This window comes from Oceanisphaera litoralis, assembly GCF_016907015.1.
In the GTDB taxonomy this organism is placed as follows: Bacteria; Pseudomonadota; Gammaproteobacteria; order Enterobacterales; family Aeromonadaceae; genus Oceanimonas; species Oceanimonas litoralis.
Map to the genome: position 1 here is coordinate 57,672 of NZ_JAFBBE010000001.1, position 57,671 is coordinate 115,342.

The window sequence follows — 57,671 nt, forward strand, 5'->3', positions numbered from 1 at the left end:
AAGCCCTGGGTCATCAGTACCGCTTCGGGGGTTTCTGCCCGCTTCAGTTCGGCCCGGAATACGGTGGGTGCCGGTCTTATCTTCAAGGCGGCCAATTCCTGCTCGGACAACACCATGGCCTGCCACCAGCGCATCACTGTCGCTTCTCCGGCAAACGCTGACGTAGCCGGTGCGCCTTGTTCAATGTCTGTCATCACGCCTGCTCCTTGCTTAAGGTCTCAATTCGATAATCATTTCTGAACTGCCTGGTACGTTTGCTGCCCGCCAGCCAACCACTAAGCCGGCGCCGCGCCTGGATCTTTTTCACCATGTCCCTGTCGGGATAGAGGTTGGACAGAACATGCTCGTCGAACAGTTCCTGTCCCTGGAATGACAAAGCACGGAGCCAGCGCTGGGCAATGTCTGGGGTCAATCTGCCATCGCCCGTATTCAGCAACGATTGCACGGCAATAAAAAACTCGCTCTGGGTGCGCTGCCAGAACTGCAAGTCGATATGGCTGGTGTCGCCCTTGGCATCTGCCGGCTTGTCAAACCAGGCGGCCTTGATCTGGGTTCGGCAATGCCACACCACTTCCTGTGCCAGACTCTGCAGGGCCTTGATTTCACTGAGCAGGGTATCTCTCAAATCGGCATCAAGACGGATCAACGGGAATTCGCTGTTGTACCAGCCTCTGGCTTTCATATTGTCCATATCAAAACCAAAGGCCCACAGCCTGGGGGCTTCTCCCCACTCAAAATCGAAGAAGGCCGCTTTCTCCCGAACAAAGTCCTGTACCACTCGGGCCGGAAGGTTGCCTTCGCTCTGATCGACAAAATTCAGGCTGTGCCATTGCCGGTATTGAATGCCACCGGGCTGTCCCTTGGTGGACAGATAGTCTTCTTCCGGCTTTTTGGGGTTAAAACGGTAATGGGTCAGCGGATGCTCCCAACTGCCGGCATAATTATTGCCGTAATTGCTGGTACGGTACTGCCGACAACGCCGTGAACAGGGTTGCCGACTGAGCTGACAGACCCCCTCTTGCTCTTCAAACAACAGTTTGATCCGCCGGGGCATGGCCCAGAACATGGCCAGCGGATGCACATCATGGGCATAGATTTCACTGCCTTTGGCCTTGCTGATACGAGTGGGGCCCAGCCAGGGAAACAGCTGCTCACTGTGATAATCGGGATCTGGATATTCCCAGGACTCCCGGCTCTGAACATTCAGCCACAGTTTTTGCCACAGGCTGGCATCCGCGTCATGGGGCAGCACCAGGGTCGTCAGGGGGCCGCCGCCTCTTAACCCGGTTCTGTGCCCCTGGCCACCGGATGGCGCATTGATTTGCAGGGTAAACAGGGCCAGGGCGGCCATTTGCGGCGACAGCACTTCGGCAATGCCGCGCTTGATAAAATGATCCGTGTTCAGCTTGAGACCATTGGCTCCAGGTGCCTCGATCAGCAGGCCGGACACGGGGCCGGGGCTGACGCCATCCAGTGGATCCCGGTCCTGCATAAAACGCGGGCCGTCACCCTCCAGCTCAAAGGCATGTTCAGCCAGCGCCAGGCTGGCCGCCAGTGTCTCTTGCTCGGGAGCGTTCCGATAACGTTCATGCCACTGATATTTATCATCAGGCGCCATCATCGTTTGCAGCAGGCCAATGGCAAACTGGTAGGCGGCGCCATAAAAATCGGCCCGGGGCAAGGCAAAGTCCACCACATCCGGGTCGGCAATGGCGCTGATCGGCAACTGCCGCTCGCTGCCATCCCTGAAGCGGTAGCCAAGCCAGGGATCGGTTATCAAATTCATTCAACCTCCTTATTGCTGTCAAACACGCCTAATTCGGTTGAATAACCAAACAAGGGGTCATGGTCGGGTAACCAGGGCTGGAGAAATTTTGCCTGTGGATAGCGCTGCACTATGCGCTCAAAGGCCGCCGTCAGGTTGTCGGGCAAGGACGCCAGCCGATCGGCAAAACGCCCCTTGGCGAGCTTCACTATGCTGTTCTGCAGCGCATGGGATTCGCCTTCGGCCCATAGCTGTAGCCGCCCTTGCGGGTCAAGTTTCAGTACCAGTACCTGGACGGTTTCCCTGTCTGCAAAACGGGTACTGATCTCGATGTTGTCATCGTGCCAGGCTCGGGCACTGGTCTGGTTATAGCCTTTGTGCCAGTCTATCCGCTGACTCTGCGCCTGAGCAGACCTGCCGCGTAACTCACCGAAATAGCTATCTTCTTTCTTTTTGAATTCATCCGGCATCCGTTCATAAGCACGGTCACCGTAAACCGCTTCGATCAGCAACCTCGCCTCGACCGGCATGCGAATGGCGCCCAATTGCCGCAAAATTTCCATTCCCAGCCATAGCCGGCCGGGGGAGCGATACACGTGCTCGGTGTTGGGCAAATGACTGAGCAGCCAGTCCGCATCGGGCTGTTCCTGCCACTCGGGGGTATGAACAAGTAGCGTGGGCGCCGGCCGTTCATTTTTTTCATTATCGATGCGATTACCGAACTGATCCCTGATATGTCGGTGTTGGCGGCCTGCTCGCTGAATGAGGTCATCGATAGGGCAAAGATCGGAAATCATCAAATCGGCGTCCGCATCCAGGCTTTCCTGAAACACCTGGGTGGCAATCAGAATCTGACCTCGCCGCTCTTCCTGACCGCTTTTTTTGCCAAACGTGGCCAACACCCTGTTTTCTATGACCTTTCGATCCTTGAGGGTAAAACGACTGTGAAACAGGGTCAGGTGGTCGCTAGACTGCAGTTGCTCTGCCAGTACCCAGTAGGCGCGGATGGCGTCATCCACCGAATTGCGGATCCACACCACGCACTCGCCCCGCTGACTGGCGGCCAGTATCTGGCTGACACATGCCTGCTCGCTATGAACAAAACTCACCGCCAGCTCACGACTCACGGCCGCCCGGCTATCAACAGGAGCTTCATTCAGTCGCTGCCCAGGAATAACCTGCGTTGCCAGCGGGAAATCATTTTTTTCAGGCAGCGATATTGCTTGCACACCGGCAGCCTCCTGCCAGATGCGACATAACCGCTCCCGCTGTCGCTGTGCCAGCGTAGCGGTCAGCAGAATGGCACTGCCCCCCTGACGAAGATGCACCCGCAGCAAGTCATCCAGCAGCTCAAACATGAAACTGTCCGCCGCATGCACCTCATCAAAAATCAGGATCTTGCGGTGCAGCCCAAGCAGCCGCAGGGGCTGATGTTTGCGCGGCAAGACGGCCATCAGCGCCTGATCAATGGTGCCGACCCCCACCGCCGCCAACAGTGCCTTCTTGCGAGAGTCGGCCAGCCACTGGTTGCAATACAGACTGGCCGTTTCATCACCGTTTGCATACGCGGTATCGGCGTGTGTGTTCGCCGTCAGTGCGTCACGAAAATGATCGTTCATTTCCCTAGCGCCATGTGCCAGTACTATGCTGGGTCGGCTACCATCAACGGACAGCATCTGCTGATAATGATCCGCCACCCGGGAAAACATGGCATTGGATGTTGCCATGGTCGGCAGACCGAAATAAAAACCGTCGGCTTCGCCCTGCTGCAACAGACGGTGAGTCAACGCCAGAGCAGCTTCTGTTTTTCCTGCTCCGGTCACATCTTCAAGAATGAACAACTGTGGCCCCGATGCCAGAGGCACCGTCTCCGCCCAGGTCTGCAACGGGGTGGGCTCAAAACCAAAATGCTTCTGTACCGATAAAAAGGGTTGCACCTTAACCGGTTTGATCAGCTCGGTTGCCGCAAGCGCACGTAATGCTTTTTCTTTGGCCTGTGGCCAATACTCGGCCAACGTCAGGCCACCGATGTGATATTCAAAAAATGTCGTATCTGAGCCTATCCAGTCGCTTAAAATGGCGATGCCGGACAAATGCCAGCTGATCTGCCGCAAGCGAGCCAGCCACTCCTTATCGGCTAGCTGCTGCTCTGGCCATGTCACCTTGAGTAACTGGGCGCAGACCCGGATAAATTCACAGGCCGCATCCACATCAGATTCATGACAATAATCCTTCATCATTTTCGGCTGGCTGCCCCAGTCGATGGGATAGCCATGGTGGCCAAATACCACATCCAGCAAGGCATTCAGGCTATCGAGAGCCGGGGTGACCTGGCTGATATCGACTTGGCTCAATCCGATATCTGCTCCCTTGAGCCGTCGCCCCCGGCTGGCCATTAACCAGAAAAAATAGCCCAGTCGGTCATGACGGGCCTGGCGGCTGTCGTAGCCCGATTTGGGTTGATTGCGAACTAATGGGCTATCTGCAAACTCCGCCAGATTCTGGAACGCCGAGGCGAATTTACCCAGATCATGCAGCATCAGCGAAAAGGTAAAGATTTGCCGCAACTGGCCGGGAGCAATACCCAGAAACTCGGCCAGGTTACGGGTCAAGGGTTTGTCTTCATCCAGTAGGAGCCAGCCAACCGCCGCCACATCCAGACAGTGATAGGGCAACAAATGGTAGTCTGCTCCTTCCTGGCCATCAGCCTTGCGCGCCTTGCCCCAGTAACGGAAATAGCTGGCACTCATGCGACTTGCTCCTTTTTCCGGTTCTTCATCCATTCTCCCCTCTCCCACCAGCACTGTGCATATGAACCCGTCGCCTCACGCGACAGGGTTGTTGGAGCCAAGCAAAACAGCCAGGGGTTGATGTCATCGCTCTTGTCCAGGGTGGTGGGCACGATAATGCGCCGCGGCGATCGGGCCGGGACATGGCCATATCGCCGGAAATAAATAGATTCGGAGGGGTATTGCGCGGTCGGTAAATAGCCCTTGGCGGAGGCGAAATAAGGCAGCTTATCTGGATACAGCCGCAGATATTGATTGATATCCTTGCTGGCCTGCTGATGCCCGAGCTGAAAAAACGATGGCAGGTTGAGGCTGGTGATCCGCCCTTCCCAATAGCCAAGCAGCTCAATCAGCCAGAAACGGCGATGGAGTTCGGTTTTTATCATGGCGTCCGTGCTTTTGTTTTTAGTCATTAAAGGCATTAAGCCGGGGAATAACAAGGGGGATTGTTCACGAATGGAGCCGACGCCATAAAAACTGCCGTCTGTGACTGCTTACCTCGTTGCAATATGGCAGGCAACACCGGTATTCAAGGCCAGCTAAAGCGGCAGCCTGATCTGCTAAAAAGTGCCTTGCTGCAACAAAATCCTGACGTTCGTCAGGATGACGAGCTGAAGAAAAATGTTAACTTATCGATAAAAAAACCCCGGCAAGCCGGGGTTAAAAACCAAACTACGGGTTATTGCAATCGGTTAACGCTGTTCGCGCAGGCTCTGGATGCGTTTTTCCAGCGGCGGGTGGCTCATAAACAGCTCGCTGTGACGCTTGCCGTTGATGCCGAAGGCGGCCAGCGAGCCTTCCAGCTCTACTTCGGGGCCACGGCGCAGGCGTTCCAGGGCGGCAATCATCTTCTCTTTGCCGGCCAGGCGGGCACCGCCTTCGTCGGCGCGGTATTCACGCTGGCGACTGAACCACATCACTATGATGGAGGCCAGAACACCGAACGCCAGCTCCAGCACCATCACGATGGCAAAGTAGGCCAGACCGCCCATGCCGCCGCCTTCTTCCTCTTCATTGTTGCTGAAGAAGCCGCTGATGATGTTGGCCACGATGCGGGCGAAGAACATCACGAAGGTGTTCACCACCCCCTGGATCAGGGTCAGGGTCACCATGTCGCCGTTGGCCACGTGGCTCACTTCGTGGGCCAGCACCGCTTCGGCTTCGTCCCGGCTCATGCTGTACATCAGGCCGGTGCTCACCGCCACCAGGGCATTGTTACGGCTGGGGCCGGTGGCAAAGGCGTTCATGTCCGGCGAGTCGTATACACCCACTTCCGGCATGCCGATGCCGGCCTGCTGGGCCTGGCGGGCAACTGTGGTCATCAGCCAGTGTTCCATTTCGTTGCGGGGCTGCTCAATCACCTGCACGCTATAGGCGCGCTTGGCCATCCATTTGGAGATAAGCAGCGAAATGGTCGAACCACCAAAACCGAATACGGCACAGAACACCAAGAGGCCACCGACGCTGCTGCGATCGATGCCCAGCATAGAAAATACGATGTTCAACACCACGCCCAGCACCAGCACCACGGCCAGGTTGGTGGCAATAAACAACAGAATGCGCTTCATATCTTTCCTTACTTCAACGAGTCTGCAGTCATAATATGTCCGAATGGGCAAAATTCAAGATGGCCATGATGAATTATTTCAGCAAGGGGGCAATATCTATAAAGTTGTTTACCGACTCCATGCCCTCTTCGCCCAGCCAGGGGATCTCCCCCAGCAGCGGCGCCCTGATGCGTTGCTTTAAGGTGGCGGCGTTTTCTTCGTAATGACTCATGTGAGGGTCGACCCGGTTCAGCACCCAGCCGACCACGACCAGGCCGTCGTGACGAATGGCATCCAGCGTCAGCAGGGCGTGGTTGATGCAGCCCAGACGTGCGCCCACCACCAGGATCACCGGCAGGTGCTCTTTTTTGACCCAGTCGGATAACAGGTGCTGTTCGTCCAGCGGCAGTCGCCAGCCGCCGGCGCCTTCGGTAAAAATCCAGTCGACGGCGGTTTCCTTCATCCGGGCCAGTCCCTCGCCAATATGATGAATGCTGATCGCCTCATTGGCCTGTTCCGCGGCGATATGGGGGGCAATGGCCGGGGCAAAGGCGTAGGGGTTGTGCATGTTGTAGGGCAAGGAGATGGACGAGGCTGCCTGCAGGGCCAGGGCATCGCTGTTTTTCAGCTCGCCGTCGACAAGTTCGCAGCCGGAGGCCACGGGCTTGTAGCCCAGCACCTTTTTGCCCGCCTCGGCGGCGGCCTGCATCAAGGCCCGGGTCACGAAGGTCTTGCCCACTTCGGTGTCGGTGCCGGTAATGAAAAATGTCTTAGCCATAGATGACTCCATATGCCAGCCGATAGGTGGCCACGCTGTGGCCCTGATTGTCTTTAGGATAGATGAGATTCAGTCGCTGCCAGGCCTGTTTGCCGAGCAGCCCGGGGCGGCGATCAACATTAACCCGATTGGCGCCGATGCCCTTGAGATCGAGCAGTAGATCTTTCAGTTGCGGGTAACAGAGTCGTTCGTCCACCTGCTCCAGCTGCCAGCGGCGACCGGTAGCCGCCAGTTGCTGCTCCAGCGCCTCAAACGCGATAAAGCGGTTGATGTGGGCATGGTCGTCCAGTTGCCGCCAGCTGCTTTCCAGCTCGTGCAGGCTGCCCGCCAGCAGGGTGGAAAATACCAGCACGCCGCCGGGTTTAAGCCGGTCACTCCAGCCGCGGAGCCAGCGGGCAGAGTCGGCGCTCCACTGCAGGCAGAGGTTGGCGAAAATCCAGTCCAGGCTTTGTTTCGGCAGCGGCATGGCGTCCATATCGGCGCAAATAGTCTCTATTTCGGCTTTTTTTGCCGCCTGATGCAGCATGTCGGCCGACAAGTCCAGCGCCAGCAGCTGACCGGCTTTCTGTTTGAGCCGGGGCGCAAACCAGCCACTGCCACAGCCCAGATCCAGCCCGGTGTCGCCCCATTCCGGCAGCCGTTGTAACAGGGCGTTGCCGCTACGCCGCTGCAGTTCGTTGTGCTGCTCGTAGCTGTGGGCGGCGCGGCCGAAGGCCTGGGCCACCTTGTGTTTGTCGACCTGTTGCATCAGGCGGGTGTCTCCGGTGTTGGTGGCGCATTAATGGTCATTCCGGCCTCCGAGCCGGAATCCATTCTGCAGGCGGGAGTGCGTTCCACCCTGTACGCTGCATCATGCCCTGGACTCCCGCCTTCGCGGGAGTGACGGTACGCTTCGGGCTCCGTTTCAACGGGGCAAAGACCGATGTAAAGCGTCTACAAGGCGCTGTATGTCTGCCCGGGTGTGGGCGGCGCTCAGGGTAATGCGCAACCGGGCCGATCCTGTGGGCACGGTGGGGGGACGAATGGCGCCCACCCAGCAGCCCAATTCACGTAGCTGGGCGGCCATGGCCAGGGTACGGCTCTCGTCCCCCACTATCAGTGGCTGAATGGCGGTGGCGGACGGCAGCAGCTCGAACGGCAGCGAGGCTACCCCGTCGCGGAATTGCCGCACCCGCTCGCGCAGTTGCTCACGCTGGTCGTCCGCCTCTTGTACCAGCCGCACCGCCGCCAGAATGGCCGCGGCCTGGGGCGGCGGCAGATGAGTGCTGTACACATAGCTGCGGGCATGGTTGTGCAGGTACTCGATCAATGCCCTGCTGCCGCCGACAAAGGCGCCGCTCACCCCCAATGCCTTGCCGAAGGTGCCCATAGTGACTTGTACCTTGTCTGCCGCCACCCCCTGCTCACTCAGGGTGCCCCTGCCCTGTTTGCCCAGCACGCCCAGGCCGTGGGCATCGTCTATCATCAGCCAGTTGCGGCTTTGCTCGGCCACCTGCGCCAGCCCGTGCCAGTCGCCCTGATCGCCGTCCATGCTGAACACCCCTTCGGACACGATAAGCCCGGCCCCGGGCCTGATCTTCGCCGCCAGGGCGGCCAGGTCGTTATGGGCGAAACGCTGCATGCGAGCCGGGCTGAGGGCGCCCGCCTCCTGCAGCGAGGCATGGTTGAGCCGGTCTTGCCACTGCCAGTGCGTTTTGCCGAGCAGTGTCTTTATCACCGCCTGATTGGCGGAAAAACCGGAACTGAACAGCAGCACCGCCTCCAGCCCCAGCCAGTCGGCCAGTTCGCTTTCAAGCTCACGGTGAATGGCCTGGTGCCCCACCACCAGCGGCGAGGCCACGGCGCCCACGCCAAACTCGCGGGCGGCGGCCTCGGCGGCGGCCCCGAGTTCGGGCGCCTGACTCAAGCCCAGATAATCGTTACCGGCAAAGTTGAGATAGCCTTTGCCATCGGCCCACAGTTGCCGGCCCAGTACCCGTTCTATGACGGGCAGTGAGCGTTTAAGGCCCGCCGCTTCACGCTCGGTCAGGCTCAGGTTAAAAGGCATCATCTTCTCTCGATTTGTTGAATGACGTGCTCATTGGTCGAATGAATTCGACCCTACGAACATTCATCACGGCGCCTGTCGTAGGGTCCATTTCAATGGACCAAACCAGCTACCGAGCGGCACCATTGGTCGAATGAATTCGACCCTACGAACATTCATCACGGCGCCTGTCGTAGGGTCCATTTCAATGGACCAACCCAGCTACCGAGCGGCGCCATTGGTCGAATGAATTCGACCCTACAAAAGAAACCACCCCCAGATCCTGACGTGCGTCAGGGTGACGGAAAAAGCCAAACCCAATCGGTGTTTTGTCTTAGCTGATAGCTTCAGGCTTATGGCTTCCAGCTATCTTTTAAGCCTGGTAATACAGCGGATTGGGCTCGTTCTGGGCGGCAATTTGTTCGTGCAGCTCTATTTCGGCCATTTGGTCCGGCTTCTGACTGGCACCGCTGGGGCGTATTCCGAGCCGTTTGAACAGCTGCATGTCGCTGTTTTCATCCGGGTTAGGGGTGGTCAGCAGCTTGCAGCCGTAGAAGATGGAGTTGGCGCCGGCCATGAAGCACAGGGCCTGCATCTGGTCGTTCATCTTCTCGCGGCCGGCAGACAGGCGCACATGGCTTTGCGGCATCAGGATTCGCGCCACGGCGATGGTGCGGATAAAGTCGAAGTCGTCCAGGTCTTCCTGGTTTTCCATCGGGGTGCCCTTTACCTTCACCAGCATGTTGATGGGCACGCTCTCGGGCTGACGCGGCAGCTTGGCCAGCGCCAGCAGCAGACCGGCTCTGTCTTCCGGGCTTTCGCCCAGGCCGACGATGCCGCCGGAGCACACCTTCATGCCGGCGTTACGCACATTTTCCAGGGTGTTGAGCCGGTCGGCATAGGTACGGGTGGTGATGATGTCGCCGTAAAATTCCGGGCTGGTGTCCAGGTTGTGGTTGTAATAGTCGAGCCCGGCATCGGCCAGTTTTCCGGCCTGAGCATCGCTGAGCATGCCCAGGGTCATGCAGGTTTCCAGCCCCAGCGACTTCACTTCCTGCACCATCTGCACCAGATAGGGCATGTCCCGCTCTTTGGGGTTGCGCCAGGCGGCGCCCATGCAGAAGCGGCTGGAGCCGTTGGCCTTGGCCTCTTTGGCCCGCTCCAGCACCTTTTCCATTTCCATCAGTCGCTCTACTTCCAGCCCGGTGCTGTAGCGGGCGCTTTGCGGGCAGTATTTGCAGTCTTCCGGGCAGGCTCCGGTCTTGATGGACAAGAGGGTGCTGACCTGCACCTCGTTGGGATCGAAGTGGGCGCGGTGCACCTGCTGGGCTTTAAACAGCAGATCGAAGAAGGGGCGTTCAAACAATGCGAGCACCTGCTCACGGGTCCATTTTTGACGGCTCATGCGGGGCCTTTATCCTTGATATCCAGAGGTGTTTTTCTTGGCTAGTGTAAGCACGGATGTTAGCCTGTCAACCAACAAAAAGGATAAGGGTTTACGTTGGGTTATTTTATGAACAATAAGGTTATAGACAGGGACGTCATGAACAATCAGGCATTCGATCTGCACCATCTCTGGCACCCCTACACCTCCCTCACCAGGCCCCTGCCCTGTTATGAAGTCGCCAGCGCCGACGGTGTCTATCTGCAGCTGAAAGATGGCCGCAGGCTGGTGGACGGCATGTCGTCCTGGTGGGCCTGCCTGCACGGCTACAAGGTGCCCGAACTGAACCGGGCGGCCACCGAGCAGCTCGAGAAAATGTCGCACGTGATGTTCGGCGGCCTGACCCACGATCCGGCGGTCAAGCTGTGTCGGGCGCTAAGCCAGGTGTTGCCAACCGGGCTGGATCGGTTTTTTCTGGCGGATTCGGGCTCGGTATCGGTGGAAGTGGCGCTGAAAATGGCCATTCAGTACTGGCACGGTCGGGGCCAGCCCAAAACGAAATTCGTGACCCTGAACAAGGGCTATCACGGCGATACCTTCGGTGCCATGAGCGTGTGCGACCCCAAGGGTGGCATGCACAGCCTGTACCAGGGCTTTCTGCCCGAGCATTTGTTTATCGAGAGCCCCACAAGCCGGTTCGACGGCGACTGGAACCCGCAGGACCTGCAACCGCTGGAGCTGATACTGGAGCAGCGCCATCACGAACTGGCAGCGCTGATCCTGGAGCCCATAGTGCAGGGTGCCGGCGGCATGTGTTTTTATCATCCGGAATATCTGAAAGGCGCACGGGCGCTGTGCGACCGGTACGATGTCTTGCTGATTGTGGATGAAATTGCCACCGGCTTCGGCCGCACCGGCAAGCTGTTTGCCTGCGAATGGGCCGGTATTTCGCCGGACATCATGTGCATCGGCAAGGCGCTGACCGGCGGCTACATGACCCTGGCCGCCACCATTACCACCCAAACCGTGGCCGACACCATCTGCAACGGCCCCGCCGGGGTACTGATGCACGGCCCCACCTTCATGGCCAACCCGCTGGCCTGTGCGGTGGCCATCGCCAGCCTGGAGTTGCTGCTGGCATCGCCCTGGCAGGCGCGCATTCAAGCCATTGAAGCACAGTTGCAAAAAGAGCTGGCTTCGGCGCGGGAACTGCCCCGTGTGAATGATGTGCGGGTACTGGGGGGCATTGGGGTAATCGAACTGCATGAGCCGCTGAACGTGGCCGAGGTGCAGCAAAAACTGGTGGAGCAAGGGGTATGGATACGCCCTTTCGGCAAGCTGCTGTACGTGATGCCGCCCTACATCATACAACCGGACGAACTGAGCCAACTCACCCGGGCCATGCTGATGATGTGCGAAGAAAAGTAAAAGGGGTCAGTAAAAGGGGTCGGAGTCATTTAAATAAAATAAAATGACTCCGACCCCTTTTTTTCTGCACCACAAGTCCTGGATTCCCGCCTTCGCGGGAATGACAACATAGAACGTGCGGGAATGACAAAATAGTACGTGCGGCTTTCTTTTCAGCGTTTGTTCGCGGTCGTCATGGCTTTGGCCTGATTCAGGTTGGCCACCGCCTTGGGGTAGTAACGGGGCGAGGCATCAATGGCGCGCTGAAACAGGCCGGCGGCCTCTTCATGGGCGCCTTCCATCAGCGCTATGTAGCCCAAATCGTTGAGCGCTTCGGCCTGGGTGCCGTTTTTTCGCAAAGCCGCCAAGGCTTCGGACTTGTGCCCCCAGCGGTAATACATCAACCCCAGGTTGCTCCAGGCGCGTCTGTATTGCGGATCCTGATTCACCGCCCGGGTCAGGGCCCGCTCGGCCTGGGAGTAATCGCCTTCCAGATAATAGGAGAAACCCAGGTTGGTGTGCAGCATGGCCAGGCCGGGCTGTATTTTCAAGGCGCACCGATAATACTGCCGGGCCTGTTCACCCTGCTCCCGAATATCCGACAGCAACCCCAGGCCGTTATAACTGCGCCAGGGCGATTGATTATCGGTCACACACTCGGTCGGTTCCAACTCCGCCGGATCCGCCGGGTCCAACTCGACCGGGTCCGCCGAGGCGGCATTGAGCCGGGCCCGGTCGGCGGAAATCACCTCTTGCAGCAGGGTGTCGGCCTCATCGTGCCGCTTCATGTCCACCAGCAACAAGGCCAGCGATTCCTTGAACTCCAGTCGTTTGGTGTCACTGGCCATGGCGAGCCGATAAGCCGCTTCGGCCTGGCTGTTGTTGTTCCGCTGCTGTTCCAGTCGGGCAATATTGAGGTAAATGTCCGCCTTGTTGAACGGCTTGAACTCCAGTGCCTGGCGGTAGGCATAAATCATGGCATCCGGGTTGCCCGAGGTCTGCGACTGGGCAATCAGCATGCCGGCCTCGGTCGCATTGGTGGGTTGGATGGCCCCGGCTCCGGGGGTGTTGATATTGGATAATCCGTCATGCTGTTGATTGGTCGCGGCACAGCCACTCAACAGCAGCACCGTCATTAGCGCAAGGGTTTTATTCTTCATTATTAAGTCCTTAAACCAGTCCATGGTCGTAGAAAGAGAAGATCTATTCCAAGACTAGCCACCTCCGCAAGATTCGACCAGCCGGTTTATATCGTCACTGGCCATGGAGCTAACTTGCCTTTATCGTCACCCTCGCGATGGCCTTTATCGTCACCCTCGCGAAGGCGGGGGTCCAGTGTCTTTGCAGGCTACCTGCAGTCTGGACGTTTTTCGCCACAAGTCCTGGATTCCCGCCTGCGCGGGAATGACAGGAGAAATCGCGCGGCATGAGGGGAAGTCGCGCGGAATGACAAGTAAGGTCGCACGGGAATGTCGACGGACACACCTGTTATGCGGCATTACCTACATATTACCGAACACCTTGAACACCTTGAGTAACGCCGGTCCTATGGCCACGATGAAAAAAGATGGCCAGATACAGAATACCAGCGGAAAAATCATCTTGGTGCCAATTTTGGCCGCCATTTCTTCCGCCTCCTGCTTGCGCTTGATGCGGTATTCGTCGGCATAGGTACGCAGGGTCTCGGCAATGCTGGTACCCAGCTGTATGGACTGGTTGATGGCCACGTTCAGGCTGCGAAAGTCTTCCAGCCCGGTACGCAGTATAAATTCGTCAAACGCCTGTTTCAGGCTGATGCCGGCGCGCAACTTGGCGGAAATCAGCCCCAGCTCGTCGGCCAGCTCCACATGATTGAGACTCAGCTCTTTGGCCACCCGCTGCAGCGCCGCCTTGAAGCCCATGCCCGCCTCGGTACAGACCACCAGCAGATCCAATGCATCGGGCATCGCCAGTTTCATTTGTGTCATGCGATGATTGGCAAACCGTTCCAGCACAAACACCGGTAACACATAAGCCACATAGGCCACCACGACCAGCAGTAACAGGATGATATGATAGGCAAAAGCGGTGCTGGTCAGCATGACGGCAAGCGCCACCAATACCGACAGCATTACCACCAGCAAACGAGTACCGATGAATATGCGGTAGGCCGAGTTTTTCTGAAAGCCCGCATGTACCAACAGGGTACGAATACGGTGCCCGCTAAAGGTACCGGTGCCGCCCTGTTTGGCCAGCACCAGCCGCTGCTCCAGGCTGTCTTGCTGCTCTTCTTCCACCTGTTGCTGCATGTGATTCAGCCGCCGGCGATAGGGGTTAGTCATACCCCCGGCCACCATCACCAGGCCCCAGAACAGGGTCATGGCCGACAGCGCCACCCCGCCTATCAGCAACCACTGACGCATACTGGGATCGGTCAGGCCTGCATTGAACAATTCTGTCAGCTCTGCCATGTTACACCTCAATCCTGATAATGCGGCTGATCCACCAGGTACCCAGCGCCATGGCGATACCACCATAAATCAGCAATTGGTGTCCCTGCTCCGTAGTAACCAGTTCGGTGACATAACCGGGGGTCGTGACATACATCACCGCAAAGAGTGCGAAGGGGGTCAGCACCAGCACCCAGCCCGACATGCGCCCTTCGGCCGACAGAGTTCGGAGCTGGCGATTGAACTTGAACCTGTCACGAATAATGATGGCCAGCTTGTCGATGTTCTCCACCAGGTTACCGCCGGTTTCCCGCTGCACCTGCACCGCGCTTATCAAGGCCATGTTGGACACGCTGGGCACCCGCTCCAGCAGGCCGGTAAGGGCCTTGCGAATATCCTTGCGGTAGTTGATGTCGGCAAACACCAGGGCAAATTCACGCCCCAGCGGATTGGGCATCTGCTCGCTGATAAGCTTGATGGTATCGGCAAAGGAATAACCCGCCTGCAGGCCCCGCTTCATGATGTCCAGCGCCTCGGGCAGTTGCTGCTCATAAAGAGCCAGCCGCTGGTAATAATTGCGCTTCAGCTTGATGTGCACCAAGACAGACGGCAGTACCAGCGCCAGCAGCACCAGCAGCCAGCTGTGCCACAGCCACCAGCAAGCCACCGCCAGCGCCAGGCTCGCCAGGGCCGTCAGCAACACCAACTGGTAAGCATAAAGCCGGGATCCGGCCAGCTCCAGCGCAAAGGCCACCCGCTCCAGCAGAGGCGAGGTTTCCAGTCGGCGCAGCTGCGGCGACAGCGCATCCAGCCGCTTGGTGCGATAGATGGATACCTGTTGCTGTTCCCGGTTTTCCGCCTCCAGCGCCTCAAGCCGCCGTTTGAGCAGGGCAGAACGATTCAACCGGGGCCGAGTCACCGGCACAAACATGGCCAGGCTCAGGCAGAGAACCGCCAGCCCCACCATCGCCAGAAAGATAAGGGTATTGCTGCTCATAAGACCTCCCGCTAGAAAATGTCCCGATGCAGCTCGTCGTCACCGAAGAGGCTGCGCGGCAATACCATGCCCCGTTGGGCCAGGCGATCGTAGAAGTTGGGCATCACGCCGGTGGGACGATGGCGCCCCAGCACCTTGCCTTCGGCATCGATACCGGTACGCTCGAAGGTAAAAATCTCCGACATGGTGATGGTATCGCCTTCCATGCCGTGCACCTCCTGCATGCTGACCATGCGCCGCTTGCCGTCCTCCTGCCGCTCCAGCTGAATGATCAGATCCAGCGCCGAGGCCACCTGGGCCCGAATGTTCTTCACCGGCATGTCGAAGCCGGTCATGGACACCATGTTTTCGAGCCGGCCCAATGCATCACGCGGGGTGTTGGCGTGAATGGTGGTAAGCGAGCCTTCGTGACCGGTGTTCATGGCGGTGAGCATGTCGAACGCCTCGGCGCCCCGCACCTCCCCTACTACTATGCGGTCGGGCCGCATCCGCAGGGTGTTTTTCACCAGGTCACGCATGGCAACCTCGCCCCGCCCCTCTATGTTGGCGGGCCGGCTTTCCAGCTGTACCACATGGGGCTGCTGCAACTGCAGCTCGGCGGAGTCTTCCACCGTAATGATGCGCTGGTTGGCCGGAATAAAGCCGGACAGTATGTTGAGGAAGGTGGTTTTACCGGTACCGGTACCGCCGGAAATAAGAATATTGAGCTTGCCCTTGACCACCGCCTCCATCACCTGGGCGATGGGCGAGGTGATGGTACCGAAGTCGATAAGGGTATCTACCGCCAGCTTTTCGACCGTGAAGCGTCGAATGGACAGCACGGGGCCGTTCAGCGCCAGCGGCGGTATGATGGCGTTGACCCGGGAGCCGTCTTTCAGGCGGGCATCCACCATGGGCGACAGCTCGTCGATACGGCGGCCCACGCTGGACACGATACGTTCTATTACCCCCATCAGGTGGTCGTCGTCGGTAAAGGTGAGCGGCACCCGCTCTATGCGCCCCCGGCGTTCCACATAGATGCTTTTGGCGCCATTGACCATGATGTCTGCAATACCCGGGTCGGCCAGCAAGGGCTCTAGCGGGCCGTGCCCCAGTATTTCGTCAAGCAGCTGACGCACGATTTTCTGACGGGAGTCCACCGACAGCGGGGTGGGCGAGTCTTGCATTATCTGAAAGCACAGGCGCTCTATCTGTTCGCTGGCCTGCTCGCGGGAAATGGTTTGCAGCATGGGCAAGTCCAGCATATCCATCAACTTGCCATGCAGACGATGTTTATAGGCTTCTTCATCCGTGTTGAGAATATAATCTTCCAGGTTCATCCTTGACCCCCATTATTACTCAGTACTAATTCAGTGCAAATCGAATCAGCTACTCGGTGCTAATCGACTCAGCTATTCAGTGCCGAAAATCAGTGCCGAAAAAACCGGCTGTTCAGTGCCGGCCAAACCACCTTTTAAGCAATCCGGGCCTGGTGGCTTCTTCTTCATCCTGCGGCGTAATTTCGGCGACAATGTCGTCAAATACCCTGACCAGTTTGTGTTTTTTTTCTACTTCCACCACCAGCTTGCCCAGGTCGGTACAATTTTCCGCCATGGTGAAATCATTGAGCAAGGTGAGAATATGAGTGATCTCCGTGGTCTGCTCTATTTTTTTTAAAGATAGATCCTTCTTCTTGTCGTAACGGTTTATCAGCAAAATAATCCGGTTTTTCGGTATGCCCAGCTCGTGCCGGAGCCGTTTCAGCAGATACAGGGTTTCACGCAGGGCGGACAGAGACTGCTGCATCACCACCAGCACGTGGTCGGCGCATTCCAGCATGGGCAGGTTCCAGTTTTCGGGCCCGCGAGACAGGTCTACCACCACCTGCTGATACTGGCTGCGCAGCAGATACGTCAGCTGGGAACAGTGCTTTGCCGTGGGCTGATAATGGTCGGTAAGCGAGGCCGGCAGAGAGGGCAGCACATCCAGTCGCTCCCGTGCCAGGCTGACCATGCCCGACAGGGCCATGGCATCCATTTCCGTCGCTCTTTCCATGCCGCCGGCCAGGCTGCCTTGTTTGTCTTGTACATTCAGATAATCCGCCAGCGAGCCATAATGCAGGTTGGCATCCACCAGCAGTGTCTTGTCGTCGTCGTGGCGCCGGCCCAGCGCATAACCCAGGTTGGCGCAAATAAAGCTGGCACCGGAGCCGGGTTTGCCGTTTACCACCACGGTCACCGGCGCCAGCGAGGCACTGGCCGCCTGTTTGTCGGCCACCCGGGTCAGGGCCGACCACAGCTCCGCCGGCTGATAGTCGAAGGGCAAGAAGTCGACCGCCCCCAGCCGCATGGCTCGGCGCATCAGGGTCGTGTTGCCCGGGTCGCCCACCACTATCAGTGGCGGCGTTGCCGTTTGCCTGTGCTCCAGTTCATCAAACAGGGTGGAGATCATGGGATTATCCACCAGCAGCAACAGCTGACGCCCAGCCTTGGGCAGGGAATCCCGCTCGGACAGGCGGCGCAGCTGCAACTGGCTGGACTGAAGCTGACTTTGCAACTCTGACCATAAACGACCATCCGGATCCATCACGCTGATTTGCAACGGACAGGCCAGCGGCGAGCGAGGTGATAAAGCGCTTTCCAGTTCTACAATTTTGGCGTCTGTCATAAATCACTCCAAATCAAGGAAAGCAGGGAATGTCACCACTTGTCGTCCGTCCCAGACTCTCGGCTCTCAGGGTAGTGGTAAAATCCGGTGACTGAATAGCCAGGTTCGTAGGCAAGGGTAAAACAGGCTGAAAGGTATAACCCACGATACTGGCCTGAACATAGCGAATATCGCTCAGGTTGCTTTGCGGGTTGCTCACCGTTGCCATACCGTCTGTCAGGTATCTGATATTTATGTTGGATCCGTTGAAACTACCCATGGCAATATCCAGCCTTGCTGCTACATCATCAGCCACAGCCTGACGCTCATCCGGCATACAGACAGCCGCCAGTCTGGCTGCCTGACGGGACGACTCGTTCAGCATGGACCAGTTATATATCAACCGCCCCAGCTCCATAACAGAAAACAGCACCAGAAAAATAACTCCGGCTACAATAGAAAATTCTACCGTGGTCGTGCCCCTTTGCTTTCTTACTGTTCTTTTTTTTTCAGGTGTAATGTTCATCAGTTCGTCATCATCCTTGAAGTAATACTGGTTTCCAGAGGAAATGTCAGATCGATTTCATTACCAAAGAACGTATTGAATTTACTACCGAACACCGGTTGCCAGTTATATCTGGCGTCAACAACCATGTAAGCATAGGTACTTCCAACAGGAATCTGCTTATAACCAATTGATATATCAGAGAAAGTTAGACCAGGCAACACACTATTCACAGATACACTGTCATCACCATAAACAATCAGCTTTTTTATTTTGTCTTCCATCATTGGCCGCTCAAGGTCATCGTTATGCCAGTTTTCAGGACCAAGATGATGCGTTCCTGCACGAACTGCCTTGGTGAGTATATGATATTGATAAAGCATTCGGCCAAACTCACCAATAGCAAGCATTAGTAGCAATAACAACGGTAACACAATGGTTGCTTCAACAATCGCAATACCTCGTTGAGTGGATGGTTTTTTGATCTTATTCATCATGAGTCTCCACTATCAGTGTCATCGTACAGCACAATCCTTTCTGAACCACCTCCGTTAAATCCATTGTCATTTGGTCCACAATGTATTTTCTCTGCAACTATATACTGGGTGTTTCCTTTTCCTGTTACTTCTTGATTAAGAAAAAAGCAGCTTAATCCTATTATCTCGAATTTGGTCTTCCCATGAACCTCGTCTTTATAAAGAGGGTTACTACAGTCTGCCACTGGTACACTGACAATCCTTCTCTCATTCTCACAAAAATCATAGTTGGCATCGGGGGCATTGACATAATCACCGTATTTTTCAAGCTGATCATATTTTGGGCCTGGAGAAAGAACGATACTCCCTGGACTATCTCCGGGAATGGCAGCAAAGTCATTATCACTAAACTCAACAGGTTGTCCCCCTGTCGCCATATAAGGTGGCAGTTTGCAATCTGGATAATACCACGCAGAACTACTGCTCGTTCCTGCAACTCCTTGGGGTTCGTAACTTCCCATATCTGCATCGAACTTATTAAACCTTGTATTAACTCCTCCTTCTGAAGGTCCAACCCTACCACCAGGGAGAGTGGTGACTGAGTCTTCAATACTTACGTAAGAGTTCTGAAACAATTTTCCGGAAAGAGCATGTTTATAAAGACTGCCGCCTCCACCATTGGGATCTCCACTACAATCCGCACTAAGGTCATTTTCAAAGCACTTGAAGTCCAGCCCCAGAAAGTTGCCAGGATCTAGTGGGTTGTCTTCCTTCTTTGCAGATCTTTTAATCACAATAATATCACCGGAATTTCCAGTGCCATCCCAGTTAGCTGTTTCAAAACCAAAATTTCCGGAACCTATTTCTTCATCGCTGGTGCTTTCAGCACACATCAGCAGAGGAATAATCTGTGCATCATCTTTTTCAGATGATGTAGCCGCAACTGCAGATGCTCTGACCTGCCAAGTATCCACCACCAATTGTGAAAGAAATTGATCCACAGGTACTGTATTGAGACGTACCCGAATTGATCTGGCCGCCGTATCCGTAGTGGGTTCAAAAGGAACAGGATTTATGGAAAATTCAATATCTAACTCCGTAGCCAGATTATTCAGGTCGACGTTCACCTGCTTAAATCCAGGGCCGTTTAAGATTTCTCGCAGGGTATCCTCAACCGCATCACGTGCCTTGTCGTGTGTATTTTCGTTTTTATCTTTAAGATTTAAAGTCTTGGCCCCACTCAACGCGGCCGAATCCACCGCATCCTGCACTCGGGTCTTATTCAGCAACAAATAGCCCCCATCCAGGGCCAGGGCGGTGAAGCCGAGCAGCGTAAAGAGCGCTATCGTCACCAGGACGAGCACGGCGCCTTTCTGTTGCTTGCGGTGCGATAACGCTTTCATGCTGTTTCTCCTGCTTATTAATTAGTCTCCGAAAGTTAGTCGCCGACCTTTACTCCCCGACCTTTACTCGCCGAAGTTGAGAGTTACCTGGGTTTTGCCCTCACTGGGGGCTTCCGCCCCTTTCACGTATTTGTCGTGCAATGAGACTCCGTATTCCCCATTCAGGGTAAGGGCGGCAATTTTGCCGTCGTTACGCAGGCCGGCATCGGGGTCCATGATCTGCAGCTCGTCCAGCTCCTGAATATCGTCACCCATGGCAAAGTCATAATGCCGTTCGCCTGCACAACCGGCGACAACGCCGCTGGTCAGCATGATCAGTAGTATCCGTTTCATTCTGTGTCTCCTTGTCTGTACCGGCTGGTCATCTCTATTACAGCACTACAACGACTACTACAGCACTACAACGACTGGCCATAGGTCTGCTCCATGCCGCCTTCGGCCACCGTCTGGCTCATGCCGCTATTACCCTGCTGCGCCATCGGTGCCTGTTCGTTTTCCCGGTCGCGCTGCGACATTCTGCCCAGCAGGTAAAACTCGATATCGTTAGGCTCGATAAAGCCGTCGGTCGGCAGGCTGACCTGCTGTTTGTCGAAGGGGCGTACCAGGCGGGGGGTGACCATGATCACCAGTTCAGACTCGCCTTTGGCGAAGCTGCGGCTGGTAAAGAGATTGCCCAGTACCGGAATATCGCCCACGAAGGGCAGTTGGCTGACCGACTCGCGGGTGTTTTCGCTGAGCAGGCCGGCGATGCTGATGGTCTGACCATCGCCCAGCTCGACCGTGGTGCCGGCACTGCGCTTGCTGAGCGCGGTAATCTCGCCGAACAGGGGGATATTGGCCTGGTTGGCCACCACCGGCTCGCTGACCGACACATTGAGATTGAGGTTGATCTTGCCGCTGCTCAGCACCACGGGCGTAAACTTGAGCCCCACGCCAAACTCCTTGTATTCGATGGCAATGCCATCTTCATCGGGCACCGGCACTGGAAATTCTCCGCCGGAGAGGAACTCGGCCGACTGACCGCTGATGGCGGTAATGCGCGGCTCGGCCAGCACCCGGGCCAGGCCGCGGGTTTTGGCCAGGTCCAGCGCCACGTTAAACACGGTGTCGGCACTGGCAAAACTGCCCAACACGGTATTGGTTCCGCCCACTCTGAGGGCATCCACGCTGTCACGCAGCAGCGAAAAGCCCCAGTTGCCCGAGCTTTCGAGCAGCTCGAAGGCCGACTCCCAGCTGCGCGAGGTATCTCGCGCCACCTCGGCCACGGTCACTTCCAGCATCACCTGCTGGCCGCCGCCCACGCTCATCATGTTCATCACCTCGGAGCGGGCCACACCCCCCTCGGCGGCCACCACATAGCCCCGTCCCAGCTCGTAGGCGGCGTTCAGCCGGTTCAGATCCGACACCTCGCCGCTCATCACCAGCTGGCCCTGGGAGGTATGCACCTGAATCGGCTCGTTGGGCAGGAAGCGATAGAGCCGTTCTTTCAGCCCCTGCAGATCGTGGCTGACCTCGATGTCGTACACCTGCATCAGGCCATCGTTCATGTCCCACACCATCAGGTTGGTATGGCCGAGCGACTTGCCCACCAGGTACAGCTCCCGATCCTGCAACACCAGCACATCGGCAATGGCGGGGTTGCCCACCGATACCCGGCTGGCGGGTCTGTCCAGCATGAGCGAGCGGGATTTGTGAATGGGTAACTGCACTTCATTCCCTGCCTGCTGCAGGCTGCCCCCGGCCCATAACAGGCCGGGCGACAGCAGCAGCAGGGCTCCTAACGTAGCATTAAGCAGTGTTTTCATAGCCACCTCCGTGTGAACCTTGTTTTTGTTGGTATTCAGCTTTTTACCGGCACCTGCTGCTGATTGGTGCCCTTGATGAGATCAACCGATAACTGGCGAGGCCGGGCCCTGGGCCGCGGCTCTGCTGCTACAGACCGGGCAGGCTCCTGCGAGAGCGCGGCCACTATGTCGTTCAGATCCTGCTCGTCGTTGGGATTACGCAGTGCCAGCTGAATACGACCGTTGGAACTGGCGTTGACCAGTTTTTCGGCCTGCTCCGGGTCTACTTCCAGGGTAACGGCACGCACCAGCTTGGGCCGGTTTTCATCCGTATGCTGGGTTTGATCCACTGCCAGTACCTTGAGGTTTTTCAGCACGGTGCGGGTCATTTCACCCTCGGTAAACAGAATGTCCACCCGGTTGCCGGGTAACAGAAAGCCCGCCACCCCGATAACGTCGTTCACCCGCACCGTTACCGCCCGCATGCCCGGCTCCAGCAGCACGGAGAGGGTGCTGCCCTGCCCTATGGGCGTGAGTCGCTCCTTGCGCAGTACGTCACCTTTATAAAGGTTGTTCCGGGTTACCATGCCCTGGGTGTCTGCCAGGGTACTGATGGCACCGGGGGGCACCAGGCGGGCGTCTATCTGCTTGAACTGGACATGAATGGGATCGATCTGCACGCCGGGGGCCAGGTCCACCGACGCCACCACTACCTGAACCAGCTCGCTGCCCGACCGCTCGGCCTGGCGGGTGCTGGCGGCGCTTTGCTGTTCAAGCCAGTTATTGGCCATCCAGGCGGCACCGAGGCCGAATATTACCGACAAGAATAAAAGCATTACGGTTCGTGTTTTCATAACCCCATCCTTAGGTTTACTACAACCCTTTCAATTAACAGACCTATTAACAGACGATTATTAATAAACAGTCATTAACCATCATTAATCAGCCGTTGTTAACCAGGCTGTGCTGAAAAGCAAAAAAGTATAGTCAATGCACGCAATACATGCTCCAGGCTTTTTTCAGAATCTTTTCATCGAGCGGTTCACCGGCCTGGCCGTTAAAGTGCATTATGTCTCGGGCAATACCCAGAATATCCCGCGGATAACAGGCAATCAGCGGTTTTTCGCTATTTTCATGTAACTCGTCAACCATATATGCAAACAGTGAATCCTTGGCTACCAGCTGATATTTCTCCAGGTTCATCAGCCATATCTTCTTATATAAGTCCTGCGGCATGGCGCCCAATTCAATCTTGTAGCCAAGTCGGCGCAAAAAGGCTTCGTCGGCAATGGTTTCCGGGTCCAGGTTGGTGGAAAACACCAGTATCTGTTCGAAGGGAATATCGAAGTGCAGGCCATTGGGCAATGACAGAAAATCCCGCCGTTCTTCCATGGGTACTATCCAGCGGTTGAACAGCGCATCGGCCGCAAAGCCCTGCCGCCCCAAATCGTCAATCAAAAAGACGCCGTTATTGGCCTTCATCTGCAAGGGGGCTCTGTACTGGCGGGACTGCCGGTCGAAGTGGACCTCCAGCGTATCCAGCTTCAGCTCGCCGCCCACCATCACCAATGGCCGCTTGCAGGGAACATAGCGGCTGTCCATGTCTTCGCTCTGGTTATGCATGGGGTCGTCGGCCCGCCAGTGATAGAGGAGATCGAAGATGGGTATTATGGTGTTCTGCACCGCGATGGCATGGGGCACATAAATCGTGTCGTCGTCGAAAATCTTGTTGAAACGACGACACAGAAAGCTTTTACCGGTACCCGCATGGCCGTAGATCAGCAAGGGCCGGCGGGAGTTCAGCGCCGGCCCCAGTGTATTCACCAGTTCCTGGCTTATCACCATATCACTAAGCGCCTGCTCCAGCTGATCACGGCGAATGCAACGCTCGCCCAATGCCTGGCTCCGTACCAGTCGGTTATAGGCCTCCAGCGGTATCGGCGCCGGGCCTATGTAGCCATCACGCGCACTCAGCTCCTGGGCCTCGTATTGTCCCTTGGCGGTCAGGGCGTAGCGAATGATATCACCCGAGCGACCCGAGGCGCGTACCTCTACCAACTGCAGTATTTTCAGCTCCTGCAGCAGGGGCTCTACCACGCTGCCACGCAAGCAAAGTCGATCGCTCAGTGCCGGCATCGATAGTGTGCCCTCTTCCTGCAGGTGGCGCAGCGTCAGCCGGAGCAACAACTCCTTCGACAGGCCGGTGTCGGCCAGGGTTTTCGGTTTTGGCAGGTACATCCTTGTTACCTCCTATTTTTACAAGCCTTAAGCTGTAAGCCTTAAGCTGTAAGCCTTAATGGTAGGGTCGACTTCAGTCGACCGGGTTTCACCGAATGCCTGCGCAATATCGCCATGCTGTTCCATGCCTTGGCGCATCACGGTCGAGTGAACCTCTAATAAAGGTCGAATAACGGTCGAACAAACCTCTGATAAAGGTCGAATAAATTCGACCCTACGAGACCAGGCGGAATAAACCGAAATGGTGCAGGGCCATCGCCAGCCCGGCTCCCAGCGCCAGTGCCGGGCCGTAAGGTACCTTGAGCCCGCCCAGCTCCCCGGCCACCGGGCTCAGGTATTTTCTGCTGCCCAGAATGAAGCCGTAACGCATAAAGGTCTGTTTGAAGCCGGACCAGCCCACTTCTTTCCAGGCATACAACAGCACCAGCGGCAGCCCGATTATCAACCCGTACAGCAGCGATTCCAGAAACAACTGCCAGCCGAGAAAGGTGCCGATGCACAGCCCCAGCTTGACGTCACCCCCGGCGAGAAAGCGGCAAACAAAAACGGGAAACAATATCAAAAAAGCAAAGCCAAGCCCGGCCAGGGAGAATAATATCCCCTCGCCAAACCCGGCATGAAACAGCAGCCCCAGCGGAATAAAGGGCAGGGTCATCATATTGGGGATCTTGTGGGTTCTGAGATCCAGCCAGGAGGCGGACATCAGTAAAACAATTAATGGTAGCTGTTCCATAGCGTCACCATTTAATAAATAAAATGAGGGCAGCAATGCTGCCCTATATTATATTATCAACATTTATCCTTGCCACCTGTACTAAGACTACTAGAAGTCGTCTCCCCGACGATTTCTGAAAGGCACGTAATTCTAGATTCTACGTTACCACCTAATGTTACAAAGGCACCTGCCGCGCCGGCCGCCACCAGGGCACCCGCTACCGCATATTCCACCATGGTCAGCCCTTCTTCATCCTGCAGCAGACGATTCAGTTCGGTTAACAGTTTCATGATTATTTCCTCGTTCCATCTTTAGATAAAAGGCTGATGTATCAGCCGGGTCCCTTTAAAACTGGCATCCGGTATTGCTATACCAAACAGCATACAAGGTAACTTTAAAATAAAATCTTTAACTTCTCTTCCTTTTTCTCTTCCTTTTTTCCTTCCGGCTTACCCCCAACGCATTAAACTTTCACCCCCTTTCAACAAGCCTTGTTAACTGACCCCCTTTATTTATAACGCCTTCCGTTGAATCCCACCACTCTGAAGAACTGAAAATTTTAGAAAGGTAACAGGCAAGTTCCAATTGAAACGTTCTATTTTATGTTTTAAAAACTACCTGCCCCGATTTTCACTTGCTCCTGGCTCTGTATACCGGCCTTCATCAGCGACTCAGGCGGATGATCGCCTTGCGGATCTCCTCGAAACAGGGACCGAGAGCGGTCTCGTTTTCGGCATAGCAGTAGATGCCTTCTTTCTGGTCCGAGTTGTAATCTGCCGAGCGGGGATCATTGGCCATACGCAACAGCATGTCTTCACTGACTTCACTGTTATCCGGTCCCGTTGCCTGCTTCAACAGGGAACCCAGCCCCAGGGTAAAGACATAGATATCTTGTTCCCTGGCCCGCTCCGCCATGTCCTCCATCAGATTTCGGGATATGTGATTGATTTTTTTGTAATATTCAGCGGGGGTGGCACCGATTGACAGTTGCGATACCGGCCGCCTGGGGTGATTGGAGTCAACCAGCTTGAACTTGTCTCCATTGCCGGTGTGCAGGTTGTCTTCCACCGGTAAAGCCGCCAACTGCTGATAGAGATTGGTGCCATAAAATCCACCGGCTGAAGGCAACTTGCTATTCACCTCGTTGTGCCACCACAGGCCCGCCGTACTGCCGCTGGAGCCGTCACCCGAGCGGATGGCACCACGATAGGTGATGCCGCCCAAACTGAACTCGGACGAAAAGGTGTTGGGAGAACCATCGGTAAAGAAGACAATAACCCGCAAACTGGCCGGATTTACGGCCTTGCGGTGAGCCTCCAGCCCGGCCCACATGCCTTCGGACGAATTGGTATGACCCGAATATTTGAAATTACTTCCTATTGATGTGACCATCCCATCTTGGTCATAACCTCTTTTATCTTTAAAAGAGACCAGCTCTTTGGCGCCGTAGGCATAATGGATTAATGCCAGACGATCGTAACTGGGATGAAATTTTTGTACGAAATCCTGGGAACGTGCCGTGACCTGAGTTCCCACACTGCTCAACGAACCGGTATTATCCGCTACAAAGGCCAGATCCACCGCCCGGCGTACCGTTTGGGCATTGACCCCGACTCCGATCAATTCTTTACCTATGACCGGGAGGAAAAAGGTCGGCACATCGGCGGTCGCCGATATATCGATGGTGGCATCACCTTCGCTATTGAAGCTGATGCCAATGTCCTTTTCCTCCAGGGTAAAAGCACTGCCAAGATACTCGGGCGGCATGTTGGCGTTGAAATACTTTACTGCTGCTTTTTTGGCGTTGTCCGAACCCTCTGCCACCGCCGAGGCCGCTGCAAGGGCTGCCGCATCCACCGCCGCATAGAGCTTGGCTCTGACCCCATAGGTTTTGCCCACATCCAGTGCCAGACCCACCATGGCCAGCAAGGCCACCATGGCAACGGTCGCCAGCACCATAACGACGCCGGCACTGCGTTTTCTGCTGCATCCCTTCATGAATTATTCCTCGTCCGTTACCGTGCTGTTACGCCTCGATTGCAATTCGAAAGCGAATTTCTTCCATCACAACAGGGAGCGTGAATAAAGCTCCAGGTCGTCGGTGATCGCATAGGCGATGATGTTTTCATACTGATACATCACCTCGACCACATGTATCGTTTCTCCCTCGGTCATCTCCATATCGAAACTCGCCAATGTGGGCCGGGTATCCGGTAGTTTGCAGCTTCCATTATCCCAGTAACTACTATCGGCATCGGCACTACCACACCCACTCCATACCCGGCTCTCGCTCTTTTCACTGTAGCTACTGCCCGTCCAGCGATATTGTTCCTGTACTCGTGGCGGCTTTCCATCTGCCGTCCCCACCAGCACGGTCACGAACATGGTGCCATGATCTTTCATCACCAGCGGGGTGGCGGTGGTGGACAGCACCTCCATCACCTTTTGTTCCGGCTCTGTGGTGCGGGCCACCAGATTGGCCCCTTCCCGGCTCATGCCGATGATGATGTTGTTGGCCAGCAGCAAGCGGTATATTTCAAAGCCGCCAAACACCATCATCAGCAGCAAGGGCAGCATGATGGTCATTTCAACAACGGCCAAACCTTGTTCAGAACGGCGATGCCTGTGCATAACGGATCCTCAATAGCGCATTATCAATAGCTTTCTTATCAATAATTTTCGTTTTTCATGGTGGCACTAACGGTAAAGTCGTATTGCCCCTTGTCAAAAAAGGGTGCAATCAAGGGAGTCATCAAGGACCAGCTGCCATCGATACTGACCACGATAATCTGCCCGGCGGCACCCATGGTGCCGGAATAATCATTACCATCGATATCCTTCACCCTGACCTTGCCGTCTTCCGTCACCTGATCGTAGAACCCCATGCTGTGCTGTTTTATTTTGTTCAGCACCGCCTTTCTGCGATCGCCTTTACTTTCCGGATCCAGGTCGGTCCGCCCGGTAATGGCATAGCGAGTGCCCTCACGTACCGCGTTCTGCATGGTCATGTTGATAAAGCCGAGCATGGCCAGATCGATGATGGCAAACATCAACAGCAAGAAAAGCCCGGCCACAATGGAAAACTCCACCATGGTGGTGCCCCTGTGCTTTCGTCGCCCCGGCTTTGGCCACTGGTATGGGTTGGTGTGTATTTGCCGCAACATCATGTTCTCTCCCTGTCAGCCAAACGGCAGCATCTTCAATATCAAGTAATGGCATGCCTCGCTCTACGCCGCTTCAGCTCATTCCGTTCTTGTTATAGATATCCGGCGAAGTCACCAAACGGCCACCTTCGTCTACCCAGGCGGTGAAATACACCAGAAACACCGGTATCTTGCGATGTGCGGGCAGTATGCGGGTCTGCTTATATTCCGGCAGCGACCAGCCCAGGTTTTGCACCAGTTGGTCCGACTCGGCCAGGCGTACACAACCGTGGCTCAGGGCTCTTTGCGCCTCGGCGAACGGCCGTTTGTCCGGGGTGTCGTGCAGATAAATGTCGAAGGGGTTATTCATTTCGAACTTGAAGCGCCCCAGGGCATTGTCGGGCCCGGGGGCCTGCACCAGCCTCATGCCGGCCGGGGGCTGCTGCCAGTCGATGGTGCCCGGATCCTGCCGGCCCGCGACGCCCGGCAGCCAGACGCCGAAACCGTGGCGCGACAAAAAACCCCGGTCGCGGCGCTGGGCCGGCAGCAGGTCTTCGCGGATGATGTTGGCGGTGGGGGTCCAGTCCGGATTGACCTTGAGCGCCCTGATATGGGTACCCAGCTCGGGCGTGGGCCAGTCGGGCCGCCCGACGATCACCTTCATGCTCAGGGTCGGACCTGTTGAGTTGAACAGTGTCAGTCGGTAGGCGGGAATATTCACCAGCAGATACTGATCGGGGGCGGCGGGCGGCAGCAAGAGCCAGCGGCGCAGGTTATGGCGCAGCTCTTGGCGCAGTTCGGCGGGCGAGCGATTCAGCATGGTGCGAATATCGGCGGTGAGTCGGCCGTTCGGCGCCAGGCCATTGGCCTGTTGCAGCCCTTTGAGGATGTCGCTCAGGTTGCGATCCAGCGCATCGGCCCGGCCCCGGGGGGCTTTCAAGGAATAACCCAGCTCGGTCAGCCGTTGGCGTAATGCGGGAATGGCCCTGTCCCGTTCGCCGGGGCGCACCTCGCCACCGGGGGGCAGTGGTGTGATGTGTTTGATTTGACTCAGGGCCTGGTAATGCTGCTTGAGCTGGCGGTAGCCGGGATAGTCCGGCAATTGGCGGCGCAAATAGGCGCTCAGCTCGCCGCTGTGCAGGGCCTGCTCGAAACCGGCCTCGGCTTGATCGGGAGCAAGGGGATACTGGGCAAAGCGGGCCCGTTGTGCCAGCACCCGGCGCCATTCCCGGCTGAGCCAGGCATCTCGTTCGGCCAACGACAAGTCGTTCATGGCGGCCGGGTCGGGCAGTAACAGCTCTGTCAACATCTGGCCGGCTTCATTCAACTCGTTGTTTTCGTTGTGCCACCATATCCGTTCGGCGGCCTGCAGGGGCGGCATCAGCACCAGTAACAGCAGCATTAAACTCAACTTTAAACTCAACTTTAAACTCAACATCAGTACCCCTCCATGGGACCGCAATGAGACTAAGTATGGCCAAGAATCGCGTTATTGCGTTAAAAGATATTGCGTTAAAAAACTGGCGTTGAGCTATATCTACATGATGATACCGGGCCCGGCCGCTATGGGTCATTGCCGCCAGCCACCTCCCGGCCAGTCCAGGCCTTGTTGTACTATGTCATTTACTACGCCATTTACCACGCCATGTACTGCGCCAGCCCCGGTGCATCTTTTGCTTGAGTCCTGAGACTACAGAGGTAACATTAGCTTCCTTATCTATAGTCTGTCGGCCCTGCGCCGATTCAAGTTAAAGCTGGAGAACGATTTCACATGACCCACGCATCCATTACTGATGTGCTGGCGGGTAAATATCCTGTTGGCACCACCCTGACCGTTAAAGGGTGGATTCGTACCCGCCGCGACTCCAAGGCGGGTATTTCGTTTTTGGCAGTACACGATGGCAGCTGCTTCAATCCGGTGCAGGCCGTGGTACCCAATAGCGTAGAGAATTATCAGAATGAAGTGGTGCGTCTGACCACCGGCTGTTCGGTTGAAGTCACCGGCACCGTAGGGGCCTCCCAGGGCCAGGGCCAGGACTTCGAGCTGCAGGCGACCGAGGTCAAGGTAGTCGGCTGGGTCGATGATCCCGATACCTACCCCATGGCCGCCAAGCGCCACTCCATCGAATACCTGCGCGAATACGCCCACCTGCGCCCGCGCACCAACATGATTGGTGCCGTGGCGCGGGTTCGCAACTGCCTGTCTCAGGCGCTGCACCGCTTCTTTCATGAAAACGGTTACATGTGGGTCGCCACCCCCCTGATTACCGCCTCCGATTGCGAAGGCGCCGGCGAGATGTTCCGGGTGTCCACCCTGGATCTGCAGAATCTGCCCCGCACCGACCAGGGCGATATCGACTTTGGCGAAGACTTTTTCGGCAAGGAAACCTTCCTCACCGTGTCCGGCCAGCTGAACGCCGAAGCCTACGTCAGTGCCATGAGCAAGATTTATACCTTTGGCCCGACCTTCCGCGCCGAAAACTCCAACACCAGCCGCCACCTGGCCGAGTTCTGGATGGTGGAGCCGGAGATCGCCTTTGCGGATCTGGACGATATCGCTACCCTGGCGGAAGAGATGCTGAAATACGTGTTCAAGGCCGTGCTGGAAGAGCGCATGGACGACATGAATTTCTTCGCCCAGCGTGTCGACAAAGACGCTATTACCCGGCTGCAAAGCTTCGTGGAGCAGGACTTCGCCCAGGTGGACTACACCGATGCGGTCGAGATACTGCAAAACTGCGGCAAGAAGTTCGAGTTCCCGGTGGCATGGGGTGTCGACCTGTCTTCCGAGCATGAACGCTATCTGGCCGAAGAACACTTCAAGGCGCCGGTGGTGGTGAAGAACTATCCCAAGGATATCAAGTCCTTCTACATGAAGCTGAACCCGGACGGCAAGACGGTGGCGGCCATGGACGTACTGGCCCCGGGCATCGGCGAGATCATCGGCGGCTCCCAGCGGGAAGAAATTCTGGAAGTGCTGGACAGCCGCATGGAAGAAATGGGCCTCAACCCGGCGGACTACGGCTGGTATCGGGATCTGCGCCGTTACGGCACCGTGCCCCACGCTGGCTTTGGTCTGGGCTTCGAGCGTCTGGTGGCCTACGTAACCGGCATGGGCAACGTACGGGACGTTATCCCCTTCCCCCGTACCCCGCGCCACGCCGACTTCTGATATTTCATTACAGATAAACGCAAAAAGCCCCGTTTTCGGGGCTTTTTTTGTGCACGATTTGGGGTAATACCGATCCCATTAAAGACGTGATCAGTTGCTGATAATAATACCGCGTTTAAAGTCCAGTCATACCGGGCTTGACCCGGTATCTTCCGGCAGGAGATCCTGACTTTCGTCAGGATGACGGCCTGGGCTGTAGATACCGCTTTAGCCGGCGCAAACCCACAAACGGCCCAGTACCTGCAGAATCGGTGTTAACGGCCAGCGGAGCTGGCCCTGCCGACTGAAGTGGCAGCTACAAGGCAACGCCAAATAACGAGCTTAAATACCGAAGGCAAATTTCAGGGCGAACAGCGCCGCCAGGGCCCAGACCACGGGGCTGACTTCGGCGGCGCGGCCGGCCAGCAGCTTGACTGCCACGAAGCTGATAAAGCCGAAGGCGATGCCGTTGGCGATGGAAAAGGTAAAGGGCATTATCACCAGCACCACCACGGCGGGGACCGCCTCGGTAATGTCATCCCAGTGCAGATGAGTCAGCTGGCCCAGCATCAGCACCGCCACATACATAAGGGCGCCGGCGGTGGCATAGGCCGGCACCATGCCCGCCACCACTTCCCGGCGCACATTGGTGCCCAGCTCTTCGAGGTGAAAATATTTATCCAGCATAGGGGGAAGCGACCGTATTGATAAAAGTGCCTGAAATTATCGACTCAAAAGACCCCTTTGGCAATTACGGGGCCGGCAGCCGGCCGTCACCGCGAATAGACAGCTCCCGAACTCCTCTCATTCGCTCCCGCCTTGATCACGATCAATCTTCATTCAAATCACTGCTGTTAGCATGTGTTCGGCACTCATCGCATGCTGTTGTTTATGCGAGGAAAACATTATCTGCACAGGTATCGAGCTCATAAGCAGAATACGGGCTCCGGAACGTCAAGGGACATCACCATGCACAATACTTCTCCCACACCGGCCCGCTCCCGTCGTCGGGAATGGCTGACATTTCTATTGATTACCGTGGTTTTATTTCCCCTGCTCAGCGTCATGGCGGTGGGCGGGTACGGCTTTATCGTCTGGATGCTGCAGATCGTTTTCGGCCCCCCCGGCCACGGTGCCTGATCCCTGAAGTCTCCTAGACCCTGACACGAGAACCGCCATGCTGACTTTACTCAAAAAACTCTGGAATACCCTCAAACGCCCTCCGGTACACATCAGCCTGGGCGTGCTGACCCTGGGCGGCTTTGTGGCCGGCGTCATTTTCTGGGGTGGTTTCAATACCGCGCTGGAAGTCACCAACACCGAAGAATTCTGTATCGGCTGTCATGAAATGCAGAACAACGTCTATCAGGAGCTGCAGGACACCACTCACTGGTCCAACCGCTCCGGCGTGCGTGCCACCTGCCCCGACTGCCATGTGCCTCACGACTGGACCAACAAGATTGCCCGCAAGATGCAGGCCAGCAAGGAAGTCTGGGGCAAGGTATTCGGCACCATCGACACCCGGGAAAAATTCCTCGATAAACGGCTGGAGCTGGCCCAGCACGAATGGGCCCGTTTCTCGGCCAACGGCTCGCTGGAGTGCCGCAACTGTCACGACTACAACAGCATGAACTGGGATGTGATGTCCGACAAGGCCAGGCGTTTCATGAAGCCCGCCGCCGAACGTAACCAGAGCTGTATCGACTGTCACAAGGGCATCGCCCACCAGTTGCCCGAGCAGATGACCTTCAAGGATCCGGCGCTCGACCAGCTGGAGCAGCGCGCCCAGGGGCTGAGCCCGGATGAAGGCGGCAGCTACTACACCGTCAAGGCCGTGACCCTGTATCTGGATCCCGAACTGACCCAGGAAGCCGGCGAGCTGGAAGCGGCCAGCCCGGTCAAGCTGCTGGAAGAAGACGGCGACAGCGTCAAGCTGCTGGTCCCCGCCTGGCGCAAGACGCGCGGTTTTGGCCGGGTGCTGTATGAAGACTTCGGCATGAACATCACCAGCCTGGTGCTGGAAAAGGAAGTGGCGCAGAACGACCAGCTGGTGCAGTTAATCAGTGCCGCCGAGGTCGACGAGATGACAGGTCTGCCCTGGGAGCAGGTAGAAGTGGCCCTCTGGACCCAGTCCGGCGCCCTGCTGCCGGAAGCCGAAGACATCTGGGGCTATGCCCGGGATACCTATCGCAGCGCTTGCAGCGTCTGTCACTCCCAGCCGGCCGAAGCGCACTTCGACGCCAACACCTGGCCGGGCATGTTTGCCGGTATGGTCGGCTTCACCAACATGGATGCGGACACCCAGGCGCTGGTGCTCAAATACCTGCAGAAACATTCGTCCGATTATTCCGACGGCGCACACTGATCACGAGTTGACGAGGCAAAGATATGGCAATTTCACGCAGACATTTTCTCAAGGGACTGGCCGCCAGCTCGGCGGCGGCCCTGATTGGGCAGAGCCTGCTGGTGCGTACGGCCGAAGCGGCGGTTTCCGGTGAGGGAAGCTGGAAGATGGCCGGTTCCCACTGGGGTGCCTTCAAGGCGCTGGTCAAGGGTGGCGTGGTCAGCGAGGTCAAGGCCTTCGAACTGGACCAGCACCCCACCGACATGCTGAACGGCATCAAGGGGCTGATTTACAACCCTTCGCGTATTCGCTATCCCATGGCCCGGCTCGACTGGCTGAAAAACCGCGAGCACAGCGACCGCACCCAACGAGGCGACAACCGCTTTGTGCGCCTGACCTGGGACGAGGCGCTGGATCTGTTTCATGAAGAACTGGAACGGGTGCAAACCCAGTACGGCCCCTGGGCCCTGTATGCCGGTGCCACCGGCTGGCGCCAGACCGGTCAGTTTCACAGCTGTGGCAGCCACATGCAGCGGGGGGTGAACCTGCACGGCAACTTCGTCAACAAGGTCGGCGATTACTCCACCGGCGCCGGTCAGGTGATCATGCCCTATGTGCTGGGCTCCACCGAGGTATACGATCAGGGCACCTCATGGCCCTTGATCCTGGAGCACACCAAGACCCTGGTGCTGTGGGCCAACGATCCCTACAAGAACCTGCAGGTCGGCTGGAACTGCGAAACCCACCAGGCCTACGGCTACCTGGAACAGCTTAAGGCCAAGATTGCCGACGGCAGCATCAGGGTGATCAGCATAGATCCGGTGCAGACCAAAACCCAGGCCTATCTCGGCTGCGAGCAGCTCTATATCAATCCTCAGAGCGACGTGGCCTTCATGCTGGCCATCGCCCATACCCTGTACCGTGAAGAATTGTACGACAAGCGTTTTCTCGGCACCTACACCCTGGGTTTCGAGCCCTTTATCGACTATGTGCTGGGCAAGACCGAAGACAAGGTGGAAAGAACCCCCGAGTGGGCCGCGGCCATCTGCGGCATCGACGCCGATCACATTCGCGAGTTCGCCCGTCAGCTGGCGGCCGATCGTACCCAGCTGATGTTCGGCTGGGCCATTCAGCGTCAGCAGCATGGCGAACAGCCCTACTGGGCCGGCGCCGTGCTGGCGGCCATGCTGGGCCAGATTGGCCTGCCCGGCGGCGGCATCAGCTATGCCCATCATTACAGTTCCATCGGGGTGCCGGCCACCGGTGCCAGCGCACCGGGGGGCTTTCCTCGCAACCTGGATCCGGGCAAGAAGCCCGTGCACGACAACGACGACTTCCAGGGCGCCAGCCGCATCATTCCCGTGGCCCGCTGGATCGACTGCCTGCTCGATCCGGGCGGCAAGATCCAGTACAACGGCGGTGAGGTCACCTTCCCCGACGTGAAAATGTGCATCTTCAGCGGCTGCAACCCCTGGCACCATCACCAGGATCACAACCGCATGAAGCAGGCGTTCCGCAAACTGGACACCGTGGTCACCATCGATTATTCCTGGAACGCCACCTGCCGCTTCTCGGATCTGGTGCTGCCGGCCTGTACCCAGTTCGAACGCAACGACATCGATATCTACGGCTCCTACGCCAAGCGCGGCCTGCTGGCCATGCACAAGCTGGTGGATCCCCTGTTTCATTCCCGCAGCGACTTCGATATTTTCACCGCCCTGTGCCGCCGCTACGGCCGCCACGAGGAATACACCCAGGGCAAGGACGAGCGCCAGTGGCTGGCCCAGCTCTACGATGAATGCCGCAAGGCAAATGAGGGCAGCTACCCCATGCCCGAGTTCGATGAATTCTGGGAACAGGGCTATGTGGACTTCGGTGAAGGCAGCAGTTGGGTGCGCCATGCCGCCTTTCGGGAAGATCCGGAAGTCAACGCCGTGGGCACGCCCTCCGGCTTTATCGAGATCAGCAGCCGCAAGATCGGCAGCTACGGTTACGAAGACTGCAAGTCTCACCCGGTATGGATGGAAAAGGCCGAGCGCTCTCACGGGGGGCCCGGCTCGGACAAGTACCCGCTTTGGTTACAATCGGTACACCCGGATCAACGACTGCACTCCCAGATGTGCGAGTCCGACGAATATAGGGCCACCTATACGGTACAGGGGCGGGAGCCGGTGTACCTGAGCCCCGCCGATGCCGAGGCTCGCGGCATTAGCGACGGCGATCTGGTTCGGGTATTCAACGATCGGGGCCAGTTGCTGGCCGGCGCCCGGGTATCGGACCGCTTCCGGTCCGGGGTGATCCGCATCCACGAAGGCGCCTGGTACGGCCCCACCGATGCCGGCATAGGTGCGCTCGACACCTATGGCGATCCCAATACCCTGACCCTGGATGTGGGCACCTCCAGACTGGCCCAGGCCCCCAGTGCCAACACCTGTCTGGTGGAAATAGAAAAATTCACCGGCCCCGCGCCGGCCGTGACCTCCTTCGGTGGTCCCGACATGGTGGAGATCTGATTGATGACACACAGCACCACGGCAGGCGACAGCCTGCCCCTCAATGCAACGGAATACTGGCAGCAGCAGGCCCTGCTGTGCCAGTGGTTTTCTACCCTGCTGTCCAGAGAGCTGAGCGAGGCCGAGCTGAAGGCCTACCAAGGCGGAGACGCCGATCCCCTGCTGGACGAACTGGCCCTGCAACCGGCGCTGGCCGAGCCGACCAGCAGACTGCATCAGGCCATCGGCCTCCTGTCGCTGCTGGCACATCCACGACTGGAGCTGGCCGCGGATTTTGCCGGTCTTTTTCTGAGCGACGCCCGCCACAGCCCGGCCCCTTACGCCTCGCTGTATCAGGACAAGGGCACCTTCAATGGCCCGGCGGCCCAACGTATGGCAAGCCGGCTGGCGGCGGCAGGCTATGCGGTGGATGGCGACTTCAAGGAGCCGGCGGATCACCTGGCAGTGATGCTGGATTACCTGGCCGAGGGTTATCGGCGACTGGCCATGGCGCCCACGCCGGAGGCCGAAGCCGATCTCAAGCGGTTTGTCGGCGAAGAACTGGCCAGCTGGTTGCCCGAGCTGAGCCGCCGTGCGCAGAATACAGACACCGCCAGCGATTTCTATCCGGCGCTGGTGACCCTGATCACGGCATTTTGCCAACACGTCTGATTCATGTGTGAGGGGTGAGGGGTGAGGGAACTCCCCTCTCATTCCCTCAGTTGATCACGAACAATTCCATGAACTCGTTGACCGGTGTGGTTTCAAGCCTCGCCTGATCCAGGCACAGTTCCAGGATCTGCCGGCAGCGCGCCGGTGGAAAACGGGTCTGCAGGTTGCGCATGAACTTCTGCTCCAGCACGGGGATGGCCTCGGCCCGGCGGCGGCGGTGGCCGATGGGATACTCCACCTCCACCTTGTCGGTATGGCTGCCGTCCTTGAAGAACACCTGGATGGCGTTGGCGATGGCGCGCTTGTCGGCTTCCAGGTATTCGGCGCTGTAGCGCGGCTCTTCCACTACCTCCATCTTGTCACGCAGGGAATCGATGCGGGGATCGGCACCGTGAACCTCGTCTTCATAGTGCTCGGCCACCAAATCGCCATAAAGCAGCGGCACCGCCACCATGTATTGCAGGCAGTGATCCCGATCCGCCGGGTTGGCCAGAGCCCCCACCTTGGAGATGATGCGAATGGCGGACTCGTGGGTGCAGATCCGGATGCGGTCGATATCATCGAGTCTGTCTTTCACCAGCGGGTGCAATTGCACCGCGCACTCGACTGCGGTCTGGGCATGAAATTCGGCGGGAAAGCTGAGTTTGAACAGCACGTTTTCCATCACGTAGCTGCCGAAGGGCTGACCGACCTTAAGCTCCCGGCCGTTGAACAACACCTCATTAAAGCCCCACCTGGGCGCGCTGAGTGCCGACGGCAGGCCCATTTCTCCCTTCATGGTGATCATCGCCAGTCGCACGGCGCGGGCGGTGGCATCCCCCGCCGCCCAGGACTTGCGCGAGCCGGCATTGGGGGCATGGCGGTAGGTACGCAGGGCGCAGCCGTCGACCCAGGCCTGAGACAGGGCGTCGATAATCTGCTCGCGACTGCCGCCCAGCATGCGGGTAATGACGGCGGTAGACGCCACCCGCACCAGCAGCACGTGATCCAGCCCCACCCGGTTGAAGCTGTTTTCCAGCGCCAGCACACCCTGAATTTCGTGGGCCTTGATCATGGCGGTGAGCACATCGCGCAGGGTCAGCGGCGCCCTGCCCTCGGCCACCGCCACCCGGCTCAGGTAATCGGCGGTGGCGAGAATCCCCCCCAGATTGTCGGACGGATGCCCCCACTCGGCCGCCAGCCAGGTATCGTTGAAGTCCAGCCAGCGGATAATGCAGCCGATATTGAAGGCGGCGGTCACCGGATCCAGCTCGTGAGAGGTACCGGGCACCCGGGCACCGTGCCGCACCAGGGTGCCGGGCACGGTCGGACCCAGATGCTTGGTGCATTCAGGAAAACGCAGCGCCAGCAGGCCACAGCCCAGGGTATCGGCCAGGCAGTGGCGGGCGGTGTTGTAGGCCTCCTCCGAGCCGATCTCGGTATCGACCACATACTCGGCGATGGTGACCAGCAATGGGTCGGGCTCGGGTCTCTGGTTCAGATCAACGTTGCTACTCATGGTCGGGCTCCTATCACCGCTTCGCTATGGGTATCCACTGCTGGGGAGGCGGGCCCACATATTCGGCGTTGGGCCTTATGATGCGGTTGTGGGCGCGCTGCTCCATGATGTGCGCGGTCCAGCCGGTGACCCGGCTGAGCACGAAAAGAGGGGTAAACAACCTGGTCGGAATGCCCATGAAGTGATAGGCACAGGCGTGATAGAAGTCGGCGTTGGCAAACAGCTTCTTCTCGCGCCACATCACCTCTTCTACCCGCTCGGATATCGGATACAGCACCCGATCGCCCGCCGCTTCGCTCAGCTTTTTGGCCCAGGGCTTGATCAGCGCATTGCGCGGATCCTTCACCCTATAGACCGCATGGCCGAAGCCCATGACCTTTTCCTTGCGCGCCAGCATGCCCAGCAAGGCGGCCTCGGCCTCATCCGGCCCGCTCCACTGCTCTATCATTGCCATCGCCGCCTCGTTGGCGCCGCCATGCAGCGGGCCGCGCAAAGTGCCGATGGCGGCGGTTACCGCCGAATGCAGATCGGTCAGGGTAGAGGCGCACACACGTCCCGCAAAGGTGGAGGCGTTGAATTCGTGTTCCGCATACAGCACCAGCGAACAGTTCATGACCTTGACGTCCAGCTCGGGCGGAGCTTCGCCGCGCAGCATATGCAGGAAGTGGCCACCCAGGCTGTCGTCATCCAGCGCGGTGTCGATGCGCACGCCGTCGTGGGCGTAGCGATACCAGTAGCAGAGGATCGAGGGCAGCAGCGACAGCAGGCGTTCGGCCGCCTCCTGCTGCTCGCCGAACCTGTGTTCCGTCTCCAGGTTGCCGAGCAGGGAGCAGCCGGTGCGCAGCACGTCCATCGGGTGGGCCGAGGCCGGTATCAGCTCGAGCACGGTGCGCAGCGCCGCCGGCAGGCCGCGATTGGCCCGCAACCGGGCCTTGAAGGCGCCCAGTTCTCCCTTGTTGGGCAAATAGCCCTTCAGCAGCAGAAAGGCCACCTCTTCAAACCGGGCGTGGGCGGCCAGATCGTTAATATCATAGCCGCGATAGGTCAGGCCGGAGCCGGGCTTGCCCACGGTGCAGAGGGCGGTCTGGCCGGCGATCTGGCCGCGTAGTCCTTCTGCGTTAAGTCCTTCTGCGTTAAGTCCTTCGGCGTTAAGTCCTTCGGCGTTAAGTCCTTCGGCGTTAGTCATGCTTGCCTCCTTGCGGTTTTTTAACGGCGCGTCCGGCTGGAGCCGGGTGCGCGAACAGGGCATCCAGTCTGGCCTCGTACTCATGATAGCCGAGGGTCTGATAAAGCTGCTCCCGGGTCTGCATCTGCTCCAGCACATCACGCTGATGGCCCCGACTCAGGATCTCGCGATAAAGGGTTTCTGCCGCCCGACTCATGGCCCTGAAGGCCGACAGCGGATAAAGCACCATGGCCACGCCCGCCTCGGCCAGCTCGTGCTGACCGAACAAGGGCGTCTTGCCGAACTCGGTGATATTGGCCAGCACAGGTACTGTTACCGCCTCGCAGAAGCGGCGGTATTGCCCCAGGCTTTCCATGGCCTCGGGAAAGATAAAGTCGGCGCCGGCGGCCACGCAGGCCCGGGCTCGCTCCACGGCACTGTTCATGCCCTCCACCGCCAGGGCGTCGGTACGGGCCATGATGGCAAACCGGCTATCGGTGCGGGCATCAACCGCCGCCTTGACTCTGTCCACCATCTCGCCGAGCGAGACGATGGCCTTGTTGGGCCTGTGACCGCAGCGCTTCTGCGCCACCTGATCCTCGATATGAATGCCGGCCACCCCGGCCCGCTCCATCTCCCGCACGGTGCGGGCGATGTTGAAGGCGCCACCGAAGCCGGTATCCACATCCACCAGCAGCGGCAGCTCGCAGGCCCCGGTGATACGACGAGCGTCTTCCAGCACGTCGTTCAGGCTGGTCATGCCCAGATCCGGCAGCCCGAACGAGGCATTGGCCACCCCGGCGCCAGACAGATAGAGCGCCTGGTGTCCGGCCTGCTCGGCCTGCATGGCGCTGTAGGCATTGATGGCGCCGACGATAATCAGCGGTTGCGCCCCTTGCAGCGCCTCGTACAGACTAAGCTTCATGGCTTTTTCTCGTTATCCGCACACAGGCTAAAAGTAGCAGCTAAAACGCTTAATAAAACGAGATGTACCGACAAATAACGAGGGGCCGCCCCTGCTCACACTTGCCGCTTGTATCAGCATGAATGAACAGGATCGGGAAGGGATAGGTATCGGAGTCGCCTTACGCGATACGGGTATGCTGGTGCTTGCCTTGCTGCAAGAGGTCGCTCATGTCTTCGACCGGCATGGGCCTGGCCAGCAGATACCCCTGCCCCAGCTCACAGCCCAGCGATTGCAGCTGCGCCTGCTGCTCGGGTGACTCTATGCCTTCGGCGGTGACCTTCATATCCAAACTCTCGGCCAGCGAAATAATGGTTTTGACCAGGCTAACGGCCTTGGGATCCGTCGCCAGGTCGGCCACAAAGGACTTGTCTATCTTGAGTTTGTTGAGCGGTAGCTGGCGCAGGTGGCTGAACGAGGAATAACCGGTACCGAAATCATCCAGGGCTATCTGTATGCCCAGTTTACGCAGTTCCTGCAGGGTATCGAGCGAGCCGGCGGTATCCCACAGGCTGGTGTCTTCGGTGATTTCCAGCACCAGGGTCGAGGCATCGAGACCGGTGTCGAGCAGTACCCGGCTGACCGTATGCGCCAGCGCTCCGTCCATAAAGATGGTGGGGCTGATATTGACGTTCACCTTCAGCCAGTCGTAGCCGGCCTGGTGCCACCGGTGCAGCTGCCGACAGGACTGCGACAGCACCCAGTCATTCAGCCGGTGCGCCAGCCCATGCTGTTCGGCCACCGCTATTATCTCCAGTGGGCTGATGGTACCGAAGTCTCTCGAGTGCCAGCGTAACAGGGCTTCCACCGACTCGATGGCCCCGTTGTGCAGCCGATATATCGGCTGGAAATACAGCGCCAACTGATCCTGTTCAATCGCGACCTGCAAGGCCACCGCCAGTTTTTGCCGGCGCAGTCGTCGCTCGTCCATGCCCGGCTCAAACATCTGCACCATGGTCTTGCGGCTGTGTTTGGCGTAATACATGGCGGTATCCGCATGGCTCAACAATTCCGTGGCCGTAGTGCCGTGCTCGGGATAGAGGCTGGTGCCGATACAGGCCTGGGGAGACAAACAGCCGTCGGGCAATTGCACCTCGCGCGACAGCGACCGCGATAACCGCTCCGCCATCAGTCCGGCGTCTTCCGGAGACGCCAACCGCTGGACGACCACGAATTCATCCCCGCCCAGCCGGGCCACCTGGCCATCAGCACCTATGGTGTCACGCAAACGGACAGAAATCTCCCGCAGCAGGCAGTCCCCCACTTCGTGGCCCAGGCTGTCGTTGATGGCCTTGAAGCTGTTCAAATCGACCATGTGCACCGCCAGCTGTCCCTTGTCCCGCTGGGCACGGTTCAGGGCCTGGTTCATCATCTGATAGAAAAACATGCGATTGGGCAGACCGGTGAGCATGTCGTGATAGGCCAGATAGCGATTACGGCGGTTTTCCCGCACCAGAAGCCACAGCATGAGGCCGCCGCTCAGCAGCAGGCCGGCCAGATACAGGCTGGAGTGCAAACGCAGGTTCTCGGTAACATCAAGCTGGCGCCAGATATGATTGCCGGAAAAGTTGTCGACGTTGATTTCCCGGGCCAGCTTGCGAAAGTGCGACAGCTCCTGTCGCAGCGCCAGTATCCCGGCCCTGTCATCCGCCCGCAGCGCATAAACCCGATCTTCCCAGCCCTCCAGCTGCCGAGCAAAGCTGTCCAGCATCGGCATCACCCCCGGCTGCTCACGCACCGGGCGGTTTTCTTTCCCCTGCAGCAGGGTGTTAACTCGACTCCACAACAACTCGAAGCGCAGCCGGACATGGTCTTCGTCGGCGGTATGGGCTGCCAGTGCCGTCAGCGACTGATCAAACTGGAGTACTTCCTTTTCCAGCTCGGAGCTGGCCCAGCCAACGGCCTTGACGGTGGCCGACACGTAGCGCACCACTTCCAGATCCCGGTTGTAGCTGTACAGCGAGCTGGCGCCGAATAACAGCGCTATGATGGTGAGGCTAATCAGCTTGAAAGAATTCACCGTCAGCGCGCATCCAGCGTCTTCAACTGCCAGATCAGCAGTTCATGATAACGTTTGGTATTGAAGCGGGGATTATCCGACAGGGGCAACATCAGCCACACCGGCCCCTTATGCCGTATTTTCATCGGTTGGCCGTTCTGGTGCGTCGCCAGCAGCAAGGGGAGCTCTACCACCAGCTCCCTTTCGATATCATGATAGTAATCGTTCAGAGCCACCGCCCTGACTTCGCTACCCTCGGCCCCCACTCGCCGCAGCAGCTCACTCAGCAGCACACCGCGAAAATGATGTTTCTGATCCGTCCAGGGAGTCGTGGTGCTGAATTCATGCTGCGGCAAGGCCGACAGCATCTCCATATCGAATTCGGCCCTGCCGGCGGCATTGGTCACGGCAAGTTTGCCGGTCACGGTCAAGATCACCCGCCCCTGTGGCACCGGCAGGGGAGCGGCGGCAAACAACAGGGAGCTCCAGGCAGACAGCAGCAGGCCAAGGGTTAACATCGACCAGAAGCGGCGGCCCCGTACTTCAGGCATGGCTGGCTTCATGGTGCGACTCCCAAAAAAGACTCAATAACGTATTCAAACATATCAGATTTTTTGATAACAATTTTTTAATATCAATGTGGTTGATGGCGAGTCTGACAGGATTGAAAATCGATGTCGAGTCCGAGCCGCCATCGATCATGCACTCACCCTGCAGCCCGACCGGGCTTTGATTCCACTTGAATCCATCTTCGGTTTCCAGAATCAGCCGCTCAAGATCCAAACAGATCTCAACACCCTCTCGTCGATGAAAAGATGGCCACATTCGTTAACAAACAGTCTTGTTAACAAACAGTCTTTTTAACAAACAAGTCTCGTTAACCACAAGCCCGGTCTGACCGGGCTTGTGGTATTCACAGTCTGTTGAGGGTCACGCCCGATTCGGGCAATGCCGTCAGTACCGGCCGCCGCTCTCGTACATAATCGATAAAGGCCCGGGCATCGGTGCTACAGGCGACCCTGGCCGTTTTGCAGTTCAAGGGCTGATTGATGTAGTGCACCTCTATGGTCCCCTGCCCGTTTTTGCTCAGCCGAGCCACCGGAAACACCCTCGGCTTGCCATTGACAAACGCCAGATCCAGCCGGTCGGTAAACGCCTGCTGTGAATCAAACAGCGTGTGCCAACCATCGTTGCCGGACGCATGGTAGCCATTCAGCGCCACCTGATAGCGGACATCCGGTTCAATTCGCTGCCACTGGCCGTTATCCAGATATTCGATGCGGTTGAGGTAACCCCGTCCCCGGCTGGTTTCGTTAAAGGTATAACGCAGCCCGGCGCCATAGGGGAATCTGCCGGTATGCGCGGCCGAGGACAAAGCAGTGTTAATGGTTTCCAGCAACAAGCCCGCCACCTGACGACCGGTGAGCGACACCAGACTGATGGGGTTGGCGAAGGGCAACAGCTCCAGGCCGACATTGCCCTCCTTGAGCGCGCCCGGCTCCAGGCTGTTGCGCACCGAACCCGCGGCCACCAGGGCAAAATCGGCACGGCGGCCGGTCACCGCCTGTACCGGCGGGGTATTGACCCAGTACAACTGGCTGGCCGCCACCAGGGGGGCCAGCCGAGAGCCCTTGCCATCGACCGGCAGCCGCACATGCGTTAACGGAAAAGGCACATGACCGATGACGTCGCCGTAGGCTTTGCTCAGCGCCGGACGATATTTTTCATCGATATGGGCGCGCAGCGCCGGGTCTTCCGCCACCATGCTGATATTCGGCTTGGCCTCGATGGCGGCCGCCACTCGCTGCTGTTGTGCCTCGTTCAACCTGTGGTGATCACCCCGGCGAATATCACGGTAGAAGACGTTGTCCGACAACAGGGTGTTACCCCCTTCACAGTGGCTGACCCTGCCATCGGGGGTAAAGGTGACAGCCACCTGCCCCATGGCCTGGGCAAACCGGCCGGCCTGCACCACACAGGTAGTGCCGAGCCCGTCCGGATTATTGAACCGACGGGCATAGGGCTCGCCGTCATCCCAGCCGAGGTGGCTGAAGTCACCGAGCAAACGGTGAGAATGGCCGCCGACGATCACGTCGATGCCATTGACCTTCCGGGCCAGTCGCTGATCTCGCTCCAGCCCCAGGTGGGTCACCGCCACTATGTATTTCACGCCCTGCTCGCGCAGGCTATTGACGGTATGCTGAGCGCTGTTGACTTCCCGCTCGAAACGCAGATTACCGATATTAGGGCTAAAGTTGGCCATGTCTTCCAGCACCAGCCCCATCACCGCCACCACAGGACGCTTGCCGGCGTCCTCGACGCTCTCTATCCGCTCTTTTTCATGACCGTCGAAGGCATAGAGAACATAGGGCTTGAGATTGTCCAGACCATTCAGATCCGGATCCTGGCCGGCATCCAGATTGGCGGCCAGCACCGGAAAGTTGACGCTCTGGATAAAGGCGGACAGGCGGCCGTTGTCGAGATCAAATTCATGATTGCCCAGCGCCATGGCATCCAGCTGCATTCGGCTCAGCACGTCGGCGTTCATGGCACCCCGGTTGAGTGTGAAATAGCCGGTTCCCTGCCAGGCATCTCCGCCGTGTACAAACAGCAACGGCTGATCGGCCTCCTGCGCCTGCTGGCGCAGTGCATTGACATGACTCAGCAGCCGGGGGTGACCGCCCAGACGGGTAAACACCGCCGTGTTGCCCAGCGTGAGTCGTGCATCGGTCGGGTCAAAATGCGAATGGGTATCGTTGATATGGGCCAGGGTCAGGGTAAAGGGCTGCTCCGGTGGCTTGCCGGCACAGCCTGTCAGGGCCAGCGCCAGCAAGCCGGCCAATAAGGTTTTGTTCATCTGTGAAGAAGCTCCGCTAGAGATGGGATCTGTGCCCGGCTCAGTGGGTAAAAACCACCGTCTTGCCGTTATGCAGAAAGACCCGACGCTCGATATGATATTGCACCGCACGGGCCAGGGTCATGCACTCGATATCCTGGCCCCTGGCGGTTAACTGCTCCGGATAATGGCTGTGATCCACCACTTCCACCCCCTGGGTGATGATGGGGCCTTCATCCAGATCGTTATTGATGTAGTGCGCCGTGGCCCCCACCAGCTTGACCCCTTTGTCGTAAGCCTGGTGATAGGGCTTTTCGCCTCTGAAACCGGGCAGCAAGGAATGGTGAATATTGATGGCCTTGCCGGTCAGGGCCGCGCACAGCTCGGGGCTCAGTACCTGCATGTAACGCGCCAGCACCACCAGATCGGCTTCGCATTCATTGATGACGCCACGCACCTGCTCTTCCTGTTCGGCTCTGTTGTCATCGTTCACCGGCAGGTGATAGTAGGGAATATGGTGCCAGTCGGCCAGCCGCTGCAAATCCGGGTGGTTGGAAATGATGGCCGGGATTTCGATGGCCAGTTGCCCGGTGCGATAACGATAGAGCAGGTCGTTAAGACAATGATCGAGCCGGGAGACCATGATCACCACATTGGGCCTTAATTCGGTGGCGACCAGTTCCCATTGCATCTCGAATTGAGCGGCTCTGGGCTGCAGGCCGCGCTGAAAACCCGCCTCGTCAAAGGGCGTCGTCCGGGGCGGACGAAATTCCACTCGAATGAAGAAGTGCCCACTCAGCACATCGTCGAAGGTCTGCATTTCCACCACATAGCAACCCTGCTCGCGCAGGTAGCGGGTCACTACGTCTACTGTGCCCAGACTACCCGGACAATGAGCGGTCAGATAATAGGTGTCTTTCGGCTTGGCCACTGGTGATCTCCTACCCCGGAATAAATGAAATCGCCCCTCGGCGGGGGTGCCGCTATTCTGCGGCAAACGTCTGGCTGACGCCAGTATTCAGACGGTCTGCAAGGGCAATGCTTTTTCCATGACAAAGCGGGTAAATTGCTGGTCCGCCCTCACTACCAGATGTTGATCTATCAGCCGGTATCCGCGCTGCTCGAATACGGGTCGAGACAGCAGGCTGGCATCGGTGCGCAAACGGGCCACGCCACGACGAGCGGACTCCTGTTCTATGTCATCACACAGCCGTCCGGCCAGGCCGCGCCCGGCATGACCGGCCAGCACGTACAAGAGCGCCAGGTGATCATCGGGATACAGGGTCGCAAAGGCCACCGGTATCTGATAAAACGCCATGACCCGGGTATAACCGGTCTGCACCAGGGTTCTGAAGTCGGTGGGGTACAGATAGGGGAATGACGCCCATAACGATACCTGTGCATCACTGTAGCCTCGCCGCCCCTGCTCCATCACCGCATCGTGATAGATCAACTCCAGGCTGCTGAGGTCGGTTTCCTTAAAATCTCTCATCAGATACATAACAGCTCCGACAGAATATTCGTCTGACAGTCTCGTCAGTGTTTGGCAATGCGCCCGGGCAAGCCCGGGCACTGCAACCGCAGCTCGCGCCATTAACGCCGGCTCGTGAGGTCCTCGTGAAGTCGATGATATCAAAGCTCGGCGCCACTATCTGCCTGCCCTGCCGGATTAATCCGGGTGTTTTGCTTGTTTTGCTATTGTTAGGTCATGAGTCTGAGCAGGAGCATGAAATTGTCGTCTTTTCCCAACCGACGCGCCGCCGGCCAGGCACTGGCCAGGCTGGTGCTGCATTATCGCGATGTACCCGATTTGCAGGTATTGGGCCTGCCCCGCGGCGGGGTACCGGTGGCGTTTGAAGTGGCGAAGGCTCTGGGTGCGCCGCTCGATGTGCTGCTGGTACGCAAGCTTGGCTACCCCGGGCATCCGGAGCTGGCCATGGGCGCCATCGCCTCGGGCGATATCATGATACTCAACCCCGGCATCACCCGGTATGCCGATATCGGTCAGTCCGACATCGATGCCGTCATCCGGCGCGAGCAGGCCGAATTGCAACGCCGGGAACAGCTCTATCGCGGCCAGTCCGCACCGCTTGCGTTGGCTGGCGCCCATGTGCTGCTGGTGGACGATGGCCTGGCTACCGGGGCCACCATGGAAGCGGCAATACGGGCGGTGCGCAAGCAGGCGCCGGCTCATATCGGCGTGGCGGTACCGGTCGGCTCCACCGAGGCGGCGGCACGGATTAACGCCCTGGCGGACGAGTTTATCGCCCTGATCATGAGTGACGACTTCGGCTCGGTCGGCCAGTTCTACGACGACTTCGGCCAGACCAGTGACAGTGAGGTCTGCGAACTGCTGGCCAGGGCGGCCCGCCGTTAAGTCCCTTCGGCGTTCTCTGTTATCGCCTTTTGAATACCGGGTTATACACAGATAGCACCAACAGGCGACACTTTAAGTAATCCCGTATAGCAGGTGGTTCTGTCGTCATTCCCGCGAAGGCGGGAATCCAGGACCTGTGGCCCAGAACTGTCCGTCTGCGAACCGTTTGCAAAGAAACTGGACCCCCGCCTTCGCGAGGGTGACGATCAAGGTTCGAGATGGGTATGGCTATCAAACAGCTCGATTGTTTAATTGCATGGCATCAAGCAGCGGTAAAATATCCGGGGGCTCTTTCATTTTTACGGGCTTGGGATATGCTGCCGGTCACGCTGTAAATAATAACGCCAACAGACGGGAAAACATGTTCAAACGACGCTATATCAGTGCACTGGTGATCGGTGCCGCCCTCAGCGGCTGCGCCGGTCGGGCCAGTACCGCACCACAGACCGGGGCCCTGCCACAGCAAGCGACCGCCGCCCAAACCAGCCAGGCGGAGCTGGCGGCGTTTGCCGCCTGGCGCCATGATTTTCGCCGCCGCGCCCTGGCAAAGGGTATCAAGCCTGCGGTGTTCGACCGCGCCTTCGAGGGCGTATCACTCAGCCGGCAGGTTATCAAGCTGGACGGTGGTCAGGCCGAATTTACCCGACAAATCTGGGATTATCTGGATACGGCTACCTCGGCGACCCGCGTCAGTACCGGTCGCCAGAAATGGGAGACGCTGAACCCCACACTTCAGGCGATAGAAGAACGCTATGGCGTGGATGCCAAGGTGGTGATGTCCATCTGGGGCATGGAAACCAACTACGGCTCCTATCGCGGCAACACCGGCACTATAGAAGGGCTGGCCACCCTGGCCTTCGAAGGACGGCGGCGCACCTTTGCCGAGGCGCAGCTGATCGCGGCCTTGCAGATACTGCAGGCGGGGGATGTCAGCCCCGAAAAAATGCGCGGCTCCTGGGCCGGTGCCATGGGCCATACCCAGTTCATGCCCACCAGCTATCTGGAATACGCCCAGGACTTTACCGGCGACGGCAAACGGGACATCTGGTCCGAAGATCCCACCGATGCCCTCGCCTCCACCGCGGCCTATCTGTCCCGCTTTGGCTGGCAACAGGGTGCCCCCTGGGGGATAGAAATCCGGCTGCCGGCCGGGTTTGATTATGCCGCCGCCGATCAGAACCACCTCAAGCCGGTCGCCTACTGGCGCAGTCTGGGCATCACCACCGTTAACGGCCGGCCGCTGCCGGACCATGGCGAGGCCGCTATACTGGTGCCCGCCGGCGCCCGTGGCCCGGCCTTCGCCATCTTCAACAACTTCAAGGTGATCCGCCGCTACAACAACGCCACCGCCTATGCCATGGCGGTGGGGCATCTGGCCGACAAACTGGCCGGTGGCAGTGAATTCCGCTCCCCCTGGCCCCGGGATGAACGCGCCCTGAGTCGGGCAGAAAAAGAAGAGCTGCAGCGCAGACTGACCGCCAGGGGCTTCGATACCAAAGGGAGCGATGGCGTCATTGGTCCCAACACCATCGGCGCCATCCGTGCCTATCAGCAGTCTGTCGGCCAGGTGGCGGACGGTTATGCCAGCGCGACACTGCTGAAGCAACTGCGTTAATTTCCTCGGCAGGGTTCCGTTCACCGTTCACCGTTCACCACAGGACCCTGCCCCTTTTACGCCTACTGCCATATTGTTTATATTTAATGCAACTCCATGCTTTCACAGCAGTTTACTGTCACTTAATACACAATTATTCATAACCCATAACCAAATCGATTAACGATTGTGTCGGATCTACTGGTAGCATCGCCCACAATCGATATTATTTTATGTTCATGGAGTCCTTATGCTGATTGTGTTATTCAATCTGGCGGTATTTCTATTACTGATGGTGCTGCTGGGTAAACTGGCCCGTCGCGGCCAGTCCCTTTCCCGCCAGGTGCTGACCGGTCTGGTGTTCGGTGTGACCGCCGGTTTCATCATGCAGACGCTGTATGACGCCAATACCATTGCCCGCACCCTGGAATGGGTCAACGTGGTCGGTGGCGGTTACGTTCGCCTGCTGCAGATGATAGTGATACCGCTGGTGCTGGTGTCCATTCTCGGCGCCGTGTCCCGTCTGCACAACGCCACCTCGCTCGGCAAGATCAGCGTGCTGACTCTGGGTGTCTTGTTGTTTACCACCGCCATCTCGGCGCTGGTCGGCGTCTTTGTCACCCACAGCTTCGGCCTCAATGCCGCCGATCTGGTGCAGGGTGCCCGCGAACTGGCCCGCGCCGAGCAGCTGGAAGCCCGGGTAGCCAGCGTGGCCAACCTGTCGATGCCGCAGTTGCTGGTGTCCTTTATTCCGCGCAACCCCTTCGCCGACATGACCGGCGCCAGCCCCACCGCCATTATCGGGGTGGTGATTTTCGCCGTCTTCCTCGGTCTGGCCACCCTGTCGCTGCTGAAAGACGAGCCCGAACTGGGCCGCCGGGTCATCGGCGGCATCGAAGCCTTGCAGGCGCTGGTGATGCGCCTGGTTCGTCTGGTGATGAAGCTGACGCCCTACGGCGTCATGGCATTGATGACCAAGGTCATCGCCGGCTCCAATCTGCAGGATGTCATCAGCCTGGGCGGCTTCTTGCTGGCCTCTTACCTCGCCATCGCCATCATGTTCGTGATCCACGGCCTGTTGCTGACCTTTGTCGGCGTGAATGCCAAACGCTTCTTCACCAAGGTATGGCCGGTACTGGCCTTCGCCTTTACCAGCCGCTCCAGCGCCGCCACCATACCGCTGAACGTGCAGGCCCAGACCCACAAGCTGGGTGTGCCGGAAAGCATCGCCAACTTCTCTGCCTCTTTCGGGGCCACCATAGGCCAGAACGGCTGTGCGGGTATCTACCCTGCCATGCTGGCGGTGATGATAGCGCCCACCATGGGCATCGATGTGCTGGATCCGCTGTGGCTGGCTACCCTGGTCGGCGTCATTACCCTCGCCTCCTTCGGCGTGGCCGGTGTGGGCGGTGGCGCTACCTTCGCCGCCCTGATAGTGCTGCCGATCATGGGTATGCCGGTGGCGCTGGCCGCCCTGCTTATCTCCATCGAGCCGCTGATCGACATGGCGCGCACCGCGCTCAACGTCAATGGTTCCATGACCGCCGGCGCCATCAGCAGCAAGCTGCTGGGCCAGACCGACGAAGCGGTATTCAACCGGAATGACGAAGCCGACAGCGCGGTACCCGCCGCCGGTTAAGCGCAACCTTGCCTATACAACGGCGCCTGCAGGCGCCGTTTTTGTGTCTGCTCCATCACCCACGGGTGCAGGCCCGCGAAAAAATTTGCTATCATGCGCGCCCTGTCAGGTCATGCTCTGCGAGTGTGGCCACGAATCTTTGCTTGATACAGCGCATGGCCGGCGCTGGAGGAAACCATGTCTCAGTTTGTTGTTTGTGCCCTCTATAAATTCGTTACCCTGGACCACCACGACGCGCTGCGCGAGCCGCTGCAGTCGATGCTGGAAGCCGAACAGATCCGCGGTACCCTGCTGCTGGCAAGTGAGGGCATCAACGGCACCGTGGCCGGCTCCCGCGCCGCCATCGACCGGCTCAAGGTCTGGTTTGATGCCGACGCCCGTTTCAAGGGTATCGATTACAAGGAATCCCTCAGCGAAGAGCAGCCTTTCTATCGCACCAAGGTCAAGCTGAAGAAGGAAATCGTGACCCTGGGTGTGGAAGGCATAGATCCCAAACGGGTGGTGGGTACCTATGTGGCCCCCAAAGACTGGAATGCGCTGATCTCGGATCCGGACGTGGTGCTGGTGGATACCCGCAACGACTATGAAGTGGACATCGGGACCTTCAAGGGGGCCCTCAACCCCAATACCGAGAGCTTTCGCGAGTTTCCCGAGTACGTCAAAAACAACCTGGACCCGGCCAGACACAAGAAAGTCGCCATGTTCTGCACCGGCGGCATTCGCTGTGAAAAAAGCACCGCCTATCTCAAGGAGCAGGGCTTCGACGAAGTCTACCACCTGCATGGCGGCATCCTGAAGTACCTGGAAGAAGTGCCGGAGCAGGAGTCGCTATGGCAGGGCGAGTGCTTCGTGTTCGACAATCGAGTAACGGTAGATCACCAGCTGCAGCCAGGCCAGTATCAGCTGTGCTCCGCCTGCCGGGCACCGCTGTCGCCGGACGATCTGCAAAGCCCGCACTACCAGCACGGCCTGAGCTGCCCGCACTGTCATGACCAGCAGACCCCCGAGCAACAGCGCCGTTATGCCGAACGCGAGCACCAGCTGCAACTGGCCCGGGCCCGGGGCCAGGCCCATATCGGCAGCGATGCGGTGGCCAATGCCGAGCAACGCCGGGCCGAGAAGCAGGCGCGCAAGCTGGAGCAGCAACAAAAGAACAAAACGGCGTAAGGCGCCAGGCCTGAGGCCTCGAAAACTTAATGGAAGGGGTAGCGCCGAAACGCCAGCAGCTTGCGCACCCCTTCCAGCACCAGCAGGCCCACCGCTATCCAGATGGCGATGTAGGTTGGCCACTCCTCCTCGGCGATGCTCTCGCCCAGCGCCAGCGATACCAGCACCAGCAGTATCGGCTCTACATAACCGAGCAGGCCGAACAGACTGAACGTCAGGCGGCGACTGGCCAGAATGTAGCATATCAGCGCCAGGGCGCTGATCATGCCCAGCCCCACCACCAGCAGATACAACAAGGGTCGCTCGCCAAAGGCCGCCAGGGGTGCCTCCATCGAGAAGACAAACCAGGCCGCGACGGGGATCAACAACAGCATGTCACACCAGAGGCCGCCGAGGTTGTCGCTACCCAGCCAGCGGCGCCAGACAAAATACAGCGGATAGCCGATGGCCACGACCAGGGTTTCCCAGGAAATACCGCCCGCCTGCCACAATTCATTGCTCACGCCCACGGCGGCGCAGGCCACCGCCAGCCATTGCAGTCGGGTCGGCCGCTCCTGATAGACAAAGCGGCCGATCAGAACCAGCGCCAGCGGCATCATGAAGTAGCCGAGCGACACCGGCAACCCCCGTCCGTTGATGGGTGCCCACATGAAAATCCACAGCTGCACCCCCATCAGGGCGGCCGACAAGGGTAATCCTATCCATAACAGCGGGCGGTTTTTAAGCTGGGAAAACAGGGAGACCACCAAGCGCCAGTCACCGGTGTAGAGCAGAAACAGGCCGACACAGGGCATGGTCAGCAGCATACGCCAGCCGAACACGACTTCGCCGCTCAGCGGCGTCATCAGGCTGGCGTAATAGTACAGCAGCGCAAACAACACCGACGAAAATACCGACAGCGCAATCCCCTTGGTCACTCTGCATCTCCTCATTTATCTTGATGGTCAACTTTGTGAGCAGGTTAACAGTTTTCAGGTGAAATCTTGAGCTGAGCATTAAAATAAAACCAGAAAATATGCAGGGTCATTCTGCCTGCATCCAGCATGAGTGAGTTGTTTATTACTTAATTAACAGTGATATGAACGAACTTTACCTTTCGGCAACCTCGGGCCTCCTGCTCCGCTGGCAACAAGACTGGTCAGCCGGAAAAGGCGGATTCATGGCTGTCGATGCGAATGCGCACCGCGTCGTGACGCCAGATTTCCCGATCACAGTCAATAATCCGCCCCTGTTGGTCGTAATTGATACGGGTCACCGCCAGCACCGGACTGCCTTCGGCCAGGCTCAGCGCCCGGGCCGCCTCGCCACGGGCGGCGGTGGGGCAGATATCGAACCGGGAGCGACCGTAATGCAGACCATAATGACGCTCATACAGGCGGGTCAGCGACTGGCTCAGATCCTGCTCGTCGATAGCGGGAAAGTACGCGGGGATAAGATAATGCTCGGTATAGAGCACCGGCCGCCGGTCAATACTGCGCAGCCGACAGATGCGCGTCAGCCGGCTAAGCGGCGCCAACGCCATCTCGGATACCAGTTCGGCTGGGGCCAGCACCGATTCGCAACTCAACACGCGAGTGGCCGCCACCCGCTGTTGCGCGGCGACCAGCGCATGAAAATGGGAGCGACTGACCGGGTTGTAAACCAGCCGGGGCCGGGACACAAACCAGCCACGCCGCTCTTCCCGATAAATCAGCCCTTCCGCCTCCAGGTGATGCAGTGCCTCTTTCACCGTGATACGGGTGGTATCAAACAAGTCTGCCAGTTCCCGCTCGGCCGGTAGCTTGTTGCCGGCGGTCAGCGCCTGACTGGTCAGTTGTTGCCGTAGCGTCCTAATAATGGCGGCGCCCTGTGTGGTTCGTTGTTCGCTCATACTCTTGGAATAGTCCAGACAAGATTCATGCCAGTATCACCTCGCTTCATGACAGCGAAATGACATCTTTTATGGGTAAAAATATGGCTAAAAATACGACAAAAACACATTTTATCGCCATAAAACTGTCGTAACACTGTCACAAACCCCCTCTAACATCGGCTTCGAACCTGACCTAGTCCAGAGGATTGGAACCGATGAAGACACTACTGAAAACCTCAAGTCTGCTTGCCCTGGCCCTCGGCACCACGCCGGTGCTGGCCACCGACCTCGCCGAGCTGGAAAGCAAGGCCCGCGCCGAAGGCAAGGTGTACAGCGTCGGCATGCCCGACAGCTGGGCCAACTGGAAAGACACCTGGCGAGATCTGGGTGAACACTACGGCATTCAACATCAGGATACCGACATGAGCTCGGCCCAGGAAATTGCCAAGTTCGCCGCCGAAAAAGACAATGCCACCGCCGATATCGGTGATGTGGGTGCCGCCTTCGGCCCCATCGCCGTGCGTCAGGGGGTCACCCAGGCCTACAAGCCCACCACCTGGGACCAGATCCCCGACTGGGCCAAGGACAAGGACGGCCACTGGATGCTGGGCTACACCGGCACCATCGCCTTTATCGTCAACAACGAGCTGGTAACAAAGGCCCCCACCTCCTGGCAGGATCTGCTGGATGGTGACTACCAGGTCACGGTCGGTGACGTCGGTGTGGCCGCCCAGGCCAACAGCGCCGTGCTGGCCGCCGCCTTTGCCCAGGGCGGGGACGAGTCCAATATCAAACCGGCCCTGGACCTGTTTGCCGAACTGGCGAAACAGGGTCGTCTGTCACCGGTGGATCCCAATATTGCCAACCTGGAAAAAGGCGAAGTGGAAATGGCGATACTGTGGGACTTCAATGCCCTCAACTACCGGGATCAAATCGACCGCGACCGCTTTACCGTGGTGATCCCCAGTGACGGCTCGTTGATTTCCGGCTACGCCACCATCATCAACAAGTATGCCAAACACCCCAATGCCGCCAAGCTGGCCCGGGAATACATACTGAGCGATGCGGGACAAATCAACCTGGCCCGGGGTTATGCCCGCCCCATCCGCAGCACCGTCACCCTACCCGCCGACGTACAGGAAAAGCTGCTGCCCAACGACATGTATGCGGCGGCGCGCCCCATTGCCGATCAGGATGCCTGGGAAAAGAGCACCCGCACCCTGTCCCGCCAGTGGCAGTCCGCCGTGCTGATCCACCAGCAGAGGTAAGACATGAACAAGGTCATACTGGTCGTGATAGACGGCCTGGCCTACGAGGTTGCCCGGGATTGCCTGGGCTACCTTCAGGGTCTGAGCGAAGCCGGTCGCATGACCGGCTACAAGATGCAGTGTGAACTGCCGGCGGTGTCCCGCCCCCTTTACGAATGCATTCTTACCGGCACCCGACCGGTGGACAGCGGCATACTTAACAACGACATGGCCCGCCTCAGCAACCAGCAGAGCATTTTCTCGCTGGCACGCCGGGCAGGGCTGACCACGGCGGCGGCGGCCTATCACTGGGTCAGCGAACTGTATAACCGGGCCCCTTATCAGCCGGTGCGGGATCGCTTTACCCAGAACAGAGACCTGCCGATACAATACGGCCTGTTCTACTCTCAGGATCACTACCCGGACTGCCACCTGCTGCAGGACGCGGAAATACTCCGAACCCGCTTCGACCCGGACTTTTTGCTGATCCACCCCATGAACACCGACGATGCCGGCCACAAGTTCGGCCTGGACTCGCGCCAGTACCGCAACAGCGCCCGGCGTTTCGATCTGCTGCTGGCCGATTACCTGCCGCGCTGGCTGGATGAAGGCTATCAAGTGCTGATCACCAGCGATCACGGCATGAACCGGGATCACATCCACAGCGGTATTTTGCCGGAAGAGCGGGACATCCCCCTGTTTGTGGCCGGCAACGCCTTCAGCCATGACGCCCAGGCCCAACCGCGGCAACTGGATCTGTGCGGCACCATCGCCAGTCTGCTGGGGGCGGCGCACGACAAGACCGAGTGCGAGGGGCTGCTGGCATGAATGATACCGTCACCATGATGCATAACGCTGAATGCGACTCTGTAAGACCCGCCGCCTGGCGGCGTGGCCTGCCGCTGCTGTGGCTGCTGCCTTTTGTGGTGGTGTTCGGCCTGTTTCAACTGGCGCCTATCCTGTGGGTACTGATCAACAGCTTTCAGGCCGGCGGTGAGTGGAGTCTGGCCAATTTCAGGGAGATCCTCGACTCGCCCTTCTATCATCAGTCTTTCGGCAACAGCATCGATCTGGCGCTCTGGTCCAGCCTGCTGGGCCTGCTGATTGCGCTGATCGGTACCGCGGCACTGCGCCAGGTGCCGGGCAAGCTCCAGAATGCGGTGGTGGCCTTTACCACCATGGCCAGCAACTTTTCCGGGGTACCGCTGGCCTTTGCCTTTATCGTGCTGCTCGGCATGAACGGCGCCGTCACCCTGCTGCTGCGTGACGCCGGTCTGATCGAGGGCTTCAACCTCTATTCCCGCAGCGGGCTCATCATCCTCTATACCTACTTCCAGATCCCATTGGCCATATTGCTGCTCTATCCGGCCTTCGACGGCATTCAGAAAGACTGGCGCGAAGCCGCCGCCCTGCTCGGCGCCCGCCCCTGGCAGTACGGGCTGCGGGTGGTATTGCCGGTGCTGACGCCGGCGCTGCTGGGCACCTTTATCATATTGCTGGCCAATGCCCTCGGCGCCTATGCCAGTACCTTTGCGCTGATGACCAGCAACTACAACCTGGTCACCATACAGATATCGGCCCTGGTAGCGGGGGACATTTTCCTCGAACCCCAGCTGGCGGCCGCCCTGTCGTTGCTGCTGATGGTATTGCTGGTGCTGGTCACCGCCGTCAATCAATGGATCATCGGCCGGAGTCGTTATGAATAAGTCGCCCAGGGCCCCGCTGCCGGCCCGGCTCACGGTCGCCGCCCTGGTGCTGCTGCTGGCCGCTCCCATCATCATCACCCTGGTCTATTCCCTGGCCGCCCAGTGGGGGGCCCATATACTGCCCAGCGGTTTTACCCTGGACTGGTATCTGAGTCTCTGGTCGGACAGCCGCTTTCTGGCGGCCTTCGGTCGTTCGCTGCTGGTGTGTCTGGCCGCATTGCTGTTCAGCCTGCTGCTGATACTGCCGACCCTGTTCGTGGTGTTCTACTATTTTCCCCGGCTGAAAGGCGTGATGAACATGGTGATACTGCTGCCGTTCGCGGTGCCGCCGGTGGTCTCCTCGGTCGGGCTGCTGCAGCTGTATGCCGGCGGCCCCCTGCCCCTGGTTGGCGGGCCCTGGATCCTGATCTTCTGCTATTTCACCATCAGCCTGCCCTTCATGTACCGGGCGCTGGCCAACAATCTGGAGGCCATCAAACTGCCGGATCTGATGGACGCGGCCCACCTGCTGGGCGCCGGCACCACCCGCGCCTTTCTGCAGCTGGTGCTGCCCAATATCAGAAACGGCCTGCTGGCCGCGCTGTTTCTGTCTTTCTCTTTCCTGTTCGGAGAATTCGTGTTTGCCAACATGCTGGTGGGCACCCGCTTCGAAACCCTGCAGGTCTACCTGTACAGCCAACGCACCAACAGCGGCCACGTTACCAGCGCCATGGTGATGTCCTATTTCCTCTTTATCGGCCTGGCAACCTGGTTCGCCCTGCGCCTGCAAAAACGGAGCACCTGATGCATTATCTGGAAGTCGCCAACCTGACCAAGTCCTTCAACGACACGCCGGTGTTCAGCAACATCAGTTTCGATATCAGCCAGGGAGAATTCATTACCCTGCTCGGCCCCTCGGGCTGCGGCAAGTCCACCCTGCTGCGCAGCCTGGCGGGGCTGACCACCCCGGATCGGGGA

53 protein-coding genes (2 of these 53 cut by a window edge) are annotated in these 57,671 nt (G+C 58.3%); 15 read left to right on the forward strand and 38 right to left on the reverse strand.

The features are described from left to right. The 9 genes from casB to bioB all read right to left on the reverse strand — a co-directional run. On the reverse strand, positions 1–194 hold the beginning of the coding sequence (gene casB / locus HNR62_RS00250; protein WP_204794093.1) for a type I-E CRISPR-associated protein Cse2/CasB. 418 nt of this gene lie to the left of the window's left edge; only the first 194 of its 612 coding nucleotides appear in the window; its start codon is at positions 192–194; its stop codon lies beyond the left edge, outside the window. Beyond that, on the reverse strand, positions 194–1,786 hold the full coding sequence (casA, locus tag HNR62_RS00255; protein WP_204794094.1) for a type I-E CRISPR-associated protein Cse1/CasA: 1,593 nt from the start codon (positions 1,784–1,786) through the stop codon (positions 194–196). The genes casB and casA overlap by 1 nt, the downstream gene beginning before the upstream one ends. Beyond that, on the reverse strand, positions 1,783–4,515 hold the full coding sequence (gene cas3, locus HNR62_RS00260; protein ID WP_204794095.1) for a CRISPR-associated helicase Cas3': 2,733 nt from the start codon (positions 4,513–4,515) through the stop codon (positions 1,783–1,785). Before cas3 ends, casA begins: the two co-directional genes overlap by 4 nt. Then, positions 4,512–4,940 carry a BrxR family helix-turn-helix transcriptional regulator gene (locus HNR62_RS00265; protein ID WP_204794096.1) on the reverse strand — a complete coding sequence of 143 codons (429 nt, stop codon included), beginning with the start codon at positions 4,938–4,940 and terminating at the stop codon, positions 4,512–4,514. The genes cas3 and HNR62_RS00265 overlap by 4 nt, the downstream gene beginning before the upstream one ends. A 306-nt stretch (positions 4,941–5,246) precedes the next feature. Continuing rightward, a complete protein-coding gene (gene htpX, locus HNR62_RS00270; RefSeq protein ID WP_204794097.1) occupies positions 5,247–6,122 on the reverse strand; it encodes a protease HtpX in 876 nt (291 codons plus the stop codon). Positions 6,123–6,195: 73 nt separating this feature from the next. Beyond that, positions 6,196–6,879 carry a dethiobiotin synthase gene (gene bioD / locus HNR62_RS00275; RefSeq protein WP_204794098.1) on the reverse strand — a complete coding sequence of 228 codons (684 nt, stop codon included), beginning with the start codon at positions 6,877–6,879 and terminating at the stop codon, positions 6,196–6,198. Further along, positions 6,872–7,627 (reverse strand): malonyl-ACP O-methyltransferase BioC, encoded by a 756-nt coding sequence (bioC, locus tag HNR62_RS00280; protein WP_204794099.1) that lies wholly within the window; start codon positions 7,625–7,627, stop codon positions 6,872–6,874. The genes bioD and bioC overlap by 8 nt, the downstream gene beginning before the upstream one ends. 156 nt (positions 7,628–7,783) lie before the next feature. Continuing rightward, positions 7,784–8,926, reverse strand: a complete 1,143-nt coding sequence (gene bioF / locus HNR62_RS00285) for an 8-amino-7-oxononanoate synthase (protein WP_204794246.1) — start codon at positions 8,924–8,926, stop codon at positions 7,784–7,786. Positions 8,927–9,278: 352 nt separating this feature from the next. Further along, positions 9,279–10,310 (reverse strand): biotin synthase BioB, encoded by a 1,032-nt coding sequence (bioB, locus tag HNR62_RS00290; RefSeq protein ID WP_204794100.1) that lies wholly within the window; start codon positions 10,308–10,310, stop codon positions 9,279–9,281. Positions 10,311–10,448: 138 nt separating this feature from the next. Here bioB and bioA point away from each other — a divergent pair, with 138 nt between their 5' ends. Beyond that, positions 10,449–11,717 carry an adenosylmethionine--8-amino-7-oxononanoate transaminase gene (gene bioA / locus HNR62_RS00295; RefSeq protein WP_204794247.1) on the forward strand — a complete coding sequence of 423 codons (1,269 nt, stop codon included), beginning with the start codon at positions 10,449–10,451 and terminating at the stop codon, positions 11,715–11,717. A 152-nt stretch (positions 11,718–11,869) separates the two neighbouring features. On the opposite strand, the gene HNR62_RS00300 is transcribed toward bioA, so the two are convergent. From HNR62_RS00300 to HNR62_RS00385, 18 genes are all read right to left on the reverse strand, one after another. Beyond that, on the reverse strand, positions 11,870–12,856 hold the full coding sequence (locus tag HNR62_RS00300; RefSeq protein ID WP_204794101.1) for a tetratricopeptide repeat protein: 987 nt from the start codon (positions 12,854–12,856) through the stop codon (positions 11,870–11,872). Positions 12,857–13,198: 342 nt separating this feature from the next. Next, positions 13,199–14,146 (reverse strand): type II secretion system F family protein, encoded by a 948-nt coding sequence (locus tag HNR62_RS00305; RefSeq protein ID WP_204794102.1) that lies wholly within the window; start codon positions 14,144–14,146, stop codon positions 13,199–13,201. 1 nt (position 14,147) lies between these two features. Continuing rightward, entirely contained in the window at positions 14,148–15,122 is a 975-nt protein-coding gene (locus HNR62_RS00310; RefSeq protein ID WP_204794103.1) for a type II secretion system F family protein, read from the reverse strand. A gap of 11 nt (positions 15,123–15,133) precedes the next feature. Continuing rightward, a complete protein-coding gene (locus HNR62_RS00315; RefSeq protein ID WP_204794104.1) occupies positions 15,134–16,441 on the reverse strand; it encodes a TadA family conjugal transfer-associated ATPase in 1,308 nt (435 codons plus the stop codon). A gap of 112 nt (positions 16,442–16,553) precedes the next feature. After that, positions 16,554–17,768, reverse strand: coding sequence for a CpaE/TadZ family protein (locus tag HNR62_RS00320; protein ID WP_204794105.1), 1,215 nt, complete (start codon positions 17,766–17,768; stop codon positions 16,554–16,556). 13 nt (positions 17,769–17,781) lie between these two features. Continuing rightward, the gene (locus tag HNR62_RS00325; RefSeq protein ID WP_204794106.1) at positions 17,782–18,273 is read right to left on the reverse strand and encodes a TadE/TadG family type IV pilus assembly protein; all 492 of its coding nucleotides are present in this window, start codon (positions 18,271–18,273) and stop codon (positions 17,782–17,784) included. Continuing rightward, a complete protein-coding gene (locus HNR62_RS00330) occupies positions 18,273–18,749 on the reverse strand; it encodes a TadE family protein (protein ID WP_239552500.1) in 477 nt (158 codons plus the stop codon). The genes HNR62_RS00325 and HNR62_RS00330 overlap by 1 nt, the downstream gene beginning before the upstream one ends. Beyond that, positions 18,746–20,131: a pilus assembly protein TadG-related protein gene (locus HNR62_RS00335; RefSeq protein ID WP_204794107.1), complete on the reverse strand. Its 1,386-nt coding sequence runs from the start codon at positions 20,129–20,131 to the stop codon at positions 18,746–18,748. The genes HNR62_RS00330 and HNR62_RS00335 overlap by 4 nt, the downstream gene beginning before the upstream one ends. Before the next feature lie 63 nt (positions 20,132–20,194). Then, positions 20,195–20,464, reverse strand: a complete 270-nt coding sequence (locus HNR62_RS00340) for an addiction module component (protein ID WP_204794108.1) — start codon at positions 20,462–20,464, stop codon at positions 20,195–20,197. 65 nt (positions 20,465–20,529) lie between these two features. Beyond that, a complete protein-coding gene (locus HNR62_RS00345) occupies positions 20,530–21,936 on the reverse strand; it encodes a type II and III secretion system protein family protein (protein WP_204794109.1) in 1,407 nt (468 codons plus the stop codon). A gap of 35 nt (positions 21,937–21,971) precedes the next feature. Further along, positions 21,972–22,769: a Flp pilus assembly protein CpaB gene (gene cpaB / locus HNR62_RS00350; protein WP_204794110.1), complete on the reverse strand. Its 798-nt coding sequence runs from the start codon at positions 22,767–22,769 to the stop codon at positions 21,972–21,974. 133 nt (positions 22,770–22,902) lie between these two features. After that, positions 22,903–24,153, reverse strand: a complete 1,251-nt coding sequence (locus tag HNR62_RS00355) for a P-loop NTPase family protein (protein ID WP_204794111.1) — start codon at positions 24,151–24,153, stop codon at positions 22,903–22,905. Positions 24,154–24,367: 214 nt separating this feature from the next. After that, complete coding sequence (locus HNR62_RS00360) at positions 24,368–24,886, reverse strand: A24 family peptidase (RefSeq protein ID WP_204794112.1); 519 nt, start codon at positions 24,884–24,886, stop codon at positions 24,368–24,370. 56 nt (positions 24,887–24,942) lie between these two features. After that, on the reverse strand, positions 24,943–25,158 hold the full coding sequence (locus HNR62_RS00365) for a pilus assembly protein (RefSeq protein ID WP_204794113.1): 216 nt from the start codon (positions 25,156–25,158) through the stop codon (positions 24,943–24,945). A 373-nt stretch (positions 25,159–25,531) separates the two neighbouring features. Continuing rightward, the gene (locus HNR62_RS00370) at positions 25,532–26,866 is read right to left on the reverse strand and encodes a vWA domain-containing protein (protein WP_204794114.1); all 1,335 of its coding nucleotides are present in this window, start codon (positions 26,864–26,866) and stop codon (positions 25,532–25,534) included. 66 nt (positions 26,867–26,932) lie between these two features. Beyond that, positions 26,933–27,499 (reverse strand): TadE/TadG family type IV pilus assembly protein, encoded by a 567-nt coding sequence (locus HNR62_RS00375; RefSeq protein ID WP_204794115.1) that lies wholly within the window; start codon positions 27,497–27,499, stop codon positions 26,933–26,935. 38 nt (positions 27,500–27,537) lie between these two features. Then, complete coding sequence (locus HNR62_RS00380; RefSeq protein WP_204794116.1) at positions 27,538–28,035, reverse strand: TadE/TadG family type IV pilus assembly protein; 498 nt, start codon at positions 28,033–28,035, stop codon at positions 27,538–27,540. A gap of 70 nt (positions 28,036–28,105) precedes the next feature. Next, positions 28,106–29,413: a L,D-transpeptidase family protein gene (locus tag HNR62_RS00385; protein ID WP_204794117.1), complete on the reverse strand. Its 1,308-nt coding sequence runs from the start codon at positions 29,411–29,413 to the stop codon at positions 28,106–28,108. Positions 29,414–29,782: 369 nt separating this feature from the next. Between HNR62_RS00385 and asnS the strand changes: the two genes are divergently transcribed. Continuing rightward, the gene (gene asnS, locus HNR62_RS00390) at positions 29,783–31,183 is read left to right on the forward strand and encodes an asparagine--tRNA ligase (protein WP_204794118.1); all 1,401 of its coding nucleotides are present in this window, start codon (positions 29,783–29,785) and stop codon (positions 31,181–31,183) included. Positions 31,184–31,504: 321 nt separating this feature from the next. On the opposite strand, the gene HNR62_RS00395 is transcribed toward asnS, so the two are convergent. Continuing rightward, complete coding sequence (locus tag HNR62_RS00395) at positions 31,505–31,849, reverse strand: hypothetical protein (RefSeq protein ID WP_239552501.1); 345 nt, start codon at positions 31,847–31,849, stop codon at positions 31,505–31,507. Between the two features lie 282 nt (positions 31,850–32,131). Here HNR62_RS00395 and napE point away from each other — a divergent pair, with 282 nt between their 5' ends. Genes napE through torD form a run of 4 tightly spaced genes read left to right on the forward strand, consistent with a single transcriptional unit; the run spans position 32,132 to position 36,670 of the window. Then, entirely contained in the window at positions 32,132–32,302 is a 171-nt protein-coding gene (gene napE, locus HNR62_RS00400; protein ID WP_204794119.1) for a periplasmic nitrate reductase, NapE protein, read from the forward strand. Between the two features lie 37 nt (positions 32,303–32,339). Beyond that, positions 32,340–33,527, forward strand: a complete 1,188-nt coding sequence (gene torC, locus HNR62_RS00405; protein ID WP_204794120.1) for a pentaheme c-type cytochrome TorC — start codon at positions 32,340–32,342, stop codon at positions 33,525–33,527. A 23-nt stretch (positions 33,528–33,550) separates the two neighbouring features. Beyond that, positions 33,551–36,019: a trimethylamine-N-oxide reductase TorA gene (gene torA, locus HNR62_RS00410; protein WP_204794121.1), complete on the forward strand. Its 2,469-nt coding sequence runs from the start codon at positions 33,551–33,553 to the stop codon at positions 36,017–36,019. 3 nt (positions 36,020–36,022) lie between these two features. Further along, positions 36,023–36,670, forward strand: a complete 648-nt coding sequence (gene torD, locus HNR62_RS00415) for a molecular chaperone TorD (protein WP_204794249.1) — start codon at positions 36,023–36,025, stop codon at positions 36,668–36,670. 46 nt (positions 36,671–36,716) lie between these two features. On the opposite strand, the gene HNR62_RS00420 is transcribed toward torD, so the two are convergent. The 8 genes from HNR62_RS00420 to HNR62_RS00455 all read right to left on the reverse strand — a co-directional run bounded on the left by HNR62_RS00420 (position 36,717) and on the right by HNR62_RS00455 (position 46,633). Further along, positions 36,717–38,168 carry a bifunctional 2-methylcitrate dehydratase/aconitate hydratase gene (locus tag HNR62_RS00420; protein WP_204794122.1) on the reverse strand — a complete coding sequence of 484 codons (1,452 nt, stop codon included), beginning with the start codon at positions 38,166–38,168 and terminating at the stop codon, positions 36,717–36,719. Between the two features lie 13 nt (positions 38,169–38,181). Further along, a complete protein-coding gene (gene prpC / locus HNR62_RS00425; protein WP_204794123.1) occupies positions 38,182–39,354 on the reverse strand; it encodes a bifunctional 2-methylcitrate synthase/citrate synthase in 1,173 nt (390 codons plus the stop codon). Then, positions 39,347–40,258, reverse strand: coding sequence for a methylisocitrate lyase (gene prpB / locus HNR62_RS00430; RefSeq protein ID WP_204794124.1), 912 nt, complete (start codon positions 40,256–40,258; stop codon positions 39,347–39,349). Before prpB ends, prpC begins: the two co-directional genes overlap by 8 nt. A 160-nt stretch (positions 40,259–40,418) precedes the next feature. After that, the gene (locus tag HNR62_RS00435; protein WP_338044056.1) at positions 40,419–42,317 is read right to left on the reverse strand and encodes a putative bifunctional diguanylate cyclase/phosphodiesterase; all 1,899 of its coding nucleotides are present in this window, start codon (positions 42,315–42,317) and stop codon (positions 40,419–40,421) included. A gap of 2 nt (positions 42,318–42,319) precedes the next feature. Continuing rightward, the gene (locus HNR62_RS00440; protein ID WP_204794125.1) at positions 42,320–42,859 is read right to left on the reverse strand and encodes a putative pterin-binding protein; all 540 of its coding nucleotides are present in this window, start codon (positions 42,857–42,859) and stop codon (positions 42,320–42,322) included. A 350-nt stretch (positions 42,860–43,209) separates the two neighbouring features. After that, complete coding sequence (locus HNR62_RS00445) at positions 43,210–45,153, reverse strand: bifunctional metallophosphatase/5'-nucleotidase (RefSeq protein WP_204794126.1); 1,944 nt, start codon at positions 45,151–45,153, stop codon at positions 43,210–43,212. 40 nt (positions 45,154–45,193) lie between these two features. Next, entirely contained in the window at positions 45,194–46,063 is an 870-nt protein-coding gene (gene purU / locus HNR62_RS00450; RefSeq protein WP_204794127.1) for a formyltetrahydrofolate deformylase, read from the reverse strand. A gap of 87 nt (positions 46,064–46,150) precedes the next feature. Next, positions 46,151–46,633 (reverse strand): GNAT family N-acetyltransferase, encoded by a 483-nt coding sequence (locus tag HNR62_RS00455; protein WP_204794128.1) that lies wholly within the window; start codon positions 46,631–46,633, stop codon positions 46,151–46,153. A gap of 225 nt (positions 46,634–46,858) precedes the next feature. On the opposite strand from HNR62_RS00455, the gene HNR62_RS00460 reads away from it, so the two are divergent. The 4 genes from HNR62_RS00460 (at position 46,859) to trhO (ending at position 51,909) form a co-directional block, all read left to right on the forward strand. Beyond that, complete coding sequence (locus HNR62_RS00460) at positions 46,859–47,509, forward strand: phosphoribosyltransferase (protein WP_204794129.1); 651 nt, start codon at positions 46,859–46,861, stop codon at positions 47,507–47,509. Positions 47,510–47,870: 361 nt separating this feature from the next. Next, positions 47,871–49,124 (forward strand): lytic murein transglycosylase, encoded by a 1,254-nt coding sequence (locus HNR62_RS00465; protein WP_204794130.1) that lies wholly within the window; start codon positions 47,871–47,873, stop codon positions 49,122–49,124. Positions 49,125–49,353: 229 nt separating this feature from the next. Beyond that, positions 49,354–50,742 carry an L-cystine transporter gene (locus HNR62_RS00470; protein ID WP_204794131.1) on the forward strand — a complete coding sequence of 463 codons (1,389 nt, stop codon included), beginning with the start codon at positions 49,354–49,356 and terminating at the stop codon, positions 50,740–50,742. A gap of 177 nt (positions 50,743–50,919) precedes the next feature. Continuing rightward, positions 50,920–51,909 carry an oxygen-dependent tRNA uridine(34) hydroxylase TrhO gene (gene trhO / locus HNR62_RS00475; protein ID WP_204794132.1) on the forward strand — a complete coding sequence of 330 codons (990 nt, stop codon included), beginning with the start codon at positions 50,920–50,922 and terminating at the stop codon, positions 51,907–51,909. Between the two features lie 26 nt (positions 51,910–51,935). Here trhO and rarD read toward each other — a convergent pair whose 3' ends face one another. Then, the gene (rarD, locus tag HNR62_RS00480) at positions 51,936–52,826 is read right to left on the reverse strand and encodes an EamA family transporter RarD (RefSeq protein ID WP_204794133.1); all 891 of its coding nucleotides are present in this window, start codon (positions 52,824–52,826) and stop codon (positions 51,936–51,938) included. A gap of 221 nt (positions 52,827–53,047) precedes the next feature. Beyond that, positions 53,048–53,779, reverse strand: a complete 732-nt coding sequence (locus tag HNR62_RS00485) for a UTRA domain-containing protein (protein WP_204794134.1) — start codon at positions 53,777–53,779, stop codon at positions 53,048–53,050. A 197-nt stretch (positions 53,780–53,976) separates the two neighbouring features. Between HNR62_RS00485 and HNR62_RS00490 the strand changes: the two genes are divergently transcribed. The 5 genes in view from HNR62_RS00490 to HNR62_RS00510 are tightly spaced (at most 14 nt apart) and all read left to right on the forward strand, a layout consistent with a single transcriptional unit that may run on beyond the window. Beyond that, positions 53,977–55,029, forward strand: coding sequence for an ABC transporter substrate-binding protein (locus HNR62_RS00490; RefSeq protein ID WP_204794135.1), 1,053 nt, complete (start codon positions 53,977–53,979; stop codon positions 55,027–55,029). Positions 55,030–55,032: 3 nt separating this feature from the next. After that, positions 55,033–55,836 (forward strand): alkaline phosphatase family protein, encoded by an 804-nt coding sequence (locus HNR62_RS00495; protein ID WP_204794136.1) that lies wholly within the window; start codon positions 55,033–55,035, stop codon positions 55,834–55,836. Between the two features lie 14 nt (positions 55,837–55,850). Further along, positions 55,851–56,714: an ABC transporter permease gene (locus HNR62_RS00500; protein WP_239552511.1), complete on the forward strand. Its 864-nt coding sequence runs from the start codon at positions 55,851–55,853 to the stop codon at positions 56,712–56,714. Continuing rightward, complete coding sequence (locus HNR62_RS00505) at positions 56,707–57,498, forward strand: ABC transporter permease (protein ID WP_204794138.1); 792 nt, start codon at positions 56,707–56,709, stop codon at positions 57,496–57,498. Before HNR62_RS00500 ends, HNR62_RS00505 begins: the two co-directional genes overlap by 8 nt. Next, positions 57,498–57,671: the 5' portion of an ABC transporter ATP-binding protein gene (locus HNR62_RS00510; protein WP_204794139.1), read on the forward strand. It continues 843 nt past the right edge of the window; the window shows 174 of its 1,017 coding nt (coding positions 1–174); the start codon lies at positions 57,498–57,500; its stop codon lies beyond the right edge, outside the window. The genes HNR62_RS00505 and HNR62_RS00510 overlap by 1 nt, the downstream gene beginning before the upstream one ends.

Coding starts and splice junctions, on each gene's coding strand:
- HNR62_RS00455 (WP_204794128.1), bottom strand. CDS start 46,633: ATGTATCTGATGAGAGATTTTAAGGAAACCGACCTCAGCAGCCTGGAG.
- HNR62_RS00360 (WP_204794112.1), bottom strand. CDS start 24,886: ATGGAACAGCTACCATTAATTGTTTTACTGATGTCCGCCTCCTGGCTG.
- HNR62_RS00500 (WP_239552511.1), top strand. CDS start 55,851: ATGATGCATAACGCTGAATGCGACTCTGTAAGACCCGCCGCCTGGCGG.
- HNR62_RS00335 (WP_204794107.1), bottom strand. CDS start 20,131: ATGAAAGCGTTATCGCACCGCAAGCAACAGAAAGGCGCCGTGCTCGTC.
- trhO (WP_204794132.1), top strand. CDS start 50,920: ATGTCTCAGTTTGTTGTTTGTGCCCTCTATAAATTCGTTACCCTGGAC.
- HNR62_RS00265 (WP_204794096.1), bottom strand. CDS start 4,940: ATGATAAAAACCGAACTCCATCGCCGTTTCTGGCTGATTGAGCTGCTT.
- HNR62_RS00370 (WP_204794114.1), bottom strand. CDS start 26,866: ATGAAGGGATGCAGCAGAAAACGCAGTGCCGGCGTCGTTATGGTGCTG.
- HNR62_RS00340 (WP_204794108.1), bottom strand. CDS start 20,464: ATGAAACGGATACTACTGATCATGCTGACCAGCGGCGTTGTCGCCGGT.
- HNR62_RS00385 (WP_204794117.1), bottom strand. CDS start 29,413: ATGCTGCTGTTACTGGTGCTGATGCCGCCCCTGCAGGCCGCCGAACGG.
- cas3 (WP_204794095.1), bottom strand. CDS start 4,515: ATGAGTGCCAGCTATTTCCGTTACTGGGGCAAGGCGCGCAAGGCTGAT.
- HNR62_RS00495 (WP_204794136.1), top strand. CDS start 55,033: ATGAACAAGGTCATACTGGTCGTGATAGACGGCCTGGCCTACGAGGTT.
- HNR62_RS00355 (WP_204794111.1), bottom strand. CDS start 24,153: ATGTACCTGCCAAAACCGAAAACCCTGGCCGACACCGGCCTGTCGAAG.
- cpaB (WP_204794110.1), bottom strand. CDS start 22,769: ATGAAAACACGAACCGTAATGCTTTTATTCTTGTCGGTAATATTCGGC.
- HNR62_RS00490 (WP_204794135.1), top strand. CDS start 53,977: ATGAAGACACTACTGAAAACCTCAAGTCTGCTTGCCCTGGCCCTCGGC.
- htpX (WP_204794097.1), bottom strand. CDS start 6,122: ATGAAGCGCATTCTGTTGTTTATTGCCACCAACCTGGCCGTGGTGCTG.
- prpC (WP_204794123.1), bottom strand. CDS start 39,354: ATGACTAACGCCGAAGGACTTAACGCCGAAGGACTTAACGCCGAAGGA.
- bioA (WP_204794247.1), top strand. CDS start 10,449: ATGAACAATCAGGCATTCGATCTGCACCATCTCTGGCACCCCTACACC.
- bioC (WP_204794099.1), bottom strand. CDS start 7,627: ATGCAACAGGTCGACAAACACAAGGTGGCCCAGGCCTTCGGCCGCGCC.
- prpB (WP_204794124.1), bottom strand. CDS start 40,258: ATGAAGCTTAGTCTGTACGAGGCGCTGCAAGGGGCGCAACCGCTGATT.
- HNR62_RS00395 (WP_239552501.1), bottom strand. CDS start 31,849: ATGCTGGATAAATATTTTCACCTCGAAGAGCTGGGCACCAATGTGCGC.
- HNR62_RS00310 (WP_204794103.1), bottom strand. CDS start 15,122: ATGAGCAGCAATACCCTTATCTTTCTGGCGATGGTGGGGCTGGCGGTT.
- HNR62_RS00440 (WP_204794125.1), bottom strand. CDS start 42,859: ATGAAGCCAGCCATGCCTGAAGTACGGGGCCGCCGCTTCTGGTCGATG.
- HNR62_RS00420 (WP_204794122.1), bottom strand. CDS start 38,168: ATGAGTAGCAACGTTGATCTGAACCAGAGACCCGAGCCCGACCCATTG.
- HNR62_RS00470 (WP_204794131.1), top strand. CDS start 49,354: ATGCTGATTGTGTTATTCAATCTGGCGGTATTTCTATTACTGATGGTG.
- HNR62_RS00505 (WP_204794138.1), top strand. CDS start 56,707: ATGAATAAGTCGCCCAGGGCCCCGCTGCCGGCCCGGCTCACGGTCGCC.
- HNR62_RS00345 (WP_204794109.1), bottom strand. CDS start 21,936: ATGAAAACACTGCTTAATGCTACGTTAGGAGCCCTGCTGCTGCTGTCG.
- HNR62_RS00465 (WP_204794130.1), top strand. CDS start 47,871: ATGTTCAAACGACGCTATATCAGTGCACTGGTGATCGGTGCCGCCCTC.
- casA (WP_204794094.1), bottom strand. CDS start 1,786: ATGAATTTGATAACCGATCCCTGGCTTGGCTACCGCTTCAGGGATGGC.
- HNR62_RS00305 (WP_204794102.1), bottom strand. CDS start 14,146: ATGGCAGAGCTGACAGAATTGTTCAATGCAGGCCTGACCGATCCCAGT.
- HNR62_RS00325 (WP_204794106.1), bottom strand. CDS start 18,273: ATGAACATTACACCTGAAAAAAAAAGAACAGTAAGAAAGCAAAGGGGC.
- HNR62_RS00485 (WP_204794134.1), bottom strand. CDS start 53,779: ATGAGCGAACAACGAACCACACAGGGCGCCGCCATTATTAGGACGCTA.
- torA (WP_204794121.1), top strand. CDS start 33,551: ATGGCAATTTCACGCAGACATTTTCTCAAGGGACTGGCCGCCAGCTCG.
- HNR62_RS00365 (WP_204794113.1), bottom strand. CDS start 25,158: ATGAAACTGTTAACCGAACTGAATCGTCTGCTGCAGGATGAAGAAGGG.
- HNR62_RS00460 (WP_204794129.1), top strand. CDS start 46,859: ATGAAATTGTCGTCTTTTCCCAACCGACGCGCCGCCGGCCAGGCACTG.
- asnS (WP_204794118.1), top strand. CDS start 29,783: ATGACCCACGCATCCATTACTGATGTGCTGGCGGGTAAATATCCTGTT.
- napE (WP_204794119.1), top strand. CDS start 32,132: ATGCACAATACTTCTCCCACACCGGCCCGCTCCCGTCGTCGGGAATGG.
- bioF (WP_204794246.1), bottom strand. CDS start 8,926: ATGCCTTTTAACCTGAGCCTGACCGAGCGTGAAGCGGCGGGCCTTAAA.
- HNR62_RS00375 (WP_204794115.1), bottom strand. CDS start 27,499: ATGCACAGGCATCGCCGTTCTGAACAAGGTTTGGCCGTTGTTGAAATG.
- bioD (WP_204794098.1), bottom strand. CDS start 6,879: ATGGCTAAGACATTTTTCATTACCGGCACCGACACCGAAGTGGGCAAG.
- HNR62_RS00330 (WP_239552500.1), bottom strand. CDS start 18,749: ATGATGAATAAGATCAAAAAACCATCCACTCAACGAGGTATTGCGATT.
- torD (WP_204794249.1), top strand. CDS start 36,023: ATGACACACAGCACCACGGCAGGCGACAGCCTGCCCCTCAATGCAACG.
- bioB (WP_204794100.1), bottom strand. CDS start 10,310: ATGAGCCGTCAAAAATGGACCCGTGAGCAGGTGCTCGCATTGTTTGAA.
- HNR62_RS00380 (WP_204794116.1), bottom strand. CDS start 28,035: ATGATGTTGCGGCAAATACACACCAACCCATACCAGTGGCCAAAGCCG.
- HNR62_RS00315 (WP_204794104.1), bottom strand. CDS start 16,441: ATGAACCTGGAAGATTATATTCTCAACACGGATGAAGAAGCCTATAAA.
- torC (WP_204794120.1), top strand. CDS start 32,340: ATGCTGACTTTACTCAAAAAACTCTGGAATACCCTCAAACGCCCTCCG.
- HNR62_RS00300 (WP_204794101.1), bottom strand. CDS start 12,856: ATGAAGAATAAAACCCTTGCGCTAATGACGGTGCTGCTGTTGAGTGGC.
- HNR62_RS00445 (WP_204794126.1), bottom strand. CDS start 45,153: ATGAACAAAACCTTATTGGCCGGCTTGCTGGCGCTGGCCCTGACAGGC.
- HNR62_RS00320 (WP_204794105.1), bottom strand. CDS start 17,768: ATGACAGACGCCAAAATTGTAGAACTGGAAAGCGCTTTATCACCTCGC.